Origin of the sequence: Pseudomonas solani (assembly GCF_026072635.1) — a bacterium.
Lineage (GTDB): Bacteria > Pseudomonadota > Gammaproteobacteria > Pseudomonadales > Pseudomonadaceae > Metapseudomonas > Metapseudomonas solani.
Genome location: NZ_AP023081.1, coordinates 1,660,105 through 1,716,240, shown reverse-complemented (window position 1 = coordinate 1,716,240; position 56,136 = coordinate 1,660,105). Strand labels below are relative to the sequence as shown.

The following is a 56,136-nucleotide window of genomic DNA, read 5'->3' as shown; positions in this document are numbered from 1 at the left end:
GCATCCAGGCGAAGATCTTCGCCATGTCGCGGCCGTCCAGGACGCCGTGCTGGTAGGAGCGGCGCTTGGCCGCCTCCAGGGTCTGTTCGTCGGCGAACAGGGCGGCGGGGCTTTCGACCTGGCTGTCCAGCAGGCTGACCAGGTAGCTGGCGCTGCTGACCTTGCGTAGTTGGCGCTTGGCCTGGAGGTGGCCCTGCAGGGCGGCGATGGTCAGGCCGCCGGCGCAGGCGCCCATCAGGTTGACGTCCTTGCTGCCGGTGATGGCGCGGGCCACGTCGACCGCCTGCTCCAGCGCCTGCACATAGGTGGACAGGCCCCATTCGCGGTGGCGCGCATCGGGGTTGCGCCAGCTGACCATGAGCACCTGCAGGCCATTCTTCAGCGCGTACTGGACGAAGCTCTTTTCCGGCGAGAGGTCGAAGATGTAGAACTTGTTGATTTGCGGCGGGACGATCAGCAGAGGCTTGAGGTACTGCTTCTCGCTCATCGGCTTGTACTGGATCAGTTCCAGCAGCTCGTTGCGATAGACCACCGACCCGGGCGTGGTGGCCAGGTTGCGGCCGATCTCGAAGGAGTGCTTGCTGACCTGGCGCGGCATGGCGTTGTTGTTCAGCACATCGTCCAGCAGGTGGCGCGCGCCATTGAGCAGGCTGAGGCCGCCGGTGTTGAACAGCTCCTTCACCGCGAGGGGGTTGAGCAGGCTGTTGGAGGGCGCCATGGCGTCGCTGACCAGGGCCAGGACGAAGCGCGCGCGGGCGCGGTCATCGTCGGTGAGGTCGCTGTCCTCGACCCAGGCATAGAGTTGTTTCTGCCAGGCCAGGTAGGCCTGCAAGCCGCGACGGTAGAACGGGTTGTGGCTCCAGGAGGGATCGGCGAAGCGCGCGTCCTGCGGGTTGGGCTTGTGCGGGGTGTCGCCCATCAATACGCGGCCCAGCTGGCCGCCGAAGGCGAGGACGTGGCGGGCGCTGTGCACGGGGTGCTTCAAGCCCTGCAGGGCGAGGGTGCGGACGGTGGAGGCCAGGTCCTTGCCTCGCAAGCCGACAATCGCGCTCTGCGCGTTCATGTAGTTAGCGGGGACCGGCAAGGCTCCCGACACCTGTTTCTCTCGCATGGGGGCAACGCTCCGTAATCAATCCGTCGTCAAGGAGGTTTAGGCAAGGCTCGTACCACTGAGCGCAATAGGTGCATTCCAGACTACTGCGCGGGAAATTCAAGTTCGTTACAGCGGGCGTTTTGCCGCGCGAATGCGGTGCTGCCGCCCCATCATGGAGCGGAGGCACCGCCGAGCGCGGGCTTCAGGGATTGCGCAGTTGCATCGGCTGCGGGTGGATTACCGCGCGCTGACGCTCCTGGGCGAGGAACTTCATGATGATCGGCGCCACCGTTTCCGCCCGGGTCACGAGGAACAGGTGACCGTCGTCGATGACATGGAGTTCCGAGTTGGGGATGCGCCAGGCGAGCATGCGCATGTTCACCAGCGGAATGATCGGGTCGTCGTCGCCGGCCAGTACCAGGGTGGGTTGGCGAATGCGGTGCAGCCAGTGGATGCTGGTCCAGCCGAGGCCGGCGAACAGCTGCCAGTAGTAGCCGAGCTTGCCGGAGGAGCGCACCTTGCTGGCGTGGGCCATGGCCAGGGTCGGGTCGCGGCGGAAGGCGCCACCGTAGATGTCCGGGGCGATGTGTACGCCGTAGGACGGCTGGATGTAGCGCCGCGGGCTGGCCATGCGCCAGAGCACCTTGGGCTTGCCGGGCACCATGATCGCGCCGGCCGAGGTGGCGGCGAGGATCAGCTTCTTGCAGCGCTCGGGGTAGTCATGGGCGAACTGCTGCGCCAGGGCGCCACCCCAGGACACGCCTATGGCGTTGACCTGGCCGTAGTTCAGATAGTCGAGCATGCGGGCGGCGAGCTTGGCCAGGCCGGGGAAGCGGTAGGGCTTGCTCGGCGTGGAGGACCCGCCGACACCGGGCACGTCGAAGGCGATCACCTCCTGGTCCGGGTCCAGCGCCTGGACGAAGGGGAACACCAGCTCGAGGTTGGCACCGATGCCGTTGAAGATGAGCAGCGGCGTCAGGTGGTCCTTGCCGGGCCTGACGGCGGTGCGGATGGTCTGGCCATCGAGGTCGATGGTGCGGAAGACGAAAGGTTGCGGCATGCGCGGGCCCCTATGGATTGAAACGACGGGAGGCACCCGCGAGGGGCCTCCCTGTAGCGCCAGGCCGAGCCTGGTTCAGGCCGCCGCCGGTATTGGCGGTGGGCCTGGCTGGCACGTCCGGGTGCCGGGGCAGCAATGCGCAATGCGCGCGATCAACGTTCGTGGACATAGGTCCCTGGCGAAGCCTCGCCGGCCGGGTAGGCCTTGTTGCCGAGGGTGAAGCTGGCTTTCTTGGTCTTGCCCGAGCGCTCCGCCAGCCAGGTTTGCCAGTACAGCCACCAGGAGTCGGCGTGCTTGGTGGCGTTTTCCTGCCACTCCTTCGGGTCCGCCGGCATCTCGCTGTTGGTGGAGAAGCGCGCCTTGGGGTTGCCCGGGGGGTTGAGGATGCTCTGGATGTGCCCGCTGTTGGACAGCACGAACTCGCATTTGCCGCCCAGCAGGCGGGCGGAGCGGTAGCAGGCTTCCCAAGGGGTGATGTGGTCGGTGGTGCCGGCCACGCAGAAGAAGTCGCAGGTGACCTTCTTCAGGTCGATTGGGGTGCCGCAGACCTCCAGCCCGTCGGGGCGGGTCAGCGGGTTGGTCTTGAACATCTCCACCAACTCGCCGTGGAAGGCGGCGGGCAGGCGCGTGGTGTCGTTGTTCCAGTAGAGGATGTCGAACACCGGCGGCTCGTTGCCGAGCAGGTAGTTGTTCACCCAGTAGTTCCAGATCAGGTCGTTGGGGCGCATCCAGGCGAAGACCTTGGCCATGTCCTTGCCTTCCAGCACGCCGGACTGGTAGGAGCGGCGCTTGGCGGCCTCCAGGGTGGTTTCGTCGGCGAACAGCGCGACCTGGGTGTCCAGGTTGAAGTCGAGCACGCTGACCAACTGGGTGAAGGCGTTCACCTTGTGTTCGCCGATCGCCTGGTAGTGGCCCAGCAGGGCGACGGTGGTGATGCCGCCGGAGCAGGCACCGAGCATGTTGAGGTCCTTGGCGCCGGTGATCTTCAGCACCACCTCGATGGTTTCCTTGAGCGCCTCGATGTAGGTCGACAGGCCCCATTCGCGCTGGGCCTTGGTCGGGTTGCGCCAGCTGACGATGAAGGTCTGGATGCCGTTGCGCAGGTTGAAGCGCGCCAGGCTCTTCTCCTGGGACAGGTCGAAGACGTAGAACTTGTTGATCTGCGGCGGCACCACCAGCAGCGGGCGCTCGTGCACCTGCTCGGTGATGGGCTTGTACTGGATCAGCTCCAGCACGTCATTGCGGAAGACCACGGCGCCTTCGGTGGTGGCGAGGTTCTTGCCGACCTCGAAGGCGTCCATGTTGACCTGGCTGGGCATGCCGCCGTTGTTGACCAGGTCCTTGGCCAGGTGCGAGAGGCCGTCGAGCAGGCTCTTGCCGCCGGTTTCGAAGAAGCGCTTCACCGCCGCCGGGTTGGCCATGGTGTTGGTGGGGGCCATGGCTTCGGTCATCAGGTTGATCACGAAGTGGCCGCGGCTGGTATCGGACGACGACAGGTCGCTGTGCTCGATCCACTGGTGCAGTTCCTTGCGCCAGGCGAGGTAGGTCTGCAGGTAGCGCTTGTAGAGGGGGTTCTGGCTCCAGGCCGGGTCCGCGAAGCGACGGTCGTCGGCTTCCGGCTGCAGGGCCGAGGAGCCGAGCAGGACGTTTTTAAGCTCGACCCCGAAATGGGCGACGTGCTTGGCACTGTGGAAGGGCTGCTTGATGGCCTGCAGCATGACCATGCGCGCGGAGGTCAGCAGATCCTTGCCGCGGATGCCGATCACCGGGTTCAGCCCGAGGGTATTCTCAGAGGCTTGGCGCTGCAGGTCTTCATTGTTCTTGTTGCTCATCTACGACGCTCCATTGTCCAGAGGCGGATACCGGGTGACTGCTGTACGGGACAGTTAAGCGTGCCTGGTACTGCTCGGGTTACCGGGGGTGCGAAGAGAACTTCGCCGATTTCTATGAACCTGTGGTTGCCAAATGCATGGAACCTGCCAGTTCTTGGTTACCCGAGTTTGTGGATTTGCGCAAGCTGGCCCTGGGTCGGGCGCGCGCCGGGGAGTATGTCGCGAGCTTCTAGAAAATGCGCTCTAACCTAGTGCGGCATGGCCAGAAAGGGGCTGGCCGGCGCACCGGGTCAGAGCATCAGGCGGACGACGCTTTCGTCGGGATCGCGGGAGCGGCCGGCGGCGGAAAGCTGCTGCAGGTAATCCTCCCAGAGCGCTTCCTGGCGGACGGCGAGCTCATGGAGGTAGTCCCAGGTGAACAGGCCGCTGTCGTGGCCGTCGTCGAAGGTCAGTTTCAGGGCATAGTTGCCCGCCGGTTCGACGCCGACGAGCGCAACCCGCGCCTTGCCGTACTGCAGGATCGGCTTGCCGTGGCCCTGCACCTCGGCCGAGGGCGAATGCACCCGCAGGAACTCCGCCGGCAGGCTGTAGCTCACATCGCCATAGCCCAGCACCAGGGTGCGGGAGGCTTTATGCAACTGGATCGACGTAGGGATGCGCATGGCGATAGCTCCAAGCGGCAAGCTTCAAGCTGCAAGAGGCGGGGTGCTTGCCGCTTGCAGCTTGGGGCTTGAGGCTGCGGTTAGAGAATATACCGCGACAGGTCTTCGTCCTTGGCCAGCTCGCCAAGGTGGCTGTTGACGTAGGCGGCGTCGATCAGGATCGGCTTCTCGTCGTGCTGGGCGGCCAGGTCGCCGGCGCTGAAGGAGACTTCCTCCAGCAGGCGCTCCAGCAGCGTGTGCAGGCGACGGGCACCGATGTTCTCGGTCTTCTCGTTCACCTGCCAGGCGATCTCGGCCAGGCGCTTGATGCCTTCCGGTGCGAACTCGATGTTCAGGCCTTCGGTCTTCAGCAGGGCGCTGTATTGCTCGGTGAGCGAGGCGTGCGGTTCGGTGAGGATGCGCTCGAAGTCCTCGGGCGATAGGGCCTTGAGCTCCACGCGGATCGGCAGACGGCCCTGCAGCTCCGGCACCAGGTCGCTGGGCTTGGACAGGTGGAAGGCGCCCGAGGCGATGAACAGGATGTGGTCGGTCTTGACCATGCCCAGCTTGGTGTTGACGGTGCAGCCCTCGATCAGCGGCAGCAGGTCGCGCTGCACGCCCTCGCGGGAGACATCGGCGCCGCCGACGTTGCCGCGCTTGGCGACCTTGTCGATCTCGTCGATGAAGACGATGCCGTTCTGCTCCACCGCCTCCAGGGCGCGGGCCTTGAGTTCCTCTTCGTTGACCAGGCGCGCGGCTTCCTCGTCGCGCACCAGCTTCAGCGCTTCCTTGACCTTGAGCTTGCGGCTCTTGCGCTTGCCCTTGCCCATGTTGGAGAACAGGTTCTGCAACTGGCTGGTCATCTCCTCCATGCCGGGCGGGGCCATGATTTCGACGCCGGCCGGGCTTTCGGCCACTTCGATGTCGATCTCCTTGTCGTCCAGCTGGCCTTCACGCAGGCGCTTGCGGAACAGCTGGCGGGTGTTGGAATCCTCGCGGGCGGGCTCGTCACCGAAGCCGCTGCGGGCCGGTGGCAGCAGGGCGTCGAGGATACGGTCCTCGGTGGCGTCCTCGGCGCGGAAGCGTACTTTGTGCATTTCCTGCTCGCGCATCATCTTCACGGCGGCGTCGGCCAGGTCGCGGATGATCGACTCGACGTCACGGCCCACGTAGCCCACTTCGGTGAACTTGGTGGCTTCGACCTTGAGGAAGGGCGCGTTGGCCAGCTTGGCCAGGCGACGGGCGATCTCGGTCTTGCCGACGCCGGTCGGGCCGATCATCAGGATGTTCTTCGGCGTCACCTCGGCGCGCAGCTCGACCGGCAGCTGCATGCGCCGCCAGCGGTTGCGCAGGGCGATGGCCACGGCGCGCTTGGCGTCGTCCTGGCCGATGATGTGGCGGTTGAGTTCGTGGACGATCTCGCGGGGGTCATGGACATGTACGGAAGCTCCGGTCTGGACGGCCTTACTCGGCGGCGTCCAGCTCCTCGATGGTGAGGTTCTGGTTGGTGAACACGCAGATGGAGCCGGCGATGTTCAGGGCGGTCTCGGTGATCTCGCGGGCGGACAGCTCGGTGCGCTGCAGCAGCGCGGTGGCCGCGGCCTGGGCGAAGCCGCCGCCGGAGCCCATGGCGATCAGGCCGTGCTCGGGTTCGACCACGTCGCCGTTGCCGGTGATGATCAGCGAGGCGTCCTTGTTGGCCACGGCGAGCATGGCTTCCAGGCGGCTGAGGGAGCGGTCGGTGCGCCAGTCCTTGGCCAGCTCGACGGCGGCGCGGACCAGGTGGCCCTGGTGTTTCTCCAACTGGCCTTCGAAGCGTTCGAACAGGGTGAAGGCGTCGGCGGTGGCACCGGCGAAGCCGGCCAGCACCTGGCCGTGGTAGAGACGGCGGACCTTCTTGGCGTTGCCCTTCATCACGGTGTTGCCGAGGGAAACCTGGCCGTCGCCGCCCATGACGACTTTGCCGTTGCGGCGGACTGAAACGATTGTGGTCAAGGGGAGAGTCTCCACGCAGCGGGGCGAATTGCCCGAATGGAAACCCAGATGGGGGAGGCGGCGCGGCTTTTCAACCGCGCGCCTGCGAATAGCCGATCAGCGTGCCTGTCGTTGTTGCAACAGGAGATTACCGAAGCCGCTGCCGGCCAGCTGTTTCTGTGCGCCAGCCAGCTGTTCGCGGGTGGCGAAGGGGCCGACCAGCACGCGGTACCAGGTCTCCTCGCGCACGGTGCCGGATTCAACCTGGACGTTTTGCCCCAGGAGGATGATCTGTGCACGTACGCGGTCGGCGTCGTCCTTCTTGCGGAAGGAGCCGGCCTGGAGGAAGAACTGGGTGACCGGCGCCTTGGCCACGGTGGGCGGAGGCGGCGGCACCTGCCCGGCCAGGGCGGCTTCGGCGCGGGCGGCGTCGATCTTCGCGGCTTCCTCGGGCGTCACCGGCTGGGTGGGCGTGGTCGGTGGTGTGTCCTTGGGCATGGCGTCCGGCGGCACTATGACTTCGGATTCCGGCAGCAGCGTGTAGAAGTCGTATTTGGGCTTGGTCGGTTCCGGCGTCGCCTGGGGCTGCTGCTGGCCACCCGCTTGCGGGCGTGGCGTCGGCTTGCCGTTCGCCGCCTGCTGCTGCTCGGGCTTGGTGCGACGGATGTCATCGCGACCGGGCTCGAGCTTCATCAGCATGACCACGAAGCCGCCGATGACCAGGCCCATCGCCAGCCAGACCCAGCCCGGCACCGGCTTCTTCGGCGGTGCCTGGTAGCGGCTGGCCCCGCGCTTGGGTGCTGCTTTCTTCTTCGCCATAGTCCGTTACATGCGTTCCAGGGGTTGCAGGCCGAGCAGCTCCAGGCCCTGTTTGAGGGTGCGGCCGGTCAGCGCAGCGAGGCGCAGGCGGCTTTGCTGGGTGGCTGCTTCCTCGGCGGCGAGGATCGGGCAGTTCTCGTAGAAGCTGGAGAACAGGCCGGCCAGGTCGTAGAGGTAGGTGCAGAGGATGTGCGGCACACCCTTGGCGGCGACGTTGTTGAGGGTGTCGGCGAATTGCGCCAGCTTGCCGGCCAGGGCCTGCTCCTGTTCGGCGGCGAGGATGATCTGCCCGCCGATCTCGTCGATGCCCTTGCCCAGCTTGCGGAACACGCTGGCGGTACGGGTGTAGGCGTAGAGCAGGTAGGGCGCGGTGTTGCCCTCGAAGCTCAGCATCTGCTCGAAGTTGAAGCTGTAGTCGCTGGTGCGGTGTTTGGAGAGGTCGGCGTACTTCACGGCGCCGATGCCGACGGCCTGGCCGATCTGGCGCAGCTCGGCCTCGTTCAGCTCCGGGTTCTTTTCCTTGACCAGGGCGTAGGCGCGCTCTTCGGCTTCGTTGAGCAGGTCGATCAGCTTCACGGTGCCGCCGTCGCGGGTCTTGAAGGGCTTGCCGTCGGCGCCGTTCATGGTGCCGAAGCCCATGTGTTCCATTTCGAAGTCGGGGCGTACGAAGCCGGCCAGTCGCGCGGCGGCGAAGACCATCTGGAAGTGCAGGGCCTGGCGCTGGTCGACGAAGTACAGGGCGCGGTCGGCCTTGAGCACGCCGCTGCGATAGCGGGTGGCGGCCAGGTCGGTGGTGGCGTAGAGGTAACCGCCGCCGGCCTTCTGCACGATCAGCGGCAGCGGGTCGCCTTCGGCGTTCTTGAACTCGTCCATGAACACGCAGAGGGCGCCGTCGCTCTCGGTGAGCAGGCCCTTGGTGCGCAGGTCGGCGACCACATTGGCCAGGTCATCATTGTAGGCGCTCTCGCCCTTGACGTCGGCCATGGTGAGCTTCACTCCCAGGCGGTCGTAGACGGCCTGGCAGTGGCTCAGGGAAATGTCGTTGAAGCGGTTCCACAGGCGCAGGCACTCGTCGTCGCCGGCCTGCAGCTTGACCACCAGCTCGCGGGCGCGATCGGCGAACTCGCTGGACTCGTCGAAGCGCTTCTTGGCGGCGCGGTAGAAGCCTTCCAGGTCGGCCAGCTCGGCATCGCTGCCCACCGGCTGTTCCTGCATGAAGGCCAGCAGCATGCCGAACTGGGTGCCCCAGTCGCCCACGTGGTTCTGGCGGATCACCTCGTCGCCGAGGAACTCCAGCACGCGCGCCACGCCGTCACCGATGATGGTGGAACGCAGGTGGCCGACGTGCATCTCCTTGGCCAGGTTCGGCGCGGAGAGGTCGACGACCACGCGCTGGGCCGGGCCGGCCTTGCGCACATTCAGGTGGGCGTCGGCCAGGGCGGCGTCCAGGCGCTGGGCCAGGGCCTGGGTGTTCTGGAAGAAGTTGAGGAAGCCGGGGCCGGCGATCTCCACCTTGCTCACCTGGTCGTCCTGGGGCAGGGCGGCGATGAGTTTCTCGGCCAGGTCGCGCGGCTTCAGGCCGGCCGGCTTGGCCAGCATCATGGCGATGTTGCTGGCGAAGTCGCCGTGGGTCCTGTCCTTGGTGTTTTCCACCTGGATGGCCGGGCTGAGGCCCTCGGGCAGCACGCCTTCGCTGGCGAGACGGGTCAGGGCTTGCTGGATCAGCTGGCGAATGGTGTCTTTCATGTTCTGCTCTCGGCCGGGGTACGGCGGCGCCTGGGCGCTGGTTGAAAACTGGGCATTATCGGTGCGCGGAGCCCGCAGCTTCAAGCGGCAAGCGCCAAGCCGCATGTGGGAAGCCCTTGGCGGCGGCCCTGGAACGCGACCTGCCGCTAGAAAAGATCGATCGGGTCGATATCCAGTGACCAGCGCACGCTGCGCCCGCCAGGCAACTGCTCCAGGGCCAGGCTCCAGGGCGTCAGCAGGCGGTGCAGGGTGGCGCGGGCATTGGCCTGGACCAGCAACTGTGCACGGTGCTTGCCGGCACGGCGCTCCATGGGGGCGGGCACCGGGCCGAGCAACTCGATGCCGGACAGACCCTGTTCGGCGAGCAAATGTTCCGCTTCGGCGCAGGCGGCATCGAGAAATTCCTCGGCCTGCCCGGGCTTGTGCGCTTCGGCACGCAGCAGCGCCAGGTGGGCGAAGGGCGGCAGGCCGGCGGCACGACGCTCGGACAGGGCCTGCTCGGCGAAGGCGAAGTAGCCCTCCTCCGTGAGTTGCACCAGCAGCGGGTGGTCGGCGAGGTGGGTCTGGATGATCACCCGGCCCGGCTCTTCCGCACGCCCGGCACGGCCGGCCACCTGGACGATGAGCTGGGCCATGCGCTCGCTGGCGCGGAAGTCGGCGGAGAACAGCCCGCCGTCGGCATCGAGGATCGCCACCAGGGTGACGCGGGGGAAGTGATGCCCCTTGGCGAGCATCTGGGTGCCCACGAGGATGCAGGGTTCCCCCTTGTTGATGGTGGCGAAGAGTTTGTTCATGGCGTCCTTGCGCGCGGTGCTGTCGCGGTCGATGCGCAGCACGGGGACGTCCGGGAAGAGGATGTTCAGGCGCTCTTCCGCCCGCTCGGTGCCGGCGCCGACGGGGCGCAGGTCGACCTTGGCGCAGTCCGGGCAGGCGCGGGGCTGGCGCTGGGTGTGGCCGCAGTGGTGGCAGCGCAGTTCGCCGGAGCGCTGGTGCAGGGTCATCCGGGCATCGCAACGCGGGCATTGGCTGATCCAGCCGCAGTCATGGCACAGCAGGGTCGGGGCGAAGCCGCGGCGGTTGAGGAACACCAGCACCTGCTGGCCGGCCTTGAGGGTCTGCTCGATGGCTTGTTGCAGCGGCCCGGAGAGGCCCGAGTCCAGCGGCCGGCTCTTGATGTCCAGGCGCAGGAAGCGTGGCTGGCGGGCGCCGCCGGCGCGCTGGGTCAGGCGCAGCAGGCCGTAGCGGCCGGCGTGGGCGTTCTGCAGGCTTTCCAGGGAAGGCGTGGCGGAGCCGAGGAGGATGGGGATGTTGTCCTGGCGTGCGCGTACCAGGGCCAGGTCGCGGGCGTGGTAGCGCAGGCCTTCCTGTTGCTTGTAGGAGGCGTCGTGCTCCTCGTCGATGATGATCAGGCCGGGGTTCTTCATCGGCGTGAACAGTGCCGAGCGGGTGCCGATGATGATGTCGGCCTCGCCGTCGCGGGCCGCCAGCCAGGCATCGAGGCGCTCGCGGTCGTTGACCGCCGAGTGCAGCAGGGCGATGCGTGCGTTGAAGCGGCGGGAGAAGCGCTCCAGCGTCTGCGGGCCGAGGTTGATCTCGGGGATCAGCACCAGTGCCTGCTTGCCGGCAGCGAGGGTTTCCCGGATCAATTGCAGGTAGACCTCGGTCTTGCCGCTGCCGGTGACGCCAGCGAGGAGAAAAGCATTGAACTGGCCGAACGTGGAATACACGGCGTCGTAGGCGGCGCGTTGTTCGGCGTTGAGCGGCAGCTCGGCCTGGGCCAGCCAGTGCTCGTGGCGCGGCGCGGCGGTGCTGCGGCGTGTCTCGATGTAGACCAGGCCCTTTTCCTGCAGCAGGTCGAGGCTGTCCTTGTTCAGTTGCAATTGGCCAAGCAACTGGTGGGCGACGCCGTGGGGGTGCTGGGCGAGGGTGGTCAACGCCTGGCGCTGGCGCGGTGCCCGGGCCAGGCGCGGGTCGTCGGCGCGGGCGCCTTCGCTGACATGCCAGAAGCGCTCCTGGCGCGCTTCGGCCGGCTCGCCCTGGCGCAGCAGCACGGGCAGCGCCCAACTGAGGGTGTCGCCGAGGCTGTGCTGGTAGTACTGGGCGGTCCACAGGCAGAGCTTGAACAGCTCGGCGGGCAGCGGCGGCTTCTGGTCGAGCAGTTCCAGGGCCGGGCGCAGTTTGTCTTCGGGAACATCGCTGTGCTCGGCCACTTCCACCAGGACGCCGATTACCTCGCGACGGCCGAAGGGCACGCGCAGGCGCACGCCGGGCTGCAACTGCCGGGCCGATACGCCAGCGGGCGCGCGGTAGTCGAACAGGCGGCGCAGGGGCGAGGGCAGGGCAAGGCGCAGGATGGCGTTGGGCACGGGGGTCTCCGAATGGGCGCGGCGATCCTAGCACGGCCGCACGTCGCCAGGCGTGGCGGCCGACTTGCGTGATGGCGAAGCTCTGGTATCATCTCGCGCCTGTTTCCGTGCGGTGCTCGACATAGGGTCGGGTGGCGGCACGCCAGACCTGAGGATCAAGCCATGAAACCGGAAATCCATCCCGAATACGTAGCGATCGAAGCTACCTGCAGCTGCGGTAACGTCATCAAGACCCGCTCTACCCTGGGCAAGAACATTAGCCTCGACGTTTGCTCCGAGTGCCACCCGTTCTACACCGGTAAGCAGAAAGTCCTGGACACCGGCGGCCGTATCGATCGCTTCAAGCAGCGTTTCGGTGTATTCGGCGCCAAATAAGCGACCGAATAGCCGGGAAGGCTTCGATGAAGCCTTCCAGCTGTACAGAGAAAGGCGCCCGATGGGCGCCTTTTTCGTTTCCGGTGTTCGCCCGCCCCTGCGCAAGGGCGGTGATTGACCGGCCCCCGGCTGCAGCGTAAAAACCGCATAGCCCCGCAGGACGCAGTGGTTGCGCGAGCGGTCGCCGAGGTGATCCATGCCCGCTTTGCCTATTCTGCTGCTCTGCCTACTGCTCTCCCTCCTCACCGGCTGCGCCGTCAACCCGGCTACCGGTGAACGCAATTTCGTGATGATGAGCGAAAGCCAGGAACTCGACCTCGGCAGCCGCTACAACCAGCAGATCCAGAAGGAATACCCGCGCTACGCCGATGATCGGCTGCAGGCTTATGTGCAGCGGGTGGGCGAGCGCGTGGCGAAGCACAGCCATCGCGCCAACCTCAATTACATCTTCACCGTGGTCGACTCGCCGGACATCAACGCCTTCGCCCTGCCGGGCGGCTACATCTATATACATCGCGGCCTGATGGCCTACCTGAACTCCGAGGCGGAGCTGGCGGCGGTGCTGGCCCACGAGGTGGGCCACGTGACGGCGCGCCACAGCGTGCAGCAGCAGAGCCAGTCCCAGGCCTGGAACATCCTTGGCCAGGCGGTGGCCATCGGCACCGGCGTCAGTGCGGCGGGCGACCTGACCAATGTGCTGGGCGGCGCGATGGTCCGGGGGTACGGCCGTGACATGGAGCTGCAGGCCGATGGCCTTGGCGCACAGTACCTGGCCCGCAGCGGCTACGACCCCCAGGCGATGATCGAGGTGGTCAAGGTGCTGAAGAACCAGGAGGAGTTCGCCCGCGACGAGGCCAAGCGCAAGGGGCAGGAAGTACCCGAGTCGGGCAGCTACCACGGCGTTTTCGATACCCACCCGGATAACGACACGCGCCTGCAGCAGGTGGTCGGGCCGGCTCGCGCCCTGGCCGGTGGGCAGCAGGAGGTGAACCGCGATGCCTACCTGAAGGCCATCGAGGGCTTGCCCTTCGGTGACTCCACTGAGTCGGGCATCCAGCGCGGGCAGCAGTTCTATCACGTCGGCCTGGATTTCGCGCTGCGCTACCCGGATGGCTGGGGGCTGATCAACAGGTCGGATGCGCTGATCGGTCACACCGCCGACCAGCAGGCCTTCATCGCCATGCAGTTGGCGGAGCGCACCCCGGGGCTGACGCCTGCGGAGCTGCTGCACAAGCGCGCGGGCCGCCAGCGCCTGGTGATGGAGGAGACGTTCAGCAAGGATGGCGTGATAGGCGTGACGGCGGTTATTCCCGGCGATTCCGCCCGACGTGTGGCTGTCGTCTTCAAAGGGGATCAGGCGTATCTCTTTATCGCTGGGATGAGAGGAAGGGCCTCCCTGGAAACGGAGGATGCGAACTTCCTTTCCGTCATCCACAGCTTCCGCTCGCTCAAGCCCGAAGAGAAGAACCTGGCCCAGCCCCTGCGGCTGCATCTGGTGCAGGTGAAGGCCGGTGAAACCATCAGGAGCATGGCTCGCGGCGCTGGTTTGCCGGGGGATCCCGTCGAGCTGGAAAATCGTATCCGATTGATGAATAATTTGTATCCAATCGGCGAGCCGAAAGCGGGGGATTGGCTTAAAGTCGTACGTTAGAGGGCTTGACGCAGCGTGACTGAACAGTCTTGTCGCCCCCCGGTATCTTGCGTATCCTCGCCCGTCCGTCTGTCACAACAGTAAAAGCGGAATGCCAAAATGTCTGATCTGAAAACTGCCGCTCTCGAGTACCACGCCCAGCCCCGTCCCGGGAAACTCAGCGTCGAGCTGACCAAGCCGACCGCCACCGCCCGCGACCTGTCGCTGGCCTACAGCCCGGGTGTGGCCGAGCCCGTCCGCGAGATCGCCCGCGATCCGGAGCTGGCCTTCAAGTACACCGGCAAGGGCAACCTGGTGGCAGTGATCTCCGACGGCACCGCGATCCTCGGTCTGGGTAACCTCGGCCCGCTGGCCTCCAAGCCGGTCATGGAAGGTAAAGGCGTGCTGTTCAAGCGCTTCGCCGGTGTCGACGTGTTCGACATCGAAGTCGACGCCGAGAGCCCCCAGGCCTTCATCGACACCGTCAAGCGCATCTCCATCACCTTCGGCGGCATCAACCTCGAAGACATCAAGGCGCCCGAGTGCTTCGAGATCGAGCGCACCCTGATCGAGCAGTGCGACATCCCGGTCTTCCACGATGACCAGCACGGCACCGCGATCGTGACCGCTGCCGGCATGCTCAACGCTCTGGAAATCTCCGGGAAGAGCCTGCCGGAAGCCAAGATCGTTTGCCTCGGCGCGGGCGCTGCAGCCATCTCCTGCATGAAGCTGCTGGTGAGCATGGGTGCCAAAGTCGAAAACATCTTCATGATCGACCGCAAGGGCGTGATCCATGCCAGCCGCGACGATCTGAACCAGTACAAGGCGGTCTTCGCCCATGAAACGCCCAAGCGCACCCTCTCGGACGCGCTGGAGGGTGCGGATGTGTTCGTCGGCCTGTCGGGTGCCAACCTGCTGAGCGCCGAAGACCTCAAGCGCATGGCGCCGAACCCGATCGTCTTCGCCTGCTCCAACCCGGATCCGGAGATCCAGCCGGAGCTGGCCCACGCGACCCGTAACGATGTGATCATGGCGACCGGTCGTTCCGACTACCCGAACCAGGTCAACAACGTGTTGGGCTTCCCCTTCATCTTCCGTGGTGCCCTGGACGTTCGCGCCACCCGCATCAACGAAGAGATGAAGATCGCCGCCGCACTGGCCCTGCGTGACCTGGCCAAGCTGCCGGTGCCCAAGGATGTGTGTGATGCCTACGGCGTGGACTCCCTGGAGTTCGGCCGTGAGTACATCATTCCGAAGCCCATGGACAAGCGCCTGATCACCATCGTTTCCGATGCCGTGGCCAAGGCTGCCATCGAGTCCGGCGTGGCGACCCTGCCCTACCCGAAACACTATCCGCTGAAGTCGGTGGATGACGTGTTCAACGGTTGATCCGTCAGTCGATGAAAAAACCCGCCTTACGGCGGGTTTTTTATTGGCTGCTATTTCGTTCTGGGGTGAAGCAAAAAGCCCGTCATGGAGACGGGCTTTTGGTTGACACCCGTGATCAGAACAGATCGATGGGTGCTGCTTCGTCTGCGGGCAGTGGGCTGCCCGGGGCGCTCATGCCTGGGTCGAACTCGCTCATCGGCGGCGGTGAGTCCTCGCTCTTGAACAGTTCGAAGAAGGCGTTGGGTGCACCTGGCGCGGCGGCGCGGCCGCTCAGGGGGTCGATGCGCAGGGTGAGTATGCCTTCGGGCTCGGGCAGCACGTGCTCCGGTTTGTCCTTCAGGGCCGCGCTCATGTAGGTCATCCAGATGGGCAGGGCAACGGTGCCGCCGTACTCGTGGCGACCGAGGCTTTCCGGTTGGTCGAAGCCGACCCAGACGGTGGTGACGTAATCGGCGTTGTAGCCGGAGAACCAGCTGTCCTTGGATTCGTTGGTGGTGCCGGTCTTGCCGGCGATGTCGCCACGACCCATGGACAGTGCGCGTCTGCCGGTGCCGCGCTTGATCACGTCCTGCAGCATGCTGTTGAGGATGTAGGTGGTGCGCGCGTCGACGATGCGCTCGGCTACCGCCGGCTCCTGATGCTCGACGCTCGGCAGGCGGCTATCCGGTGCCGCGACCGTCTGGGCGACCTCGGTGTCTGGCGCGTCGTCTTTCGGCACGGAAGGCGGGTTGGCCGTGAAGATCACCTTGCCGTCGCGGCTTTCGATGCGATCGATCAGGTAGGGCTGGATCTTGTAACCGCCGTTGGCGAAGGTGCTCCAGCCGCTGGCGATCTCCATGGGCGTCAGCGTGGCGGTGCCCAGGGCCAGGGACAGGTTGCGGGGCAGTTCCTGTTTGTTGAAGCCGAAGCGGCTGATGTAGTTCAGCGCGTATTCGATGCCCACGGCTTGCAACAGGCGGATCGATACCAGATTGCGTGACTTGTAGAGCGCCTCGCGCAGGCGGATCGGGCCGAGGAAGGTGTTGTTGTCGTTCTTCGGGCGCCAGACCTTGTCCAGGTACTCGTCGACGAAGACGATGGGGGCGTCGTTGACCAGGCTGGCGGCGGTGAAGCCGTTATCCAGGGCGGCGCTGTAGAGGAACGGCTTGAAGCTGGATCCGGGCTGGCGCTTGGCCTGGACCGCGCGGTTGTAGTTGCTCTGCTCGAAGGAGAAGCCGCCGACCAGGGAGCGGATTGCACCGTTCTCCGGGTCGAGGGAAACCAGTGCGCTCTGAGCGGCCGGCTGCTGGACGAAGAGCAGGTTGCCATCTGCCTGGCGCTGGACGCGGATCAGGTCACCGACCTGGACGACATCGGCCGGTTGCTGGGGGCGTGGGCCAAGGCTGTTGGTGTTGAGGAAGGGGCGGGCCCATTTCATGCTGTCCCAGCCGACGGTTTCTTCCTTGCCGCCACGGGTGAGCACGAGGAGGCCGCTTTTCTCCACCTGGCTGACGATCGCCGGCTCCAGGCCGCCAATGGTTCGCTGCTTGACCAGTTCCTGCGTCCAGCTTTCGCGGGTCATGCCGGGGAAGCGCGATTCCGGGCCACGATAGCCGTGGCGCTGGTCGTACTCCATCAGCCCGCCGCGCAGTGCGCTGTTGGCCGCTTCCTGCAGGTCGCTCGGTACGGTGGTGGTGACGCGGAAGCCTTCGGTATAAGCCTCGCTGCCGAAGCGGCCGACCATCTCGGCGCGGGCCATTTCGGCAACATAGGGCGCGTTCACTTCCGGCGTCGGTACGTGGTAACTGGCGTCGATCGGCTCTGCTATCGCCTGGTCGTAGCGTGCCTGGTCGATGCGGCCGAGCTTGAGCATGCGGCCAAGGATCCAGTCGCGACGCTCCTTGCTGCGTACAGGGTTGACGAGCGGGTTGAAGCGCGAGGGGGCCTTGGGCAGGCCGGCGATCATCGCCATCTGCGCCAGGCTGACATCACGGATCGATTTGCCGTAGTACACCTGGGCGGCAGCTTCGATACCGTAGGCGCGGTTGCCGAGGTAGATCTTGTTTACGTAGAGCTCGAGGATTTCATCCTTGCTGAGCTCCCGTTCTATCTGCAGGGCGAGAAGTATTTCATTGATCTTTCTGGAGAAACTTCTCTCGCTGGTGAGGAAATAGTTCTTCGCCACCTGCATGGTGATGGTGCTGCCGCCGCTCTGGATATGACCACTTTTCAATAATTGCGTGGCAGCGCGCACCAGGCTGGTGAGGTCGACGCCATAATGGTTGGCGAAGTTGTCATCCTCGGCAGCCAACAATGCCTGGATGAATTCCGGTGGTATGTCCGCGAAACGGATGGGCGCACGGCGCATCTCGCCGAATTCGGCGATCAGCTTGCCGTCGCTGCTGTACACGCGCAGCGGGATCTGCAGCTGGATGCTGCGTAGGGAATCGACAGAAGGAAGAGTCGGGCTAAGGTAGAGGTAAGCGCCGCTGAAACTGAGCAACAGCCCACAAAAAACGGCGACGCAGGACCACCAGAAAAACTTCAGCAGGCGTATCAAGGCTCTTGGATTTCCAGATAAAAGAATGAGTTAAGCGGAAGCAGATCTTAAAAGGGAAAAACTGTTCACATTATAAGCGTTTTTTTTCCTGGGTCGCCATTTGCGCTTCTGTCAAGACTGTTATTTAATGTGGAAAAACATAAATCGTCCGTAAGTCTCGGATGCTGATAGGAAATCGGTCGTGCTAGGGCTCTTCAACAAGAAAGCGAATACGCTGCTGGGGATCGACATAAGCTCGACCTCAGTCAAGCTCCTTGAATTGAGTCGCTCGGGAAGCCGCTACAAGGTAGAGGCCTACGCCGTCGAGCCGCTCCCACCGAATGCTGTGGTCGAAAAGAACATCGCCGAACTGGAGGGGGTCGGCCAGGCGTTGTCCCGTGTTCTGAGCAAGGCGAAAGCCAGCTCCAAGTCCGTGGCTGTTGCCGTGGCGGGCTCCGCTGTAATCACCAAGACCATCGAGATGGATGCCGGTCTTTCCGACGACGAGTTGGAAAACCAGCTGAAGATCGAGGCGGACCAGTACATCCCTTACCCGCTCGAAGAAGTCGCCATCGACTTCGAGGTGCAGGGTGTGTCTTCGCGCAACTCCGAGCGGGTTGATGTGCTGCTTGCGGCATGCCGCAAGGAGAACGTCGAGGTCCGTGAGGCGGCGCTGGCACTGGCGGGTCTGACCGCCAAGGTCGTCGACGTCGAAGCCTATGCGTTGGAACGTGCCTATGGGCTGCTCGCTGCGCAACTGGGCAGCGGCCATGACGAGCTGACCGTCGCAGTGGTGGATATCGGCGCGACCATGACGACGCTGAGCGTTCTGCATAACGGGCGGACCATTTACAGCCGCGAGCAGCTTTTCGGTGGGCGTCAGCTCACCGAGGAGATTCAGCGCCGCTATGGCCTTTCCGTGGAAGAGGCTGGTCTTGCCAAGAAGCAGGGCGGTCTTCCGGATGACTACGACAGCGAAGTGTTGCAGCCGTTCAAGGATGCAGTGGTCCAGCAGGTGTCTCGCTCGCTGCAGTTCTTCTTCGCTGCGGGTCAGTTCAACGATGTCGACTACATCCTCCTGGCGGGCGGTACTGCGTCCATTCCTGATCTGGATCGGCTGATCCAGCAGAAGATCGGCACTCCTACCCAGGTTGCCAACCCCTTCGCGGAGATGGCGCTGAGCGGCAAGGTCAATGCGGGTGCATTGGCCAGTGATGCCCCGGCGCTGATGATTGCCTGCGGACTGGCGATGAGGAGTTTCGACTGATGGCACGCATCAACCTACTTCCCTGGCGGGAGCAGTTACGCGAGGAGCGCAAGCAGCGCTTCCTCGTCGCCCTGGCGGGCGTGCTGGTGGTATCGGCTGGCCTGGTGTTCCTTGGCGATCAGTACCTGAACGCCGAGATCGAGAACCAGCAGGCGCGTAACGAATTCGTGCGCAAGGAAATCGCCGTGCTGGATACGCGGATCAAGGAGATCAGCGAACTTAAGACCCGTCGTCAGCAACTGCTCGAACGGATGAAGATCATTCAGGACCTACAGGGCAATCGACCGATCATCGGTCGAGTGTTCGATCAATTGGTTCGCACGCTGCCGGATGGTGTTTATTTCAGCGGTGTGACGATGAAGGGTCAGAGTATTGCAATTGTCGGTGCTGCTGAGTCCAACAACAGAGTTTCCAATTTGATGCGTAATCTTGATGCATCCGAGTGGCTGACTGCGCCGAACTTGACTGAGGTCAGGGCGATTACAGCAGGTGCTGTTGACCAGGCTAACGTCTTCCAGTTGACCGTTCAGCAGACTCAACCTGCAGCCGAAGTAGAAGGAGCCAAGAAATGAGCTTGGCTAACTCGCTTGAAAGTTTGCGCAAGATTGATGTCAATGACCTTGACTTTAATAACGTAGGCTCATGGCCCACTGCGGTAAAGGCTATTGCATGCATTCTGCTGATGGCTGCAATACTTGCGCTGGGTTACAACTTCCATCTTAAGGACCTCGAGTTGAAGCTCGACCAGCAAAGAGCTGAAGAGGTCACGCTGAAAGAGCAGTTTTCCACCAAGGCGTTTCAGGCTGCAAACCTCGAGGCGTACAAGGACCAGATGAAGGAGATGGAAACCTCCTTTGGCGCTCTTCTCCGGCAGCTACCTAGTGACACCGAGGTTCCTGGTTTGCTGGAGGATATCACTCGTACTGGCCTTGGAAGTGGGCTTGAGTTCGAGGAGATCAAGTTGTTGCCGGAGGCTGTCCAGCAGTTCTATATCGAATTGCCGATTCAGATATCAGTGGTGGGCACTTACCACGATCTGGCGACCTTCGTTAGTGGTGTTGCAAGTTTGCCCCGTATCGTCACGCTGCACGACTTCAGCATTGTCCCTGCAAATGACGACAGCACTACGCAGTTGCGTATGAACATCTTGGCGAAGACGTATCGCTACAATGACAAGGGGCTGCAGAAATGATTCGTACCAGCTCCCGCCTCGTTCTCAGTGGTCTGCTTTTGGCTAGTCTCTCCGGCTGTGGGGGCGGTGGTGATTTCGCTGATCTCCAGGCCTATATGGATGAGGTACGTGCGCGCCCGAATGGGTCGATTGAGCCTCTGCCGAAGTTTCAGCCATATGAAGCTTTTACATATAGCGCTTCTGCTTTGCGTAGCCCTTTCCAGCCTCCGGTAAAAATTGAACTGGCGAACAAGATCAAGGGCAGCAAGGATGTGCACCCGGATGAAACCCGGGTCAAGCAATTCCTTGAAGGCTTCAATATCGAGGCTTTCGAGATGGTTGGAACGCTTTCCAATGAGGGCGGCATGTTCGCTCTGGTCCGAGGTGCTGGAGGGGTGCATCGGATCAGGGTGGGTGATTTCCTGGGTCGCAACGACGGCAAGGTTGTCGCGATAAACGAATCCAAGATTGATGTCGTCGAGATAGTCCCGGACGGAGAGGGCGGCTGGCTGGAGCGTCCGCGCAGTCTCACGCTCAAGGAGCGCTCTTAAGGGCGGGGTGACTTATGAACAACAAACACCGGTCTGCACAACGGAATCAGATAATGAACAGCTCGCTTTCGCGCCTCGGTATTTCTCTATTGGCCGCCATGTTGTCGCCAGTACTGCTGGCCGCTGACCTGCAAGGCCTGGATGTAGCGGCTTTGCCTGGTGGCAAGGTTGAGCTGAAACTCGCCTTTGATGAGCCCATTGTGGCGCCGCGGGGGTACACCATCGAGCAGCCGGCGCGCATCGCTCTGGATCTTCCTGGAGTGGCCAACAAGCTGGGCAGCAAGAACCGTGAGCTCGGCGTTGGTAACGCGCGCAGCGTCACTATCGTTGAAGCGAAAGACCGTACTCGGTTGATCGTCAACCTGGCGACACTCGTGCCTTACAGCACGCGTGTTGAGGGTAACAACCTCTTCGTCATCGTCGGTGAGGCAGCTGTCGCCGGCCAGCAAGTTGCCAGTTCCGCTCCTGTGGCGGCACCTGTCGCAGCTGCGCCCGTCAAGACTTTTGCGGCGGCCGGCAAGGCGATCAGCAATATCGACTTCCAGCGTGGCGATCAGGGCGAGGGTAATGTTGTCATCACTCTGTCCGACCCGACTGTGAGCCCGGATATTCAGGAGCAGGGTGGCAAGATCCGCCTCGACTTTTCCAAGACCCAGCTTCCTGAGTCTCTGCGTGTCCGTCTTGATGTGAAGGATTTCGCGACCCCTGTTCAATTCGTCAGTGCCTCTGGCTCTTCGGGGAATGCGAGTATCACCATCGAGCCCACTGGCTATTACGACTACCTGGCGTATCAGACCGAGAACAAGCTCACCGTCAGCATCAAGCCGTTGACGCAGGATGATGTCGAGAAGCGCAAGAACGAACGCTTTGCCTACTCCGGTGAGAAGCTCTCGCTGAACTTCCAGGACATCGATGTGCGTTCGGTGCTGCAATTGATTGCCGACTTCACCGACCTCAACCTGGTGGCCTCGGATACCGTTCAAGGCAATATCACGCTGCGTCTGCAGAACGTACCTTGGGATCAGGCGCTGGATCTGGTGCTGAAAACCAAAGGCCTTGATAAGCGCAAGGTTGGTAATGTTCTGCTGGTTGCACCGGCAGATGAGATCGCTGCACGTGAGCGCCAAGAGTTGGAATCGCAGAAGCAAATTGCTGAGCTCGCTCCGTTGCGCCGTGAACTCATCCAAGTCAACTATGCCAAGGCGGCTGATATTGCCAAGCTGTTCCAGTCGGTCACCAGTGGCGATCCCAGCGCAAGTGGTGCTGATGATCGGGGCTCCATTACCGTGGATGATCGTACCAACAGCATCATCGCTTACCAGACTCAGGACAAGCTGGACGAACTGCGCCGTATCGTTGCGCAACTCGACATCCCGGTTCGTCAGGTCATGATCGAGGCCCGTATCGTCGAAGCCAACGTGGACTACGACAAGTCGCTTGGTGTGAACTGGCGAGGTGCTCGTGTTGGTGACAATAACTTCGTCATTGGTGGCGCAGGCGCAGGCCGCCCGACTGCTACTACGCCTACCGGCGCACTGGGGACATTCGTCGATATGGGGGCGGATGGGGCCACTTCTTCCCTCGGCATCGGCTTCGTAACCGACAACACCATCCTTGACCTCGAACTCTCCGCCATGGAGAAGACCGGTAACGGCGAGATCGTGTCCCAGCCCAAGGTCGTTACCTCGGACAAGGAAACCGCCAAGATCCTGAAGGGCGCTGAGATTCCGTATCAGGAAGCCAGCTCCAGCGGTGCCAGCACCACCTCCTTCAAGGAAGCGGCGCTGTCCCTGGAAGTGACCCCGCAGATCACGCCTGACAACCGCATCATCATGGAAGTCAAGGTGACCAAGGACGCCCCGGACTTCTCCAACGCGCTGAATGGCGTACCGCCGATCAACAAGAACGAGGTCAACGCCAAGGTTCTGGTCAGCGATGGCGAAACCATCGTGATCGGTGGTGTGTTCTCCAACACCCAGACCAAGGCGACCGACAAGGTTCCCTTCCTCGGTGACCTGCCGTTCCTAGGTCGCATGTTCAAGCGTGATGTGGTCCAGGACAAGAAATCCGAGCTGCTGGTCTTCCTCACCCCGCGTATCATGAACAACCAGGCTATTGCGGTGAGTCGCTGACATCAGTGCGTAATTTGATCCTCGTTGGCCCGATGGGAGCTGGAAAGAGCACCATCGGGCGTTTGCTTGCCAAAGAACTGCGTCTGCCCTTCAAGGATTCCGATAAGGAAATCGAGCAGCGGACGGGCGCGGACATCCCCTGGATATTCGATGTCGAGGGCGAGCAGGGCTTTCGCGATCGCGAGCAGTCGATGCTGGAAGAGCTCTGCCTCGCTGATGGCGTGGTAGTCGCGACCGGCGGTGGTGCTGTCTTGCGCCCTGCCAACCGTGAAGCTTTAAGGTGCGGTGGTCGCGTGGTCTACCTGCACACCTCGGTGGAGCAGCAGATCGACCGCACTTCCCGCGACCGCAACCGGCCTTTGCTGCGCACTGCCGATCCAGGTCGGGTGCTGCGTGACCTCATGGCTATCCGTGATCCCCTTTATCGCGAAATCGCTGACATCATCATCGAGACCGACGAGCGGCCGCCGCGCATGGTGGTGCAGGAGATACTCGAACGATTGCAGGCACTGCCACCCCGTTAAAGCAGGGGCGGAACTGCGCTATCCTAGTGCCCTTTTCATAGCGGGGGCCTCATGCGGACACTTCAGGTCGATCTTGGCGAGCGTAGTTATCCCATCCATATCGGTGCTGGCCTGCTGTCGCAGGTCGAGCTTTTCGCGCCCCACATCGCCGGCAAGCAGGTGGCAATCGTCACCAACGAGACCGTCGCCCCGCTCTACCTCGAACAGCTGACCCGCGCGCTTTCCGCCTACAAGGTGCAGCCGATCGTGCTGCCCGATGGCGAAGCCTTCAAGAACTGGGAAACCCTGCAGCTGATCTTCGACGGTCTGCTCACCGCGCGTCATGACCGTCGTACCACCATCATTGCCCTGGGTGGTGGGGTGATCGGCGACATGGCTGGCTTTGCGGCGGCGTGCTACCAGCGCGGCGTCGACTTCATCCAGGTGCCCACCACGCTGTTGTCCCAGGTGGATTCCTCGGTGGGTGGCAAGACCGGTATCAACCATCCGCTGGGCAAGAACATGGTGGGGGCCTTCTACCAGCCCCAGGCGGTGATCATCGATACTGCGACGCTGCGCACGCTTGCGCCGCGCGAGCTCTCCGCCGGCCTCGCCGAAGTGATCAAATACGGCCTGATCTGCGATGAGCCCTTCCTGCCTTGGCTGGAGGAGCGCATGCCAGCCTTGCGCAACCTGGAGCAGGAGCCCCTGACCGAAGCCATCGAGCGCTCCTGTGCCGCCAAGGCGCGTGTAGTCGGTGCCGATGAGCGCGAGTCCGGCGTGCGTGCCACCCTCAACCTCGGCCACACCTTCGGCCACGCCATCGAGACCCACATGGGCTATGGCGTCTGGTTGCATGGCGAGGCGGTTTCGGCCGGTACGGTGATGGCCCTGGAGATGTCCCGGCGCCTGGGCTGGATTAGCGAAGAGGAGCGTGATCGTTCGATCCGCCTGCTGCGCGATGCCGGCTTGCCCATCGTGCCGCCGGAGGAGATGACGCCTGCGCAGTTCCTCGAACACATGGCAGTTGATAAGAAGGTCCTCGACGGTCAGCTGCGCCTGGTGCTGTTGCGCGCGATCGGCGAGGCCGATGTGACGGCGGATTACCCGCGAAATATTCTGGACGACACCCTGAGCGCGGACTACCGCGCCCTGGCTGACCAGCTTGGAGAGTAAAAAGAGTCCCATGACCAGCCTGCACGCCGATGAGGCCTTCCTGGCCCACTACCAATTCACCCACGACCCCTTCGCCGCGCGGGTACCCGGCTTCAAGTTCTATCCCGCCCAGCGCAAGCCGGTGCTGGGGCAGCTGCATCACCTGGCCCGCTACAGCCAGCTGCTGCTGGTGGTAACCGGTCCCCAAGGCAGCGGCAAGACCCTGCTGCGCCAGGCGCTGGTCGCCAGCACCAACAAGCAGGCGGTGCAAAGCGTGGTGATATCCGCCCGTGGCGCAGCCGAGGCCGGTGGCCTGATGCGTTTGGTCGCCCAGGGGTTGGGTGTGGCGCAGACCGACTCGCGTTCCATCCTGGCCCAGGTCGGGCAGCTGGCGCTGACCGGTCAGGAGGTCTACCTGCTGGTGGATGATGCCGAGGAGCTCGACGATGCGGGCCTCGACAATCTGCTGGCACTGGCTGCGGGTAACAGTGAAGCGCGTCCGCACGTGTTTCTCTTCGCTGATTCCAGCCTGCTGCCGCGCCTGGAACTGCTGGCCGATGGCGAAGAACGTTTCCACGCCATTGAACTTCTGCCCTACAGCGAGGACGAAACCCGCGAATATCTGGCGCAGCGGCTCGAGGGCGCCGGACAGGGGATTGAGCTGCTGACCGAAGAGCAGATCGAGGACGTTCATCTGCAATCCGGTGGTTGGCCCGGCGGCATCAATCAGTCCGCTCGTGAACTGTTGGTCGAGGCCATGCTCGCCGAGCGGGGAGCCTCGCGCAAAGGAGGGTTCAGCTTGAAACTACCGAAGAAGCACCTGCTGGCACTGGGGGTCGTCGCGATTGGCGTGGTTGCGGCCTTGGCGATGCAGAATCGCTCGGATAGCCCGGCGTCCACCCAGCCCACCACTGCGCAACTGCCCATGGGGCAGCAGCCGGCACCCACTGCTGAAGCGCCTGCTGGCCAGGCCCCGGCACCGGGCGGTGCACCTGCCGTCGAGTTCGCCGGCTCCTCGCAACCGCTGCCGTTGCCCCTGGTGGGCGAGGCCCAGCCGGTGATCCGTGAACCGCTGGCCCAGGCCGCTGGCCAGGATGATCTCGATGATGGCGGTGCCCAGCCCGGTTCCCAGGCGACCATCCCGCCGACCGTCACCACGGTAGCGCCGCCCGTTGGCGCCGTTGCGGGTGCCACTCCGGCCGTGCCGCCGGCTCCGGTGATCACCCAGCAGCCAGCGGCGGTCAAACCGATCCAGCCGATCGCCACCGCGCCGACCACGGCTTCCTCCGCGCCTGCTGCGGTTCCGGCAGCGCCCGCCAAGCCCACCGTTGCGGCCACCCCGCCAGCCAAGCCGGTCGAGAAGCCTGCCGCAGCCAAGCCCGCTGCCGCGCCGACCGTGGCCAGCGCCGGCACCGCATCCGCCGGTGCAGGTGATGGTTGGTACCGCTCCCAGGCTGGCGGCCACTATGCCGTGCAGATTCTCGGCACCAGCTCCGAAGGCAGCGCCAAGGCGTTCGTCCAGCAGAACGGCGGCGAGTACCGCTACTTCAAGAAGGTCCACCAGGGTAAACCGCTGTACGTCGTCACCTACGGCAACTTCGCCAGTCGCAACGCCGCCCAGGCCGCGATCAAGGGCCTTCCCGCCAAGGTCCAGGCCGGCAAGCCCTGGCCCAAGAGCTTCGCCAGCATCCAGCAGGAAATCGCCCGCTGACAGCGGGCGCCCCCTCCCTCCCGCCTCCGTGACCGGAGGGTCGATAGCACGACCTTCCGGTCTAATCCTTCGGTTTGGCGACATAAACTTTCATTGGATCGTCGTGAAGATTTGTGACGAGCCAGGTGGATATGTACAATGACCTCCCTTTTGCCTGCGCAAAGCTGGCGCCTAGTCCTGCGCGTGTGGTAAGTGGTTGAACTACAAAGCAATTTTGCCTTTTTAACAAGGCAGTTCCTGGTGAGAGTTCCCTATGAAAGCAGGTCTGTACCATCCTGATGAGTTCAAGGATAACTGCGGTTTCGGCTTGATCGCCCATATGCAAGGCGAGGCAAGCCACCATCTTTTGCAAACCGCTATCGAAGCACTGACCTGCATGACCCACCGCGGCGGTATCAACGCCGACGGCAAGACCGGTGACGGTTGCGGCCTGCTGATCCAGAAACCCGATCTGTTCCTGCGTGCCACGGCCAAGGCCGAGTTCGCGGTCGAACTGCCGGCTCAATACGCCGTTGGCATGGTCTTCCTGAACCAGGACCAGGCCCGCGCTGAAGCCGCCCGTGCCAACATGAACCGCGAGATCGAAGCCGCCGGCCTCACGCTGATCGGCTGGCGCAAGGTGCCTACCGACACCAGTGTCCTCGGTCGCCTGGCGCTGGAGCGCCTGCCGCAGATCGAGCAGGTGTTCATCGGCGGTGAAGGCCTCTCCGACCAGGAAATGGCCATCAAGCTGTTCAGCGCCCGCCGTCGTTCCTCGGTGGCCAACGCCGACGACAGCGAGCACTACATCTGCAGTTTTTCGCACAAGACCATCATCTACAAAGGCCTGATGATGCCGGCCGACCTGCAGCAGTTCTACCCGGACCTGGGTGATGAACGCCTGCAGACCGCCATCTGCGTCTTCCACCAGCGCTTCTCCACCAACACCCTGCCGAAGTGGCCGCTGGCGCAGCCCTTCCGCTTCCTCGCCCACAACGGCGAGATCAACACCATCACCGGCAACCGCAACTGGGCCCTGGCCCGTCGCACCAAGTTCGCCAACGACCAGTTGCCCGACATCGACGAGCTGGGCCCGCTGGTCAACCGCGTCGGTTCCGACTCCTCCAGCATGGACAACATGCTCGAGCTGATGGTCACCGGCGGCATCGACCTGTTCCGCGGCCTGCGCATGATCATTCCGCCGGCCTGGCAGAACGTCGAGACCATGGACGCCGACCTGCGTGCCTTCTACGAATACAACTCCATGCACATGGAGCCCTGGGACGGCCCCGCCGGCGTCGTGCTGACCGACGGCCGCCACGCCGTCTGCCTGCTCGACCGCAACGGCCTGCGCCCGGCCCGCTGGGTCACCACCAGCAACGGCTACATCACCCTGGCGTCCGAGATCGGCGTCTGGGACTACAAGCCTGAAGACGTGATCGCCAAGGGCCGCGTCGGCCCGGGCCAGATCCTCGCCGTGGACACCGAGACCGGCCAGGTCCTGACCACCGACGACATCGACAACCGCCTCAAGTCGCGCCACCCCTACAAGCAGTGGCTGCGCCAGAGCGCCGTGCGCATCCAGGCCAAGCTCGACGACGACCATGGCGTGGCCAGCTACGACAGTGACCAGCTGAAGCAGTACATGAAGATGTACCAGGTCACCTTCGAGGAGCGTGATCAGGTCCTGCGCCCGCTCGGTGAGCAGGGTCAGGAAGCCGTCGGCTCCATGGGCGACGACACCCCGATGGCCGTGCTCTCGCGTCGTGTGCGCTCCACCTACGACTACTTCCGCCAGCAGTTCGCGCAGGTCACCAACCCGCCGATCGACCCGCTGCGCGAAGCCATCGTGATGTCCCTGGAAATCTGCCTGGGCGCCGAGCGCAACATCTTCTCCGAGTCCCGCGAGCACGCCACCCGCGTGATCCTCAGCAGCCCGGTGATCTCCCCCGCCAAGTGGCGTGCGCTGATGAGCCTCGACCGCGAAGGCTTCGAGCGCCAGGTCATCGACCTCAACTACGACGAGTCCGTCGGCCTCGAAGCCGCCGTGCGCAACATCGCCGACCAGGCCGAAGAAGCCGTGCGCTCCGGCAAGGTGCTGCTGGTCCTCACCGACCGCCACATCGCCCCCGGCAAGCTCCCGGCCCATGCCTCCCTGGCCGTTGGCGCGGTGCACCACCGCCTGACCGAGAAAGGCCTGCGTTGCGACTGCAACATCCTGGTCGAGACCGCCACCGCGCGTGACCCGCACCACTTCGCCGTCCTGGTGGGCTTCGGCGCTTCCGCCGTCTACCCCTACCTGGCCTACGAAGTGCTGGCCGACCTGATCCGCACCGGCGAAGTCCTGGGCGATCTCTACGAAGTCTTCAAGCACTACCGCAAGGGCATCTCCAAGGGCCTGCTGAAGATCCTCTCGAAGATGGGCATCTCCACCATCGCCTCCTACCGCGGTGCACAGCTGTTCGAAGCAGTCGGCCTGTCCGAGGAAGTGGTCGAGCTCAGCTACCGTGGCGTCGCCAGCCGCATCAAGGGTGCGCGCTTCGTCGACATCGAGGCCGAGCAGAAGCTGCTCGCCAATGAGGCCTGGAACAACCGCAAGCCGATCCAGCAGGGCGGCCTGTTGAAGTTCGTCTACGGCGGCGAATACCACGCCTACAACCCCGACGTGGTGAACACCCTGCAGGCCGCCGTGCAGCAGGGCAACTACGAGAAGTACAAGGAATACGCCGCCCTGGTGGACAACCGCCCGGTGTCGATGCTGCGCGACCTGCTCAAGGTGAAACTCGCCGAGCAGCCGCTGCCCCTGGACCAGGTCGAGCCGCTGGACGCCATCTTCAAGCGCTTCGACGCGGCCGGCATCTCCCTCGGCGCCCTGTCTCCGGAAGCCCACGAGGCCCTGGCCGAGGCCATGAACCGCCTCGGTGGCCGCTCCAACTCCGGTGAGGGCGGTGAAGACCCGGCGCGCTACGGCACCGTGCGCAGCTCCAAGATCAAGCAGGTCGCCACCGGCCGCTTCGGCGTCACCCCGAGTACCTGGTCAACGCCGAAGTGCTGCAGATCAAGGTCGCCCAGGGTGCCAAGCCCGGCGAAGGTGGCCAGCTGCCTGGCGGTAAGGTCAACGGCTTGATCGCCAAGCTGCGCTATGCGGTCCCCGGCGTGACCCTGATCTCGCCACCGCCGCACCACGACATCTACTCCATCGAAGACCTGTCGCAGCTGATCTTCGACCTCAAGCAGGTCAACCCCAAGGCGCTGGTCTCGGTGAAGCTGGTGGCGGAAGCCGGTGTCGGCACCATCGCCGCCGGCGTGGCCAAGGCCTATGCCGACCTGATCACCATCTCCGGCTACGACGGCGGCACCGGCGCATCGCCGCTGAGCTCCATCAAGTACGCCGGCAGCCCCTGGGAGCTCGGCCTCGCCGAAACCCACCAGACCCTGCGCGGCAACGACCTGCGCGGCAAGGTCCGAGTACAGACCGACGGTGGCCTGAAGACCGGCCTCGACGTGATCAAGGCCGCCATCCTCGGCGCCGAGAGCTTCGGCTTCGGCACCGGCCCGATGGTCGCCCTGGGCTGCAAGTACCTGCGCATCTGCCACCTGAACAACTGCGCCACCGGCGTCGCCACCCAGAACGACAAGCTGCGCAAGGACCACTTCATCGGCACCGTCGAGATGGTCACCAACTACTTCACCTACGTCGCCGAAGACACCCGCGAGTGGCTGGCCAAGCTCGGTGTACCGAGCCTGGGCGCGCTGATCGGTCGTACCGACCTGCTGGAAATGCTCCCCGGCGAGACCGAGAAGCAAGGCCACCTGGACCTGTCCCCGCTGCTGGGCAGCGACAAGGTCCCGGCCGACAAGCCGCAGTTCTGTGAAGTCGAGAAGAACCCGCCGTTCGACCAGGGCCTGCTGGCCGAGAAGATGGTCGAGATGGCCAAGGCTGCCATCGACGCCAAGAGCGGCGCCGAATTCGCCCTGGATATCTGCAACTGCGACCGTTCCATCGGTGCCCGTGTCTCCGGCGAAATCGCCCGTGTGCACGGCAACCAGGGCATGGCCAAGGCGCCGATCACCTTCCGCTTCAAGGGTACGGCGGGCCAGAGCTTCGGCGTGTGGAACGCTGGTGGCCTGAACCTGTACCTCGAAGGCGACGCCAACGACTACGTCGGCAAGGGCATGACCGGCGGCAAGCTGGTCATCACCCCGCCCAAGGGCAGCCCGTTCAAGACCCAGGAGTCGGCCATCATCGGCAACACCTGCCTGTACGGCGCCACCGGCGGCAAGCTGTTCGCCGCGGGCACCGCAGGTGAGCGTTTCGCCGTGCGCAACTCCGGCGCCCACACCGTCGTGGAAGGCACCGGCGACCACTGCTGCGAATACATGACCGGCGGCTTCGTCTGCGTCCTCGGCAAGACCGGCTACAACTTCGGCTCGGGCATGACCGGCGGCTTCGCCTACGTGCTCGACCTGGACAACAGCTTCGTCGACCGGGTCAACCACGAACTGGTGGAAATCCAGCGCATCAGCAACGAGGCGATGGAGGCTTACCGCAGCCACCTGCAAAGCGTGCTGGCCGAGTACGTCAAGGAAACCGAAAGCGAGTGGGGTGCCCACCTGCTGGAGAACCTGGACGACTACCTGCGCAAGTTCTGGCTGGTCAAGCCCAAGGCCGCGAACCTGGCGTCGCTGCTCTCCAGCACCCGAGCCAACCCGCAATAACAAGCAGCCCAAGCCGCGAGCCCGAGCGTGATGCACGCCGGGCCCGCCGGCTAACCGTGATGAGTCTTGCAGCTTGCAACTTGTAGTTTGCCGCTGCTGTTAAGAGGTTTTTCAAATGACTGAACGTCTGAACAACGACTTCCAGTTCATCGAGGTCGGGCGCAAGGATCCGAAGAAGAAGCTGCTGCGTCAGCGCAAGCGCGAATTCGTCGAGATCCATGACCTGTTTAAGCCGCAGCAAGCGGCTGACCAGGCGCACCGTTGCCTCGGTTGCGGCAACCCCTATTGCGAGTGGAAGTGCCCGGTGCACAACTTCATTCCGAACTGGCTGAAGCTGGTTTCGGAAGGCAATATCCTGGCCGCCGCCGAACTGTCCCACCAGACCAACACCCTGCCGGAAGTCTGCGGCCGCGTGTGCCCGCAGGACCGCCTCTGCGAAGGTGCCTGCACCCTCAACGACGGTTTCGGCGCGGTCACCATCGGCTCGGTGGAGAAGTACATCACCGACACCGCCTTCGCCATGGGCTGGCGCCCGGACATGTCCAAGGTCAAGCCCACCGGCAAGCGCGTCGCCGTCATCGGTGCGGGCCCGGCCGGCCTCGGCTGTGCCGACATCCTGGTGCGCAACGGCGTGACCCCGGTGGTGTTCGACAAGAACCCCGAGATCGGTGGCCTGCTGACCTTCGGCATCCCCGAATTCAAGCTGGAGAAGACCGTCCTCAGCCGCCGCCGTGAAGTCTTCACCGGCATGGGCGTCGAGTTCCGCCTGAACACCGAGATCGGCAAGGACGTCACCATGCAGCAACTGCTGGATGAGTACGACGCCGTGTTCATGGGCATGGGCACCTACACCTACATGAAGGGCGGCTTCCCGGGCGAAGACCTGCCGGGCGTGCACGACGCGCTCGACTTCCTCATCGCCAACGTCAATCGCAACCTCGGTTTCGAAAAGGCGCCGGAAGACTTCATCGACATGAAGGGCAAGCGCGTCGTCGTCCTCGGCGGCGGCGACACCGCGATGGACTGCAACCGCACCTCCATCCGCCAGGGCGCGAAGTCGGTGACCTGCGCCTACCGCCGCGACGAAGAAAACATGCCCGGCTCGCGCAAAGAGGTGAAAAACGCCAAGGAAGAGGGTGTGAAATTCCTCTTCAACCGCCAGCCCATCGCCATCGTCGGCGAGGACAAGGTGGAAGGCGTCAAGGTGGTCGAGACCCGTCTCGGCGAGCCGGACGCCCGTGGCCGTCGCAGCCCCGAGCCGATCCCGGGCTCCGAGGAAATCATCCCGGCGGAAGCCGTGCTGATCGCCTTCGGCTTCCGCCCGAGCCCGGCTTCCTGGTTCGAGCAGTTCGACATCAGCATCGACAGCCAGGGCCGTGTGGTCGCACCCGAGCAGAACCCGTTCAAGCACCAGACCAGCAACCCGAAGATCTTCGCCGGCGGCGACATGGTCCGCGGTTCCGACCTGGTGGTGACGGCGATCTTCGAAGGCCGCAACGCTGCCGAAGGCATCCTCGATTATCTCGGTGTTTAAGAGGTAAGACACAAGCTGCAAGTGCGTAGGGTGGATGCCGCTCTTTGCATCCACCGGCGGTGCCGAACCGGGCTCCGCTGCGGTGGACCGGTGAAGCGTGGTCCACCCTACGATCCGAACTGAGGAGCAGTCATAAGCGGCAAGCTTCAAGCTGCAAGTGGCGCCCGCTTCAACTCGGGCTTGTAGCTTGTAGCTCCTCGCCGCGACATTCTGTCGCTATAGACAAAAGGCACGGCACCCACCGTGCCTTTTGCGTTGGGCTTTGCGAAAATGCCCGCACTTTTTCGTTGGACACTGCCATGACCGTCTTGAAGAACGACCGTTTCCTCCGCGCCCTGCTCAAGCAGCCCGTCGATGTCACCCCCGTCTGGATGATGCGCCAGGCCGGTCGTTACCTGCCGGAATACCGGGCCACCCGCGCCAAGGCCGGTGACTTCGTCAGCCTGATGAAGAACCCCGAGCTGGCCTGCGAAGTCACCATCCAGCCGCTGGACCGCTACCCGCAACTGGACGCGGCGATCCTTTTCTCCGACATCCTCACCATCCCCGACGCCATGGGCCAGGGCCTGTACTTCGAGACCGGCGAAGGCCCGCGCTTCAAGAAGGTGGTCAGCAGCCTGGCCGACGTCGAGGCCCTGCCGATCCCCGATCCCGAGCAGGACCTGGGCTACGTGATGGACGCCGTGCGCAACATCCGCCGCGAGCTCAACGGCCGCGTGCCGCTGATCGGCTTCACCGGCAGCCCCTGGACCCTGGCCACCTACATGGTCGAAGGCGGCTCCAGCAAGGACTTCCGCAAGTCCAAGGCCATGCTCTACAACGATCCCCAGGCCATGCACGCCCTGCTCGACAAGCTGGCGAAATCGATCATCGCCTACCTCAACGGGCAGATCCTCGCTGGCGCCCAGGCGGTGCAGATCTTCGACTCCTGGGGCGGCAGCCTCTCGGCGGCGGCCTACCAGGAGTTCTCCCTGGCCTACATGAAGCAGATCATCGATGGGCTGATCCGCGAGCATGACGGGCGTCGCGTCCCGGTGATCCTGTTCACCAAGGGCGGCGGCCTGTGGCTGGAATCCATGGCTGACAGCGGCGCCGAGGCCCTGGGCCTGGACTGGACCTGCGACATTGGCAGCGCCCGCGCCCGCGTCGGTTCCAAGGTCGCCCTGCAGGGCAACATGGACCCGGCCGTGCTCTACGCCAACCCCGCCGCCATCCGCGCCGAGGTGGGGCGCATCCTCGCAGCCTACGGCCAGGGCAGCGGCCAGGTGTTCAACCTCGGCCACGGCGTCACCCCGGAAGTCGACCCGGCCAACGCCGGCGCCTTCTTCGAGGCCGTCCACGAGCTGTCGGCGCAGTACCACCGCTGAGTGGCACTCGCCCATGAAAAAGGCCGCTGATGCGGCCTTTTTCCTTTCTCAGTTCACCTTGATCAGTTCCGCCCTGCGGTCCTCGGGGATCTGGTCGATGGTGAGCAGCGTCAGGTCCTTGCCGCCGGCCTGGCCGACCAACTGGTTGCCCAGGTCCGCCGCGGTGTTTTCCGGCAGCTTGTACATCGCGCCGGTCAGTGGGTCGACGATCAGCATGCCGATCAGGCCGCCGAACAGCAGGTTGCCCCAGTACCAGCCGTTGAGGCTCGAATTCAGCTTGATCTCCTGGTCGGCGAAGCCTTCCTTCTTGAAGGCGATGGTGTAGTTGGCCTTCTTGAAGTAGCCGCGGCCGGACTTCAGCGTCACCGTCCCCGGCGTGGTGCCGCTGTGGATGACGTTCCCCGTGCTGTCCTTGATCTCGAAATTCGCCCCCACCGGCGTGCTGCTCACCGATACCGGATAGGCGCTGTCACTGACGATGCTGGCGCACCCGGAAAGCAGCGTGGTGGAGAGGGCGAACGAGAGAAACAGGTTCCTTTGGAAGTTGCGCAAGATCAGCTCCTTGTCGTCTTGGCGTATGCCCGGGCCCTGATGGCTTTTCGCGTTGCGCGTGGGCAGCGGCACTATACGAAGGTGGCAATTTGATGTCATCTGCGCCGTTCATCGACAAGGAGCGCCTATCTCCGGAGTGCTCAGGAAAGGCGGATATCGCTTATCCCCAGCAGCTCGGCCTGCTGGATCACCTCTTCCTCGGTGGCGTCCGCCGGCGGCATCACCAGGCTGTTCTCGGCGTCGGCGAAGTGCAGCACCAGCAGGTGCATGGCGGCTTCGCCGGGGTCGGGCCGCTGGTCCAGCTCCAATTCATGGTGTCGCGATTCGTTGTGGAAGCGGTAGTGAAGGGTGAATGTCTGCTGGGGCATGCCGGGTCTCCTCGAGGGCTGGGTCGGTCTCGATTGAGTTGACTTTTAGGTCGGCTAATTCGTTCAGGGCATTTCCCGCGCCCATGAAAAAGGCCGCTTGCGCGGCCTTCCCCAACAGCTGCAACGCCTTACTTGACGTTGGCGATGGCGCCCTTGAGGGCTACGCCGGCGACGAAGGCACCGGCGTGGCACTCATACTTGGCGGCGTCCTTGTATTCCTTGCGCTTGTAGTTGCTGGCGATGTCCACCACCGCGTTGGCGCCGGCCGCCTTGGCCGCGTCCTGCAGGCGGATCAGGGCGGACTGCAGTACCCAGCGGCAGGCTTCCTCGTCGCTCTTGTTGAAGGCGTTGGTCTTCTGGTTGGTGGTGATGTTGGGGTTGATCACCGTCACCTTGCCGGCCGGGGTGTTGCCGGCCAGGTAGAACTTCACGCTGCCATCCAGGCGACCCGCTTGCACGGCCTCGGTGACCACGGTGTTGAAGTCGAGGTAATGCACGGTATCGCGGGCCTGGCTGATACCGGGCAGAACAGCGGCGGACAGTACAGCAACAGCGGTCCAGGTCTTGAGGCTCATGGTGTCTCCTTGACGGTCTTGTTGGGATATCGGTTGTTTTCTGCTCAGCGCCAGCGACGGAAGATCAATGAGGTGTTGACCCCACCGAAGGCGAAGTTGTTGTTCATCACGTACTCGTTGCTCATCTGCCGGGGCTCGCCGCGCAGGTAGTCGAGCTCGCCGCAGGCCGGGTCCACGGCATCCAGGTTGAGGGTGTGGATGTACTGGTCGCTGTTCATCATCTCGATGCTGAACCAGGACTCCAGCGCGCCGCAGGCACCCAGCGTGTGGCCAAGGAAGCTCTTCTGCGAGCTGATGGGCATGCGCGCGCCGAACAGGCTGCTGGTGGCCAGGGATTCCGCCACGTCGCCCTGCTCGGTGGCGGTGCCGTGGCCGTTGACGTAGCCGATGGCCTCGGGCGCCAGACCGGCGTCCTGCAGGGCCAGCTCCATGGCGCCGCGCATGGTCGCCTGCTCCGGCTTGGTGGTGTGCTGACCGTCGGAGTTGCAGCCGAAGCCGACGATCTCGGCGTGGATCTTCGCGCCACGGGCCAGGGCGTGCTCCAGTTCTTCAAGCACCAAAATGCCGGCACCTTCGCCGATCACCAGGCCGTCGCGGCCGCTGTCATAGGGGCGCGGTGAGGTGTGCGGGGCGTCGTTCTTCAGGCTGGTGGCGTAGAGCGCGTCGAACACCATCGCCTCGGTGGGGCAGAGCTCCTCGGCGCCACCGGCGAGCATCATCGGCAGGCGGCCGAACTTTATCGCCTCATAGGCATAGCCGATGCCCTGGCTGCCGCTGGTGCAGGCGCTGGAGGTGGGGATCAGGCGGCCCTTGAGGCCGAAGAAGATGCTGATATTGGCCGCCGCCGTGTGCGGCATCATGCGCACGTAGGAGTTGGCGTTGAGGCCGTCCGCCACCGAGTTCAGCAACATGTTGCCGAAGGCCTTGATCTCGTCGGTGCTGCCGGTGGACGAGCCACAGGCCACGCCCATGCGCCCATCCTGGATCATTGCATCGCCACTCAGCCCGGCATCGGCCAGCGCTCGCTCCGCCGCGTAGACCGCCAGCTTGGAAACACGGCCCATGCTGCGCATCTGCTTGCGGGTCCAGTGCGAGGGGGTGGCGAAATCGTCGATGGGCCCGGCCAGGCGGGTGTTCAGCTCGGTGAAGCGGTCCCACTCATCCATGCGGCGGATGCCGCTGCGGTTGCCCAGGAAGTTGGCCGAGATGCCGGCCCAGTCGTTGCCCAGGGAGGTGACGCCGGCCATGCCGGTAATGACGACGCGTTTCATCAGCACAACCCACCATTAACAGCGAGGACCTGGCGGGTGATGTACCCCGCCTCCTCGGACATCAGGAAATTCACGGCGCCGGCCACTTCCTCCGGCGTGCCCATGCGCTGGGCCGGGATCATCTTGAGGATCTCCTCCACCGGCACCTGCTCGTCGAGGATCTCGGTGTCGATCAGCCCCGGGGCCACGCAGTTGACGGTGATGCGGCGCTTGCCCAGCTCGATGGCCAGGGCCTTGGCGGCGCCGATCACGCCGGCCTTGGAGGCGCTGTAGTTGACCTGGCCACGGTTGCCGATCAGCCCCGAGACCGAGGTGATGCACACGATGCGGCCCGGCTTGCGGCGGCGGATCATCGGCATGCACAGCGGGTGCAGCACATTGTAGAAACCGTCCAGGTTGGTGCGCAGCACGCTGTCCCAGTCCTCCTCGGTCAGCGCCGGAAAGGCGCCGTCGCGGGTCAGGCCGGCATTGCACACCACACCGTAGTAGGCACCGTGGACTTCGACATCGCCCTCCAACTGCTCGCGGCAGGCGGCGCGGTCGGACACGTCGAACTGCAGCACCCGGGCATGGCGGCCCAGGGCCTCGATCTCGGCTTTCACCGCCTCGGCCTCATCGCGGCGCGAGCGGCAGTGCAGCACCAGGTCGAAGCCGGCGCGCGCCAGGCGCAGGGCGATGGCGCGGCCGATGCCGCGGCTGGAGCCGGTGACCAGGATGGTCTCGCTCATGGTTGGGGTTCCTCCAGGTAACTGGCCACCTGCGGCGGGCGGAAGACATTGAGACGGGCGAAGGCAGCGATGCCGGGCCCGCCCAGCTGGCATTCGAAGACGCCCATGCCGTTGTCGTCCTGCAGCGTCCGGGTGGCGCGGATATGCAGCTCGACGCCGGCCGGGAAGCGGTCGACGTCGCATTGAAAGTTGCGGGTGCCGAGCAGGAAGCCCAGCTCCACGGGTTGCCCGGCCTGGCGCGCCTGGCAGCCGGCGTAGGCGGCGATGCTCTGGGCCATCAGCTCGACGCCGACCCAGGCCGGCAGGCTGCCGTCGTCCTGGCTGAACAGCCCGGGGCGCACGGTGACCAGGGTTTCCACGTCCTCGTCGCCGAAGCGCAGCACGCGGTCGATGAGGATCATGTCCCCGGCGTGGGGGACCAGCTCGGCAATCGGCCAGTCGTTCATGGCGCATCTCCGATGATCAGGCTGATGTTGCTGCCGCCGAAGGCGAAGGAATTGCTCATCAGGCGGCGGCCCGAGGATGGCTCCAGGGCGCGGCCACGGTGCGCCAGCTCCAGAGCGGGCAGATCCGGATCGGCCTCGCCGTCCCAGAGGTGCGGCGGCAGCAGGCGGTCGCGGTTGTGCTCGCTCAGGGCCAGCCAGCAGAAGGCGGCCTCCAGCGCGCCGGCGGCACCCAGGGTGTGGCCGGTCAGTGGCTTGGTGGACGACACCGGCAGCCCGGAGGGGAACAGCGCGGCGGTGGCCTGGCTCTCCATGGCGTCGTTGTGCACCGTGGCGGTGCCATGCAGGTTCAGGTAGTGGATGCCTTCGGCGCAGGTGCCGGCGTCGGCCAGGGCCTGGCGCATGGCGCGCTGTGCGCCGAGGCCGCTGGGTTCGGGGGCCGAGATGTGGTGCGCGTCGGAGCAGGCGCCGGCACCCAGCAGGGCGATGGGACCCGGCTCGCGGTCGAGCAGGAACAGCGCCGCGCCCTCGCCGATATTGATGCCGTTGCGGTTGCGCGACAGCGGGTTGCAGGGCTCGGCGGAAACCGCCTCCAGCGCGCTGAAACCATTCAGGGTCAGGCCGCAGAGGGAATCCACGCCGCCGCAGATCACCGCGTCGCACACGCCCAGGGCCAGCAGCCGGCGTGCGCTCATCAGGGCACGGGCGCTGGAGGTGCAGGCGGTGGAGATGCAATAGGCCGGGCCGCGGGTGCCCAGCCAGGCGGCGAGGAAGGCCGCTGGTGCGGCCAGTTCCTGCTGCGGGTAGCGGTAGTCGTCCGGCAGGGTGCCGCTGCGCAGGTGCTCGCCGATGCCTTCGCTGGCTTCCTGGATGCCCGAGGTGCTGGTGCCGAGGACGATGCCCACCCGGTCCAGCCCATGGCGCTCGATGGCGGCGCGCAGTTGCGGCTCGATCTCCAGGGCGGCGGCCAGCAGCAACTGGTTGTTGCGGCTCTGGCAATCCTCCAGCCCAGCCGGCATGGCCGGCAATTCGCCGGGCACGGCGCCGATGCTCAGTTCGCGCTCGGCGACCCAGCCACCCTGGCGGCGCATGCCCGAGGCGTCGCCGGCGAACAGCGCGTCGGCCACTGCCTGCTTGCCCTGGCCCAGGGCGCAGACCAGGCCCAGGGCATTGAGATTGGCGGTCATCGGGGTTCCTCGTCGAGGGCGGTGATTCGGTAATGCGGGCCGTCGTGGCGTTGCAGGTCGAAGTCCTGCGGCGCGCGGTAGGCGATGCTCCAGCGGCCGGCCAGCTCGCGGCGGCCATCTTCGGCGATGCGTTGCTCGATGCCCGCGTAGGCCGGTTGCAGCGCCTCGGCCGGGGCCAGGGCGTAGAGCAGCGCGGCGAAGAGTTCGCGGGCCTCGTCGTTGGGCGGCAGCAGGCCGTCGTTGCGCCAGTTGCCGTCCTGCAGCAGCTGGCGCGACAGGGGCACGCCCAGGGGGTCGAACAGCGACCAGCGCAGCGCCGGCCCTTCGGCCTGCACCACCAGCAGCCAGTCACGCACCTCGCCGTCGGCCTGGCGCTGCACCTGCAATGACTGCGGCAGCTCCAGCCTCGGCGGCCGCTCGGGCACCGGCGTACGCGCCGCGCAGGCGGCGAGCAGCAGGCACAGGCCGGCGAGCAGCAGGCGTCTCATCGGCCGTCATTCTCCAGGGGCTTGCGTGCCACGGCGTTGACCAGGGTCTCGTTGCGCTGGCCGGGTGGCGGCGGGTTGCGCAGGCCCCAGCGCTCCAGCAGGCCGAAGTCGGCGGAGCGGCTCCACCACAGGTAGGGGTAGGAGACGTTGCGCGGCTCGAAGGCGAAGCCCTGGCCGCGCAGCATCTCCAGGTATTCCTCGGCGGTGCGCTGCACGTGCATCGGGTGGCGGAACAGCCAGCGGATCACCCAGGTGTCGATGTAGTAGCGGGTGGACTCGGCGAACAGCAGGTAGCCGCCCGGTTTCAGCACCCGCCAGAACTCGGCCAGGGCGCGTTCCTGCTCCACCAGGTGATGGAAGGTCTGGTGGCAGAAGAGGAGGTCGACGCTGGCGTCCGGCAGGGCGATCTCGGCGCAGTCGCTGCTCACCAGTTGTACTTCCAGGCCCAGGCGCTCGGCCTCGGCGCGGGAGCAGTCGAGGCTGTGCGGGTCGGCGTCGAGGCCGATCATCCGCGCGGGGGCGAACGCCGCATTCAGCAGGCCGAAGGACTTGCCTTGGCCACAGCCGGCGTCCAGCAGCACCGGCGCTTCCGGCAGGGGCTCGGCGAACAGGCCCTTGAGGTCGTTGATCGCCACGCGCAGCACGTGGTGCTGCCAGGTGTGGCTCTGCAGGAACCAGAAGCCGAAGCGGGTCTCCTCGACGTAGGTGGCGGCGGCGCGTTCCATGGTCGGCTCCCTCATTCGCTGGCGCAGAATTCGCTGATCATCCGCAGCCGGCGCTTGGGCTCGGCGACGAAGGGGTTGCGCTCGTCCCAGGCGTAGCCCGCGAGGATCGAGCAGATCATCCCGCGGATTTCCGGCGAGCCGCCGGCGTGGAAGATCACGTCCTGGAAGCTGCCTTGGTACCAGCCTTCGACATAGGCGCGGAAGGTGTCCACGCCCTTCTTCAGCGGGATGGAGAACTCGCTTTCCCAGTCCGGCGTCTCGCCGTTGAGCTGCCGGTCGAGCACGGCCGCGGCCATGCTCGCCGAACGCATGGCGATGGTCACGCCGGAGGAGAACACCGGGTCGAGGAACTCGGCGGCGTTACCCAGCAGGGCGAAACCCTGGCCGTGCAGCGATTTGACGTTGGCCGAGTAGCCGCCCAGGACGCGGGCCGGGGTGTCCCACACGGCATTGGCCAGCAGGCGGCGCAGGTTCGGCGTCTCGGCGATGAAGCCCTTGAGGCAGGCGTCCAGGTCCTCGGGGCGGCCCGCATAGTGGCTGGGCTCGCCCACCACGCCCAGGGAGCAGCGGCCGTTGCTGAAGGGGATCAGCCAGAACCAGATGTCGCGGTGCTCGGGGTGGATGCTGATGAGGATCTTCTCGCGGTCGAAGCCGGCATCGTCGATGCGATCCTCGATGTGGGTGAACACCGCCTGGCGCACCGGGAAGCTGGAGGGCGCTTCCAGGTCCAGCAGGCGCGGCAGCACCCGGCCGTAGCCGCTGGCGTCGAGGACGAAGGCGGTCTCCACCTGGTACTCGCTGCCGTCGAGGCGGCGCACGGTGAGCAGCGGGCAATCACCCCCGAACTCGGCGGCGACTATCTCTTCCTCGTAGCGGATTTCCACGCCCTGCAGCGCGGCCTGGTCGGCCAGCAGCTTGTCGAAGTTGGCCCGCTGCACCTGGAAGACGGTGCCCTTGCCCGGGGTGAATTTGTCGCGGAAGTCGAAATCGGTGTAGCGCTCGCCCCAGGCGAAGGCCGCGCCATGCTTGATCTGGAAGCCGGCGGCCATGACCGCTTCGAGCATCCCCGCCTCCTCGATGAAGTCCAGGCAATGGGACAGCAGGCTCTCGCCGATGGAGAAGCGCGGGAAGCGCTGGCGCTCGAGGATCAGCACATCGTGGCCCTTGCGCTTGAGCAGGGCGGCGGCGATGGCGCCGGAAGGGCCTGCACCGATGACCACGACCTGACGCTGCTGGATTTCAATGGGCTTCATGGGGACTCCTTTCCGGGGCGGGGGCTGCGGGCGCGTGCGCTCTGCGCGTCAGGGCCGGCAACAGGGTGGCGATCAATCCCATCAGCATCAGCGCGAAGTACAGCTGCGCGCTGATGATGTGCTGCTGGAACAGAAGGTTGAGAAAAACGATTTCGGTGAGGCCGCGGGTGTTCAGCAGCACGGTTTCGCGCCACTTCACCGGGCTGGCCGCCAGGCGGCCCTCGGCCCAGGACAGGCCCAGCCAGTTGCCCGCCAGCTTGCTGACGATGGGCAGCACCAGCAGGGCGCCGAACTGCAGCCAGGAATAGTTCTGCCAGGCCGTGTGCCAGTCGATCTGCAGCAGGCCGAAGGCGAGGATCAGCGGCACCGCCAGCCACACCTGCACGGCGTGGAACATGCCGGCCGGCAGCGGCAGGCGGAAGGGCAGGCGCAGCGCCGCCATCACCAGCAGGTAGGCGATGCCGAACACCAGGGCGTTGAGCTTGAGCTGCTGCAGGGTCAGCAGCAGGGCGAAGAAGGCCAGGCTGTAGACCAGCGGCGCACGCACCCGTGCCAGGTACAGCACCAGCGGCAGCAGCGCCGCCAGCAGGGGCCAGAGCAGGGTGGTGGGCGCGGCGCTGCCCTGGGCCAGGCCGAAGATGCTCCAGCACATCAGGTCCATCAGGATCGCCGCCTGCAGCAGGCGACGGATGCTCGCCTCGTCGTAGCCCAGGTGGCGCAGGTAGAGGAACAGCACGGGGATCGCCGTCAGGGCGAACAGCAGCCCCACGGCGATGGCCGAGAGCAGGCCGTTGGCCGGCAGCAGCCAGAGGGCACAGCCCAGGCCGCAGAAGAACGGCAGGAAGAAGCTCGGCAGGGCGATCTTCACGCTGGAGGCCTGCAGGCGCAGGTCGATCACATCGCTGAGGATGTGCCCCAGCAGCAGGGTGAAGGCCACTCCGTAAAGCGACTGCAGCCAGGGCGCGGCGAGCACCTGGGCGTTGTCCAGGCCCACGGGCGCGCCCAGCCAGAGCATCACCAGCGGCAGGCCGAAACTGGCCAGCAGCAGCTGGCTGACGATGGGGATCAGGCCCAGCTTGCGGCCCCCCCAGGTGGCCAGGGCGAACAGCGCCAGCAGGCCGATCCAGAACAGCATGACGCTCACGTCGGCACCTCCTTGCCATGGGCTTGTGCGGCCTGTGCCCAGGGGGCGAGCAGGAAGCAGAAGAACAGGCCGAGGCTGATGGCCAGGCCGAAGTTGGCGATGGCCGGGGTCTGGCTGAGCAGCAGCAGGCCGAACGACAGCCAGCTGGTCATGCCCGACAGCAGGGTGCCCAGCAGGCTCACCGCCGCACCGCCCACCGCTTCGCGCATGAGGATGGCGTAGTCGACGCCGATGGCGGTGATCAGCAGCAGGCCGAACAGGCTGAACAGGGTCAGCGGCTGGCCCAGCCAGCCGAGGCAGGCCAGGGACGCCAGCGCCGCCAGCAGCGGCAGGGCGACGATGCGCAGCGAGCCGCCGAGGCCGAAGGGGATGCACAGCAGCACGAGAATGGCCGCGCAGGAAGCCAGCTTGAGCTCGGCGGCGCTGAACTGGGTGGCGGCGAACAGCTGGTTGAGCTCGCCGATGCGGTCGATCAGTTGCACACCGTCCAGGCCTCGCGCGGCATCGGCCATCAGCGCCGGGGAGGCCAGCCCTTGCAGGCTGACGATGCCGGCGGCACGGCCCTGGTCGTCACTGCCGAGCCAGAGCGGGCGCCAGGCCTCGCCCAGGGGGCCGGCCAGGGCTGCATCCAGCGTTTGCGGGGCTTGGCTGCGCAGCCGGTTGAGCTCGTTCTCCAGCACCTCGGCGGGGATGCCCAGGTCGAGCAACGGCTGCCAGTGCCGGGGTAACTGTGCGAGCGCGTCGCGCAGTGCCTGCTGTACCGCCTCGGGGCTGACCAGCTGGCTGAGGGCGCGGTAGCCCTGCAGGTTGCCATCGGCCACCGCCGCGTCGAGGCGCTCGGCCAGCGCGGCCTGGCGCTGGAGCATCTGCTCCTGGCTGTCGCCCCGCACCAGGAAGAACTGGCTGGTGGGTTGCAGGCCGGTGAGGCGGGCGATCTCGCGGGCCTCATCGAGCAGGCGCGGCTCGGCGCCGAGCCACTGGCGCAGGTCGTTCTGCGGCTGCACCTGCCACAGGCCGGTGGCGCAGAAGGCCAACAGGGCCAGCAGCCAGGGCAGGCTGCCGGTGCGTGCCAGCAGGCGCTCGCGGCAGGCCAGCAGGCGCTCGGCCAGGCGCAGGGGCGCGGTCGGCGGCGCCAGGCGCAGGTTGCCCAGCAGCGCCGGCAGCAGGCACACCGAGCAGAGGTAGGCGGTGACCAGGCCGGCGGCGGAGAACACCGCAATCTGGGTCAGCGCCGGGAAGGGGGTGAAGGCCAGGGCCAGGTAGCCGATCAGGTTGGTGCCCAGGCTCAGGCTGAGCCCCGGCAGGGTGTCGCGTACCGCCTGCCAGGCGCGCCAGGGCTGGCCGGTCCAGCTCTTGCTCAGGTAGTGCAGCGGGTAGTCGGCGGCGACGCCGGTGAGGCTGGCGCCGAGCACCAGGGTCAGCGCGTTGATCTCGCCGAACACCAGCACGCAGGCGGTGCAGCCCGCGGCCAGGGCCAGGCCCACCGGCAGCAGGCTGAGCAGGGTGCGCGGGCGGCGGAATACCACCAGCATCAGCAGCAGGGTGCCGAGGCTGGCGCCCCCGCCGATCAGGCTGATCTCGCGGGCGGCCTTGGCCTGGCCGGCGGCGGCGTGGAGCAGGCCGCTGGCGGCGAGCAGGCGACCGCCATCGGCTTCGATGTCCTGGCGGGCGCCGGCCACTTCGCCCGCGAGCCAGGGCGGCGCCTGCATATCGAAGGCACCTTCCCGGGTGCGGGCACGCAGCAGCACCCAGGTGGTGTCGCCGTCCTGCACCTGCAGGGCGCCGCTGGCCAGGTCCGTTTGCACACGGCTGGCGGGCACCAGGGCCTTCTGCGCGAGGCCGGCGATGCCCAGCCAGTCGTCCTCGGCAGGCACCAGGGCGACGGCGGAGAAGGGGTCGAAGAGGCGTTCGGCCCGCTGGGCGATGAAGCGTTCGGGCGCCTGCTCCAGCAGCTGGCGGTCGGCACGGGGCAGCAGCGCCAGGCGGCTGTCCTGCAGTTGCTGGCGCAGGGCGGGCAGGTCGGCCTGCAGGCTCCACTGCACGCGCTCGAAGCGCGGTTCGCCCTGCCAGCGTTCGGCAATCTGCCGGGCCAGGGCCTGGGCGCGCCCGGCGTCGGTGTGGCCCACCAGCAGCAATACCTCGCGGTTCAGCGGTTCCTGCATGCGCTGCTCGGCGCGCTGCACCCAGGCGTCACCGGCGCCTTGGGGCAGCAGGGCAAGCATGTCGGCGGCCACCGGCGGGCCGTTGCGCCATTGCCAGGCGGCCAGCGCCAGCAGGGCCACCAGGCCCAGCAGGAACAGGCGCGGCAGCAGGCGTTCAGGGCGCAAGGTCGCGTGCCTCCGCGGCATCGAGGGCGTCGCCTGGCTGGCTTGCCGGCAGGCGCAGCACGGTGCTGTCGCCTTGGGTTTCCAGCAGCTCGATGCGTTCCACCAGGGCGCCGCCCTGGATCTGGATGGCGCTGAAGATCTGCTTGAGCAGCAGGGAATTCGGGGTCAGTTGCAGCTGCCAGTGGTCGGCGTCGCCGCTGAGCTGCAGCTGGAAGTCGCGGGCCAGGCCCTGGTGGTCGCCCTTGAGCACGGCGAGGAACAGGCGGCTCTGCTGGGCGGCGACGTCCTGGCCGGGCTGCGCCTGCCAGTGGCCGTCGACGCGGCGGGCGATGCCGGCGGCGCCGATGCGGTAGTCCTGCTGCAGCGGCTTCTCCAGCAGCCAGAGCAGCCCCTGCTCGCGGGAGAGCACGAAATGCCCTTCGCTGGTCAGCGGTCTGGGCAGGGCGCGCAGGTGTTTCTCCTGCACGAAGGGGCCGCGCACCACGGCGGGCTTGCCCAGTTGCGCGGCGAGCTGGTCGAGGTCGAAGGCCTGGGCGAGCGAGCCCGCCAGCAGGGCCGGCACCAGCAGCAAGGCGCGCAGCAGGCGGGCGGTCATGGCAGTGCCCGCTCCACGGCATCGACGAACACCTTGGGCGAGGCCAGCAGCATCTCGCGGGTGGCGATTTCCACCGCCACCTGCACGCTGCTGCCCCGGGTCAGGCGTTCGCCGGTGGCGGCGTCGGTGATCAGGTAGTTGATCTTCAGGCGGTTCTCCCACTCCACCAGATCGGCGCGCACGACGATGGTCTGGCCGAAGCGGGCGCCACGGATGTAGCGCAGCTGCAGGTCGATGATCGGCCAGGCATAGCCGGCGTCACGCATCTGCGAGTAGTTGTGGCCGAGCTTGTCGAGCAGGGCGCAGCGGGCGACTTCGAGGTACTTGACGTAGTGGCCGTGCCAGACCACTTCCATCATGTCGACGTCGAAGAAGGGCACGAGGACTTCCACCTCGGCCTGGATCACCCCGGCGCTACGCATAGAGCCTCCAGTGGCGGGCGCGGATGCGCTCCAGGCACAGGCGCAGCTCGCCTTCCAGGGCGCGGTCCTCGATCACCGGCGGGAAGTCCCCGGCCAGTTGCTGGTGCATGGCGGTCAGCGGTTCGGGCAGCGCGCGCGGGTTCTCGCGCTGGCGCAGCCAGACGCCCTGGTTGGCGGCCAGCAGGGTGGCGGCGGCCACCTGTTCGGTGAGTTCCAGGCTGCGCAGGGCATCGCGGGCGGCGATGGTGCCCATGCTCACCTTGTCCTGGTTGTGGCATTCGGTGGAGCGCGAGAAGACGCTGGCCGGCATCGTGTTCTTCAGCGCCTCGGCGGTCCAGGCGCTGGCACCGATCTGCACCGCCTTGAAGCCGTGGTTGATCATGGCCGTGGCCTGGGGCGCGCCGGATAGGTTGCTCGGCAGGCCGTGGTTGTAGCGCACGTCCACCAGCAGGGCGAGCTGACGGTCGAGCAGGTCGGCGACGTTGCCCACCAGGTTCTTCAGGCTGTCCATGGCGAAGGCGATGTGGCCGCCGTAGAAGTGCCCGCCGTGAAGCACGCGTTCGGCCTCGGCATCGATCAGCGGGTTGTCGTTGGCGCTGTTCAGCTCGGTCTCGATGAACTGCCGCAGCAGGCCCAGGCTGTCGGCCAGCACGCCCAGCACATGGGGCGCGCAGCGCAGCGAGTAGCGGTCCTGCAGGCGGTGCAGCGGCGGCGTCGGCGCGTCGATGGCCAGGTCCTGGCGCAGCCAGGCAGCCACCTGCATCTGCCCCGGGTGCGGCTTGGCGGCGAACAGGCGCTCGTCGAAGTGCTCCGGGTTGCCTTCCAGTGCCACTACGTTGAGCGCGGTGATGCGCGTGGCCAGTTGCAGCAGGTAGTCGGCGCGGGCGTAGGCCAGGCAGGCCAGGGCGGTCATCACGGCGGTGCCGTTCATCAGCGCCAGGGCTTCCTTGGGGCGCAGCACCAGCGGCTGCCAGCCCAGTTCGGCGTGCACCTCGGCGGCGCTGCGGCGCTGGCCCTTGTAGAACACGTCGCGCTGGCCGGAGAGGGTCGCGGCGACATAGGACAGAGGGGTGAGGTCGCCACTGGCACCCACCGAACCCTCTTCCGGGATCACCGGCAGCACGTCCTGGTCGATGAAGGCCTGGAGGCGCTCCAGCAGTTCGACGCGCACGCCGGAAACGCCATGGCACAGCGACTGCAGGCGCGCCGCCAGCACCGCGCGGGTAGCGGCCTCGTCCAGCACCTTGCCCAGGCCGCAGCCGTGGAAGGTGAACAGGTGGCGCGGCAGGGCTTCGACCTGCTCCAGCGGCACGGCTACCACGCAGGAATCGCCATAGCCGGTGGTGACGCCGTAGATCACGCCTTCCTTGTCCAGCAGGGTGTCGAGGAAGCGCGCGCCCTTGGCGATGCGCTCGCGCCAGGCGGCGTCGCCCTGCAACAGGGAGGGGGCGCGGCGCTGGGACAGGGCCACGACCTGCTCGATGGTCAGCGGCAGCTCGCCGAAGACCACGGGTTCAGGCTGATGTGTCGTCATGTTCGTTCCAGAACGGGTAGAAGTTGAACCATTGCTCGGGCGCCTTCAGGCACAGCTCGCCGAGGCGCTGGGCATAGCGTTGGACCCAGCCTTCGATCACCGCGTCACGTTCGCCACGGCGCCACTGCACGGCGTCTGCGAAGGGTTCGAGGAACACCTTGTAGCGGCCGTCGATCTTCAGGCAGGTCATCAGGTTGAGCGGACACTTGAGCAGCCCGGCCAGCAGCCAGGGGCCCTGGGGGAAGGCGGCGGGGTGGCCGAGGAAATCGACCTGGGTGGTGCGCCCGCCGTGCAGCGGCACGCGGTCGCCGGCGATGGCCAGCCATTCACCGCGCTCCAGGCGTTCGCTCAATTGCAGCATGATCGCCGGGTCCAGCTCGCTGACCTGGATCAGCCGCAGGTGGCTCGCGCCGGCCTCACCCAGCAGGCGGTTGAAGCGCTCGGCGTGGCGGGTGTGCACCAGCACGTTCATCTGCACCTTCTCGCCCAGCTCGGCCAGGGCGCGGCACACCTCCAGGTTGCCCAGGTGGGCGCCGACCAGCAGTTGGCCGCGCCCGCCGCGCAGTTGCTGGCGCAGGCCGGTCGGGTCCACCAGCTCGATGCGTTCTAGGGGCAGCTTGCCGCGCCAGATGTCGAGCTTGTCCAGCAGGGCGTCGGCGAAGGCCATGAACTGGGCGAACACCGAACGGAGGGTCGGCGCCAGCTCCGGGCGACCGCTCCAGGCGGCGAGGTTGGCCTGGTAGCGCCGGGCGCTGCGCCGGGCCTTGGTGCCGAAGAGGAAGAAGTAGAAGACGATGACGTAGAGCAGCGGGCTGAGCACACGACGGCCCAGGTGGCGCACCGCCAGGGCGGTGAACTTCATCAGCAGGAAGCTGCCGCGTTCGTCCTGGCGTGCCCAGTGCCCCTCGCTCATGGCCGGCACCTGCGCCAGAGGATCAGCGGGGCGCGCAGGAGCATGCCGAAGAACAGCTTGGCGTGCATCTTGGAGATCAGCGCGTTGTCGTGGAACAGGCGGAAGTGCGAGAGCCCGTCCAGCGGGTAGTGCACCTTGGTCGGCAGCCAGTGCATGGGCTGGTTGCGCCAGGCCAGGCGCACGAGGATCTCCGGGTCGAAGTCCATGCGCTTGCCCAGGTTCGCGGAATCGATCAGCGCCAGGGTCGGCGCCAGCGGGTAGACGCGGAAGCCGCACATGCCGTCGCGGATCGACAGCGACAGGCTGTTGATCCACACCCAGACGTGGGTCAGGTAGCGGGCATAGAGACGGCTTTTGGGCACGCTCTCGTCGTATTGCGGGTAGCCGCACACCAGCTCCGCGGGGCGGGACTCGGCGGCGGCGAGGAAGCGCTGCACGTCTTCGAGGTCGTGCTGGCCGTCGGCGTCCACCTGCAGCGCGTGGGAGAAGCCCAGGCGCCCGGCCTCGCGCAGCCCGGCCATCACCGCGCCGCCCTTGCCCTGGTTCACTGCCAGGCGCACCAGGTGGACATCGGGCTGGGCGGCCAGCGTGTCCATCACCCGTGCGCAGTCGGCGCTGGAGGCGTCGTCCACCAGCACGCAGGGCAGGTCGCGCTGGCGCAGGGCGTCCACCACCAGGGGCAGGGCGTGTTCGTGGTTGTAGACGGGGATCACCGCGCAGGGCTTAAACATGCGCGGCCACCAGCAGGATGCGCCCGGAGGAGCAGGCGGCCTCGCCATTGCGGAAGGCGAAGTAGAGCTTGCCCTTGTCGGCGTCGAAACGCAGGGACAGCTGCAGGCGATCGCCGGGGCGTACCAGTTGCTGGAACTTCAGCACTTCCATGCCGGCGAAGCGTGGCGGCAGGTCCATGAGCTGGCGGGCCAGCTGCTGGGCCCAGTCGATCTGCACCACGCCAGGCAACACCGGGGTGCGCGGGAAGTGGCCGGAGAAGTGCGCCAGGTCCAGCGGCACCTCCAGCTCCAGCTGCCATTCGCCGTCGGCTTCGCGGCTGGCCAGCGGCTCCACCGTTTTCGGGCGCGGCGCCCTGACCAGGGTTTCCACCAGCGCCTGGGGCAGCTTGCCCTGGCTGCTCCAGGGCAACTGGCGCAGCAGGCGCCAGCGGCGCGGCAGGGCGATGGCTTCGCAATGGCCGGCCAGGTGGCGGCGCAGGGTTTCGGTGACGGCGCGACGGCCCTGGTTGCGCAGGGCGTGGATGCCCTCGGCACTCAGGGCCACGAGGGCGCCGAGGAAGGCGCGGCCTTCCTGCACCACGCCCAGGCGGGCTTCGGCCACCCAGGGGTGTTCGCCCAGGGCCTGTTCCAGCATGGGCAGGGAGATGCGTTTCTCTTCCAGCTTGACGATGCGGTCGAGCCGGCCGAGCAGTTCGAAGCGGCCGTCGGCGTCGATGCGCACGGCATCGGCGGTCTGCTCGCGGTGGCCGGCGGGCAGGTAGGGCGAGGCGAGGTGCAGTGCGCCTTCCTCGTCCCGGCCCAGCTCGACGCCGGCGAAGGGCTGCCACAGGGCGCCGCCCTGGCGCCAGGCGATGCCGCCGGTCTCGGAGCTGCCGTAGATTTCCGTGGGCCACTGGCCGAGGCGCTGCTGCAGCTCGGCAGCGGCGTCGGCGGGCAGGGCGCCGCCGGAGGAAAACACCCGGCGTACGCCACCCAGGGCGGGCCAGTCGAGGTTGTCGCCCATGCGCTTGAGCAGGGCGGGGCTGGCGACCCAGGCGAAGTCGCCGGCCTCCAGGCTGGCCTGCTGCATGTCTTCGGCGAAGGGCTGGGCCCGGCGCACGAAGGGGCGGCCGGCGCACAGGGGCCAGAGCACGCGGAACAGCAGGCCGTAGATGTGCTGGGCGGAGACGCTGGCCACCAGGGTGGCGCCGGCCAGGTCGCCGCCCCAGAGCGCTTCCAGGGCTTCGACCTCGTTGGCCAGCTGGCGCAGGGTCTTGTCGATCAGCTTGGCTTCGCCGCTGGAGCCGGAGGTGCACAGCACCAGGCGGCAGGCGTCCAGGTCCAGCGTGGTGGGGGCCAGGGGCTCGGCATCGAGGCCATCGAGGTTGTCGAGCCAGAGGTCGCAGTGTTCGCCGAGACGCTTGCGGGTCTGTGCCTGGGCGTCGGCTGGCAGCAGCACGTCGATGCCGGCGCGCCAGGCGGCCAGCAGGGCGGTGGCCAGCTCGGCGCCGTCTTCCAGATACAGGGCGACGCGCTGGATGCCTCGGGCCTGGAAGGCACCGGCCAGGCGCAAGGCGCGCTGGGCGAGGGTGGCCTGGTCCAGCGCCGGGGCGAGGGTGACCGGGCGGTGCGCGGCGGTGTGGAGTAGCAGGTCCTGGGGGGCGATCCAGTTCACGCGAACCTCCGCACACGCTGGCGCACCAGCCACTCGCCGGCGAACAGCAGGCCCATCAGCAGGTAGGCGATGAAGCCGGTGTAGAGGGTCCACCAGCTGAGCGGCGCCCAGAGGGTGAGGGCGGCGGCCATCAGGCCGTTGGCCAGGAAGAACAGTGCCCAGACGGCAGTGACGCGGCGGGTGTAGCGCACCGCCACCTCGGGCAGCTCGGGCTCGCGCAGGCGCGCCAGGCGTTCCACCAGCGGCATGCCATGGACCAGGCTGGCGCCGAACAGGCCCAGCAGCACGGCGCTCATCAGCACCGGGTACCAGCGCAGCAGGTCGGCCTGGTTGACCAGCCCCAGCAGCAGGCAGAAGCCCAGGGCGGCGATGGCCGTCCAGCGGTTGCCGGGGCGTTGCGCGGCGCTGAGGCTGCGGGCCAGCCAGAGGCCGCCCAGCAGCAGGGCGAACAGGCGCGGCGACAGGTGCTCCATGCCGTAGTACACGGCGAAGGGGTAGCCCAGCCCGGCCAGCACCAGCAGCAGCCCGATCAGGCGGCTCATGCGGGCTCGTTCACCAGGCGGTGCACGGCCTCGACCACGTCGCTGACGGTGCGCACGGCCTTGAAGTCCTCGGCGGCGATCTTGCGGCCGGTGTGGCGCTTGATGTGGTCGATCAGGTCCACGGCGTCGATGCTGTCGATCTCCAGGTCCTCGTAGAGGTTGGATTCCAGGCTGATCTGCGCCGGGTCCAGCTCGAAGAGTTCGACCAGGGCGTCGCGCAGGGTGGTGAAGATCTCGTCACGGGTTTGCATCGCGGTCTTTCCTCAAGCGGCTTTCTGTGCCGAGACGAAGGCCGCGAGGCTGGCCACGTTGGCAAAGTGTTTGCGGGTGTCCTTGGCATCGGCGTCGATCTTGATGCCGAAGCGCTTCTGGATGGCCAGGCCCAGTTCCAGGGCGTCCACCGAATCCAGGCCCAGGCCTTCGCCGAACAGGGTCTGTTCGGCGTCGATGTCGTCGGGGCCGATGTCTTCGAGGCCCAGGGCCTCGATGATCAGGTTCTTGATTTCAAGCTGCAGAGCGCTCATCCAGGCCGAGCTCCTTCATGAAGTGTTGATGCAGATGGTCGTTGAGGCGGCGCGAGGCGATCGGCGCCGGCCCCTGTGCGGCGAAGCTCTGCGGGTCGATGTCGTGACCGACGCGCAGGTGGAAGTGGAAGCGCCGCGCCGGGATGCTGTACCAGGGCTCGGCCTTGGTCAGGGTGGTCGGGGTCACGCTGATGGTCACCGGGGTGACGATGCGCGCGCCGCGCAGGGCGATGGCGGCGGCGCCGCGATGGAACTGCGGGGCCTGGCCCGGCGTGGTGCGGGTGCCTTCGGGGAAGACGATCAGGGTCTGGCCTTCCTGCAGGGCGGCGGCGGCCTCGTCGAGCATGTCCATGCTGCCGCTGTTGCTGATGTACTGGGCGGCGCGGATCGGGCCACGCATGCAGGGGTTGTCCCACAGGCTCTGCTTGACCACGCAGTTGGCATCGCGGATCAGGGCGATCAGCACCACCACGTCGATCAGCGAGGGGTGGTTGGCGATGATCATCTGCCCGGGGCGACCGAGGCGCTCGGCGCCTTCCACTTCATAGGTGAGCACGCCGCTGCGGTACATGAACTGCACGAACAGCCAGAACAGCCGGCTGGTGGTGGCTCGGGCGCGGCGGCGGCGGTCGAGGGCGCTGCCGGGCAGCAGCGACAGCAGCGGGAATACGACGATGCGCAACAGCACGCCACCGACCCCGAACAGGGTGAAGGACAGCGCGGTGGCGATCAGGCGCCACCAGTAGGGGGCGTTGGGGCGGGCGTTCAGGGCCGGTTGCGTTGCCAGGTCCATTTACGGCTCTTCCATTGATGCTGACGGTGGGGCAGATCGTTAAGCAGTGCTTGCAGCAGGCCCAGTGCATGGGGCCAGGGTTCCAGCGCCTGTTCCGGCGCTTCGGGGGACAGCTTCAGCTGCCACTGGTCCCCGGGCGCGAGCCGCAGGGCGACGGCGTAGGGGAAGGGCACATCCTCAACCCAGGGTCGGTAGATGTCCGGTGGGCACTCCTCGGTCACCACCAGCAGCACGGCCGGGGCGCCTTCGGCGAGCATGCCGGCGGCTTCCAGGGCCGCGTGCTCCAGGCCGTCGCCTTCGGCGGCCAGGGCGGTCATCTCGCTGGTATCACCCCGCAGGATCGACCACTGGCCGATGATCGCGTTGTGCACGGAAAGGCTGAACTGGGTGGGCGACAGCGGCTCGCCGCGCGCCAGGTCCTGCAGCAGGGCCAGGGTGCGGGGCGTTTCGCCGTGGCGCGAGGCGAACACCATGGGCAGTTGCTCGCCCTCGGCGGCCAGGGGCCAGGCGACGCTCATCGCCATGCGTGCGAGGCGCGACAGGCGCCGCCGCTGCATGGCGGGAAGGAAGGAGACATCGGGTTGCACAGTGAGGTCGGCAGGCGCGAACGGTTGCCTGCACCAGGCGCGCCAGTCGTCCTCGCTTTCCAGACCCGGGGCCCAGGCACGCCATTGTTCGATACTGAAGTGAGTCACGCTAAGAGCTCTTCCCGGCCCCTGTGGGCGTCCTTGTCGACTGGCAATCCCTGAACGACAAAGGCCTTGTCGATGACGCCATAGCAAAGTGCCGCATTATCCCCGACCGTCGGGTTACTTCGCAAACTTCAGACACAATCTTCAGATGTAAGGCACATAAATTCCCGCTGGTAAGAAAGGCCCGTCAGTGCTCGCCCTTGTCACGGGCTTTGCATAGAATCCGGGACTATCCAAGGGACCCGGGAGGTGTGTGATGCGGCGAGTGGTGTTCAATCAGAAGGGCGGCGTAGGCAAGTCGAGCATCGCCTGCAACCTGGCGGCGGTGAGTGCATCGGAGGGTTATCGCACGCTGCTGATCGACCTCGACACCCAGGCCAACTCCACCCACTACCTGACCGGCCTCACCGGCGACGACATCCCCATGGGAATCGCCGACTTCTTCAAGCAGACCCTGTCGTCTGGGCCGTTCGGCAAGAAGGGCAAGGTGGATATCTACGAAACCCCCTTCGACAACCTGCACGTAATCACCGCCACGGCGGAGCTGGCCGACCTGCAGCCGAAACTGGAGGCCAAGCACAAGATCAACAAGCTGGCGAAGCTGCTGGACGAGTTGGCCGAGGATTACGACCGTATCTACCTGGATACACCGCCGGCCTTGAATTTCTACACGGTTTCGGCGCTGATCGCGGCGGATCGCGTATTGATCCCCTTTGATTGCGACAGCTTCTCGCGCAATGCCCTCTACGGCCTGCTGGCCGAGATCGAGGAGCTGAAGGAAGACCACAACGACGGCCTGGAGGTGGAAGGCATCGTGGTCAACCAGTTCCAGCCCCGTGCCAGCCTGCCCCAGCAACTGCTGGACGAACTCATCGCCGAGGGCCTGCCGGTGCTGCCGGTGAACCTGATGAGCTCGGTGAAGATGCGCGAATCCCACCAGGCCTGCACCCCGCTGATCTATCTGGATCGCAGCCACAAGCTGACCCAGCAATTCGTCGAGCTGCACAATCTTCTAGAAGCTTGAGGCTTGAGGCTTGAGGCTTGAGGCTTCCGGCTTCCGGCTTCCGGCTTTGCCGCCTACTTCACCACCAACACATCACAGGGCGGGCGCTGCAGATAGTGCAGCGCCAGGCTGCCCAGCAGGGCCTGGGAGATCATGCTGCGGCCGTGGCTGCCGAGGGTGATGAACTGCGGCTGGGCGGCGGCGATGGCGTCGTCCAGGGCGCGGGGCAGTGAGCCGTGGGTGACGTCCAGGCTGACCGTCGGCGCGGCCGTGACGTTGCCCAGTTCGTCCTTCAGCAATTGCTCCAGCAGCTCGCGCTGGGTCTTCAGGTATTCGCTGGAGCTGCCCGCTTTGGCCAGCAGGCGGCCGGTAATCTCCATCACGTTCACCGCCTGCAGGTGGCCTTCGGTGGTCAGCAGGCTACAGGCGCTGCGCAGCGCGTCGCAGGCGCAGAGGGAGAAGTCCAGCGCGGTGAAGCCCTTGCGGTAGGGGGCCGGCTTTTCACTCACGGCCAGCAGCAAGGGGATGTCGATATGCCGGGCCACGCGCTCCAGGGTGGTGCCGATGAACAGCTCCGGTGCGTTGTGGTGGTGGTTGCCGATCACCAGCAGGTCGGCCTGGCTCTCTTCCACCTCTTCGAGAATCTGCAGGGCCGGGCGGCCCTTGCGCAGCAGTACCTGGGCGGGCGGTGCGCCGAGCTGCTCCAGGCGCTGCTGGAACAGGCGCTGGGCGCCTTCGCGCAGGTTGTCCTGCAGGGCGTTGGGCAGGTGGTCTTCGAGCACGTGCAGCAGGGTCAGGCGGGCGTCGTACTGGCGCGCCAGGTCCACGGCGCGTTGCAGGGCGAGGTCGGCTTCGCGGCTCAGGTCATGGGCGATGAGGATATGGCTGAACATGGGTGGCACCTCCGGGTGAGGTGCCACTGTGGGGCAATTGGCCGCACGGCAAGTTGATCCAGGGCAATCCGTCCGAGGCTCAGTGGGCGCGCAGCTGGTACAGCCCGCGGCTCTGCGCCACCACCTCGCCGGTGGCGTCCACCAGCTCCAGTTCCAGCAGGTAGTCGGCCTTGCCGTTGGCGCTGGCCTCGGCCTGGATGCGCTCGATCTCCTCTGCGCCGATGCGCGCCTCGACGCTGATATCACCCTTGGCCGGGCGGCGGAAGCGCAGGCTCATGTCCTTGATGATGGGGTAGAAGCGGCGGGTGTCGAAGCTGGTGATGAACAGCGCGCCGCCGGGAATCTCCGCCAGGGTGAACAGGGCGCCGGCGTACATGGTGCCGATGTGGTTCTCGTTGCCGGCCAGGGGCACCAGCAGCTTCACGTAGCCCGGCTCCAGGGCCACGGCCTTGAGGCCCATGCGGCGTACGAAGGTGATCTTGTCTTCGGTGAAGTGGCGGGCCATCTCTTCGTTGAATTGCATGACGAACTCCGGCAGGACGAATGCCAGGAGCCTAGCCGGATGCGCGTCGGCGGCAATGACCGGGACGGCCAGCGCGGGTGACCGAAACGATCAGGACCCGGCCGTTAGGTGGGACTTTCACCGGGAGGTTGAGCCTGTAACGGACGCGCTTCATTGCCTAGGGTAGTAATGGGCCTGCGCATGTCGCGCTCGCTCGAACCAGCAGGGAAAGCCCATGAACACCACCTTCAAACCGCAGGGATTCAATACCGTTACCCCGAACAGCATCGTCAGCGACCTGGCCAGTGCCGTCAGGTTCTACCAGGCGGTGTTCGACGCGGAAGAGCTGCTCCGCCTGACGACGCCGGACGGCAAGGTGGTGCATTGCGAGCTGAGGTTCGGCGACTCGCGGATCAACCTCGGCGAGTCGATGGAAGGCTGGCCGGAGCAGCCGCTGCTGGCGCAGATCTATGTGCCCGATTCGGACGCGACCTTTGCCCGGGCGATACGCGAAGGCGCCCGGGAGCTGAGCCCGGTGGCCGACATGTTCTTCGGCTCGCGGGAAGGCCGGGTCATCGACCCGTTCGGCAACACCTGGACCATCTCCACCCACAAGCGCCAGGTCTCCGCCGAGGAGATGCAGCGGGCGCTGAACGAGATGTACGCCGGGCAAGGCTAGCCGGAGCTGCGCCCGCCCTGGCGTTCTAGATGCCCTGGCTCTTCAGCCAGCCCAGCAGTTGCGGCA

General features: G+C 65.9%; 51 protein-coding genes and 1 pseudogene (2 of these 52 cut by a window edge). 16 read left to right on the top strand and 36 right to left on the bottom strand.

All coding sequences use genetic code 11. The features are described 5' to 3' along the window. The 9 genes from phaC (PSm6_RS07910) to PSm6_RS07870 all read right to left on the bottom strand — a co-directional run. Positions 1-1,111: the 5' portion of a class II poly(R)-hydroxyalkanoic acid synthase gene (gene phaC, locus PSm6_RS07910; RefSeq protein WP_265169996.1), read on the bottom strand. Its footprint begins 572 nt before the window's first position; only the first 1,111 of its 1,683 coding nucleotides appear in the window; its start codon is at positions 1,109-1,111; the stop codon falls past the left edge of the window. A 184-nt stretch (positions 1,112-1,295) separates the two neighbouring features. Continuing rightward, positions 1,296-2,153 carry a poly(3-hydroxyalkanoate) depolymerase gene (phaZ, locus tag PSm6_RS07905; RefSeq protein ID WP_021221356.1) on the bottom strand — a complete coding sequence of 286 codons (858 nt, stop codon included), beginning with the start codon at positions 2,151-2,153 and terminating at the stop codon, positions 1,296-1,298. Positions 2,154-2,305: 152 nt separating this feature from the next. Continuing rightward, positions 2,306-3,985: a class II poly(R)-hydroxyalkanoic acid synthase gene (gene phaC, locus PSm6_RS07900; RefSeq protein ID WP_184489691.1), complete on the bottom strand. Its 1,680-nt coding sequence runs from the start codon at positions 3,983-3,985 to the stop codon at positions 2,306-2,308. Between the two features lie 290 nt (positions 3,986-4,275). Continuing rightward, on the bottom strand, positions 4,276-4,647 hold the full coding sequence (locus PSm6_RS07895) for a gamma-butyrobetaine hydroxylase family protein (RefSeq protein ID WP_021221354.1): 372 nt from the start codon (positions 4,645-4,647) through the stop codon (positions 4,276-4,278). Positions 4,648-4,727: 80 nt separating this feature from the next. Continuing rightward, a complete protein-coding gene (hslU, locus tag PSm6_RS07890) occupies positions 4,728-6,044 on the bottom strand; it encodes an ATP-dependent protease ATPase subunit HslU (protein WP_265170511.1) in 1,317 nt (438 codons plus the stop codon). Positions 6,045-6,090: 46 nt separating this feature from the next. Continuing rightward, complete coding sequence (gene hslV, locus PSm6_RS07885; protein WP_031288432.1) at positions 6,091-6,621, bottom strand: ATP-dependent protease subunit HslV; 531 nt, start codon at positions 6,619-6,621, stop codon at positions 6,091-6,093. Between the two features lie 96 nt (positions 6,622-6,717). Next, the gene (locus PSm6_RS07880; RefSeq protein WP_263400903.1) at positions 6,718-7,419 is read right to left on the bottom strand and encodes an SPOR domain-containing protein; all 702 of its coding nucleotides are present in this window, start codon (positions 7,417-7,419) and stop codon (positions 6,718-6,720) included. A gap of 6 nt (positions 7,420-7,425) precedes the next feature. Further along, complete coding sequence (argS, locus tag PSm6_RS07875) at positions 7,426-9,165, bottom strand: arginine--tRNA ligase (protein ID WP_043245824.1); 1,740 nt, start codon at positions 9,163-9,165, stop codon at positions 7,426-7,428. Positions 9,166-9,311: 146 nt separating this feature from the next. After that, on the bottom strand, positions 9,312-11,531 hold the full coding sequence (locus tag PSm6_RS07870) for a primosomal protein N' (protein ID WP_021221349.1): 2,220 nt from the start codon (positions 11,529-11,531) through the stop codon (positions 9,312-9,314). A 162-nt stretch (positions 11,532-11,693) separates the two neighbouring features. Between PSm6_RS07870 and rpmE the strand changes: the two genes are divergently transcribed. The 3 genes from rpmE to PSm6_RS07855 all read left to right on the top strand — a co-directional run bounded on the left by rpmE (position 11,694) and on the right by PSm6_RS07855 (position 14,925). Further along, entirely contained in the window at positions 11,694-11,906 is a 213-nt protein-coding gene (gene rpmE / locus PSm6_RS07865) for a 50S ribosomal protein L31 (RefSeq protein WP_003453200.1), read from the top strand. 196 nt (positions 11,907-12,102) lie between these two features. After that, a complete protein-coding gene (locus PSm6_RS07860; protein WP_265169995.1) occupies positions 12,103-13,557 on the top strand; it encodes a M48 family metalloprotease in 1,455 nt (484 codons plus the stop codon). Between the two features lie 99 nt (positions 13,558-13,656). Then, entirely contained in the window at positions 13,657-14,925 is a 1,269-nt protein-coding gene (locus PSm6_RS07855) for a malic enzyme-like NAD(P)-binding protein (protein ID WP_021221347.1), read from the top strand. 115 nt (positions 14,926-15,040) lie between these two features. On the opposite strand, the gene PSm6_RS07850 is transcribed toward PSm6_RS07855, so the two are convergent. Further along, positions 15,041-17,461: a penicillin-binding protein 1A gene (locus tag PSm6_RS07850; protein WP_162164735.1), complete on the bottom strand. Its 2,421-nt coding sequence runs from the start codon at positions 17,459-17,461 to the stop codon at positions 15,041-15,043. 184 nt (positions 17,462-17,645) lie between these two features. Between PSm6_RS07850 and PSm6_RS07845 the strand changes: the two genes are divergently transcribed. The 11 genes and pseudogenes from PSm6_RS07845 to hemE all read left to right on the top strand — a co-directional run bounded on the left by PSm6_RS07845 (position 17,646) and on the right by hemE (position 33,532). After that, positions 17,646-18,710, top strand: coding sequence for a pilus assembly protein PilM (locus tag PSm6_RS07845; RefSeq protein ID WP_021221345.1), 1,065 nt, complete (start codon positions 17,646-17,648; stop codon positions 18,708-18,710). Further along, positions 18,710-19,282 (top strand): type 4a pilus biogenesis protein PilN, encoded by a 573-nt coding sequence (gene pilN / locus PSm6_RS07840; protein ID WP_265169993.1) that lies wholly within the window; start codon positions 18,710-18,712, stop codon positions 19,280-19,282. Before PSm6_RS07845 ends, pilN begins: the two co-directional genes overlap by 1 nt. Then, positions 19,279-19,902 (top strand): type 4a pilus biogenesis protein PilO, encoded by a 624-nt coding sequence (gene pilO / locus PSm6_RS07835; protein ID WP_265169992.1) that lies wholly within the window; start codon positions 19,279-19,281, stop codon positions 19,900-19,902. The genes pilN and pilO overlap by 4 nt, the downstream gene beginning before the upstream one ends. After that, positions 19,899-20,432, top strand: coding sequence for a type 4a pilus biogenesis lipoprotein PilP (gene pilP / locus PSm6_RS07830; protein WP_265169990.1), 534 nt, complete (start codon positions 19,899-19,901; stop codon positions 20,430-20,432). Before pilO ends, pilP begins: the two co-directional genes overlap by 4 nt. Positions 20,433-20,485: 53 nt before the next feature. Continuing rightward, positions 20,486-22,564, top strand: a complete 2,079-nt coding sequence (locus tag PSm6_RS07825) for a type IV pilus secretin PilQ (protein ID WP_265169989.1) — start codon at positions 20,486-20,488, stop codon at positions 22,562-22,564. Between the two features lie 5 nt (positions 22,565-22,569). Then, on the top strand, positions 22,570-23,088 hold the full coding sequence (gene aroK, locus PSm6_RS07820) for a shikimate kinase AroK (RefSeq protein WP_265169988.1): 519 nt from the start codon (positions 22,570-22,572) through the stop codon (positions 23,086-23,088). Between the two features lie 51 nt (positions 23,089-23,139). Next, positions 23,140-24,243, top strand: a complete 1,104-nt coding sequence (gene aroB / locus PSm6_RS07815; protein ID WP_265169987.1) for a 3-dehydroquinate synthase — start codon at positions 23,140-23,142, stop codon at positions 24,241-24,243. Positions 24,244-24,253: 10 nt separating this feature from the next. Beyond that, positions 24,254-25,933 carry an SPOR domain-containing protein gene (locus PSm6_RS07810; protein WP_265169986.1) on the top strand — a complete coding sequence of 560 codons (1,680 nt, stop codon included), beginning with the start codon at positions 24,254-24,256 and terminating at the stop codon, positions 25,931-25,933. Positions 25,934-26,186: 253 nt separating this feature from the next. Next, positions 26,187-30,631: pseudogene (gltB, locus tag PSm6_RS07805) on the top strand (glutamate synthase large subunit). Between the two features lie 115 nt (positions 30,632-30,746). Then, the gene (locus PSm6_RS07800; protein ID WP_021221336.1) at positions 30,747-32,165 is read left to right on the top strand and encodes a glutamate synthase small subunit GltD family protein; all 1,419 of its coding nucleotides are present in this window, start codon (positions 30,747-30,749) and stop codon (positions 32,163-32,165) included. Positions 32,166-32,464: 299 nt separating this feature from the next. After that, complete coding sequence (gene hemE, locus PSm6_RS07795) at positions 32,465-33,532, top strand: uroporphyrinogen decarboxylase (RefSeq protein WP_021221335.1); 1,068 nt, start codon at positions 32,465-32,467, stop codon at positions 33,530-33,532. Between the two features lie 48 nt (positions 33,533-33,580). Here the strand turns inward: hemE and PSm6_RS07790 are convergent, their stop codons facing one another. The 23 genes from PSm6_RS07790 to PSm6_RS07680 form a co-directional block, all read right to left on the bottom strand. Next, the gene (locus PSm6_RS07790; RefSeq protein WP_021221334.1) at positions 33,581-34,084 is read right to left on the bottom strand and encodes a hypothetical protein; all 504 of its coding nucleotides are present in this window, start codon (positions 34,082-34,084) and stop codon (positions 33,581-33,583) included. Positions 34,085-34,224: 140 nt separating this feature from the next. Next, positions 34,225-34,452, bottom strand: coding sequence for a hypothetical protein (locus tag PSm6_RS07785; protein ID WP_021221333.1), 228 nt, complete (start codon positions 34,450-34,452; stop codon positions 34,225-34,227). 128 nt (positions 34,453-34,580) lie between these two features. After that, a complete protein-coding gene (locus tag PSm6_RS07780; RefSeq protein ID WP_043246358.1) occupies positions 34,581-35,027 on the bottom strand; it encodes a hypothetical protein in 447 nt (148 codons plus the stop codon). A gap of 44 nt (positions 35,028-35,071) precedes the next feature. Then, positions 35,072-36,298, bottom strand: a complete 1,227-nt coding sequence (locus tag PSm6_RS07775; RefSeq protein WP_043246357.1) for a beta-ketoacyl-ACP synthase — start codon at positions 36,296-36,298, stop codon at positions 35,072-35,074. Beyond that, positions 36,298-37,026 carry a 3-oxoacyl-ACP reductase FabG gene (gene fabG, locus PSm6_RS07770; protein ID WP_021221330.1) on the bottom strand — a complete coding sequence of 243 codons (729 nt, stop codon included), beginning with the start codon at positions 37,024-37,026 and terminating at the stop codon, positions 36,298-36,300. Before fabG ends, PSm6_RS07775 begins: the two co-directional genes overlap by 1 nt. Then, positions 37,023-37,472 carry a hotdog family protein gene (locus PSm6_RS07765; protein ID WP_265169983.1) on the bottom strand — a complete coding sequence of 150 codons (450 nt, stop codon included), beginning with the start codon at positions 37,470-37,472 and terminating at the stop codon, positions 37,023-37,025. Before PSm6_RS07765 ends, fabG begins: the two co-directional genes overlap by 4 nt. Continuing rightward, positions 37,469-38,656: a beta-ketoacyl-[acyl-carrier-protein] synthase family protein gene (locus PSm6_RS07760; protein WP_265169982.1), complete on the bottom strand. Its 1,188-nt coding sequence runs from the start codon at positions 38,654-38,656 to the stop codon at positions 37,469-37,471. Before PSm6_RS07760 ends, PSm6_RS07765 begins: the two co-directional genes overlap by 4 nt. Next, positions 38,653-39,144 (bottom strand): DUF3261 domain-containing protein, encoded by a 492-nt coding sequence (locus PSm6_RS07755; RefSeq protein WP_265169981.1) that lies wholly within the window; start codon positions 39,142-39,144, stop codon positions 38,653-38,655. The genes PSm6_RS07760 and PSm6_RS07755 overlap by 4 nt, the downstream gene beginning before the upstream one ends. Then, complete coding sequence (locus tag PSm6_RS07750; RefSeq protein ID WP_265169979.1) at positions 39,141-39,869, bottom strand: class I SAM-dependent methyltransferase; 729 nt, start codon at positions 39,867-39,869, stop codon at positions 39,141-39,143. Before PSm6_RS07750 ends, PSm6_RS07755 begins: the two co-directional genes overlap by 4 nt. A gap of 11 nt (positions 39,870-39,880) precedes the next feature. Then, the gene (locus PSm6_RS07745; RefSeq protein ID WP_021221325.1) at positions 39,881-41,122 is read right to left on the bottom strand and encodes an NAD(P)/FAD-dependent oxidoreductase; all 1,242 of its coding nucleotides are present in this window, start codon (positions 41,120-41,122) and stop codon (positions 39,881-39,883) included. After that, positions 41,109-42,266 (bottom strand): cation:proton antiporter, encoded by a 1,158-nt coding sequence (locus PSm6_RS07740; protein WP_265169978.1) that lies wholly within the window; start codon positions 42,264-42,266, stop codon positions 41,109-41,111. The genes PSm6_RS07745 and PSm6_RS07740 overlap by 14 nt, the downstream gene beginning before the upstream one ends. Beyond that, complete coding sequence (locus PSm6_RS07735) at positions 42,263-44,614, bottom strand: MMPL family transporter (RefSeq protein ID WP_265169977.1); 2,352 nt, start codon at positions 44,612-44,614, stop codon at positions 42,263-42,265. The genes PSm6_RS07740 and PSm6_RS07735 overlap by 4 nt, the downstream gene beginning before the upstream one ends. Further along, complete coding sequence (locus PSm6_RS07730; RefSeq protein WP_265169975.1) at positions 44,583-45,188, bottom strand: outer membrane lipoprotein carrier protein LolA; 606 nt, start codon at positions 45,186-45,188, stop codon at positions 44,583-44,585. The genes PSm6_RS07735 and PSm6_RS07730 overlap by 32 nt, the downstream gene beginning before the upstream one ends. Further along, the gene (locus tag PSm6_RS07725; protein WP_184490606.1) at positions 45,185-45,610 is read right to left on the bottom strand and encodes an acyl-CoA thioesterase; all 426 of its coding nucleotides are present in this window, start codon (positions 45,608-45,610) and stop codon (positions 45,185-45,187) included. Before PSm6_RS07725 ends, PSm6_RS07730 begins: the two co-directional genes overlap by 4 nt. Continuing rightward, a complete protein-coding gene (locus PSm6_RS07720; protein WP_031288416.1) occupies positions 45,603-47,144 on the bottom strand; it encodes an HAL/PAL/TAL family ammonia-lyase in 1,542 nt (513 codons plus the stop codon). The genes PSm6_RS07725 and PSm6_RS07720 overlap by 8 nt, the downstream gene beginning before the upstream one ends. Next, entirely contained in the window at positions 47,125-48,057 is a 933-nt protein-coding gene (locus tag PSm6_RS07715) for a lysophospholipid acyltransferase family protein (RefSeq protein WP_265169974.1), read from the bottom strand. Before PSm6_RS07715 ends, PSm6_RS07720 begins: the two co-directional genes overlap by 20 nt. Next, positions 48,054-48,788, bottom strand: coding sequence for a glycosyltransferase family 2 protein (locus PSm6_RS07710; RefSeq protein WP_265169972.1), 735 nt, complete (start codon positions 48,786-48,788; stop codon positions 48,054-48,056). Before PSm6_RS07710 ends, PSm6_RS07715 begins: the two co-directional genes overlap by 4 nt. Beyond that, positions 48,781-50,442, bottom strand: coding sequence for an acyl-CoA synthetase family protein (locus PSm6_RS07705; protein WP_265169970.1), 1,662 nt, complete (start codon positions 50,440-50,442; stop codon positions 48,781-48,783). The genes PSm6_RS07710 and PSm6_RS07705 overlap by 8 nt, the downstream gene beginning before the upstream one ends. Beyond that, complete coding sequence (locus PSm6_RS07700; protein WP_021219837.1) at positions 50,439-50,984, bottom strand: COG4648 family protein; 546 nt, start codon at positions 50,982-50,984, stop codon at positions 50,439-50,441. Before PSm6_RS07700 ends, PSm6_RS07705 begins: the two co-directional genes overlap by 4 nt. Beyond that, the gene (locus PSm6_RS07695; protein ID WP_021219836.1) at positions 50,981-51,235 is read right to left on the bottom strand and encodes an acyl carrier protein; all 255 of its coding nucleotides are present in this window, start codon (positions 51,233-51,235) and stop codon (positions 50,981-50,983) included. Before PSm6_RS07695 ends, PSm6_RS07700 begins: the two co-directional genes overlap by 4 nt. A 12-nt stretch (positions 51,236-51,247) precedes the next feature. Further along, positions 51,248-51,508, bottom strand: coding sequence for a phosphopantetheine-binding protein (locus tag PSm6_RS07690; protein WP_021219835.1), 261 nt, complete (start codon positions 51,506-51,508; stop codon positions 51,248-51,250). Further along, the gene (locus PSm6_RS07685; protein ID WP_265169965.1) at positions 51,489-52,301 is read right to left on the bottom strand and encodes a lysophospholipid acyltransferase family protein; all 813 of its coding nucleotides are present in this window, start codon (positions 52,299-52,301) and stop codon (positions 51,489-51,491) included. Before PSm6_RS07685 ends, PSm6_RS07690 begins: the two co-directional genes overlap by 20 nt. Continuing rightward, positions 52,274-52,996, bottom strand: coding sequence for a beta-ketoacyl synthase chain length factor (locus tag PSm6_RS07680; RefSeq protein ID WP_265169963.1), 723 nt, complete (start codon positions 52,994-52,996; stop codon positions 52,274-52,276). Before PSm6_RS07680 ends, PSm6_RS07685 begins: the two co-directional genes overlap by 28 nt. Positions 52,997-53,249: 253 nt before the next feature. Between PSm6_RS07680 and PSm6_RS07675 the strand changes: the two genes are divergently transcribed. After that, on the top strand, positions 53,250-54,017 hold the full coding sequence (locus PSm6_RS07675; protein ID WP_265169961.1) for a ParA family protein: 768 nt from the start codon (positions 53,250-53,252) through the stop codon (positions 54,015-54,017). A 53-nt stretch (positions 54,018-54,070) separates the two neighbouring features. On the opposite strand, the gene PSm6_RS07670 is transcribed toward PSm6_RS07675, so the two are convergent. Then, positions 54,071-54,889 carry a universal stress protein gene (locus PSm6_RS07670; RefSeq protein WP_265169959.1) on the bottom strand — a complete coding sequence of 273 codons (819 nt, stop codon included), beginning with the start codon at positions 54,887-54,889 and terminating at the stop codon, positions 54,071-54,073. Positions 54,890-54,968: 79 nt separating this feature from the next. Beyond that, positions 54,969-55,412 (bottom strand): YiiD C-terminal domain-containing protein, encoded by a 444-nt coding sequence (locus PSm6_RS07665; RefSeq protein WP_021219830.1) that lies wholly within the window; start codon positions 55,410-55,412, stop codon positions 54,969-54,971. A 214-nt stretch (positions 55,413-55,626) separates the two neighbouring features. On the opposite strand from PSm6_RS07665, the gene PSm6_RS07660 reads away from it, so the two are divergent. Beyond that, a complete protein-coding gene (locus PSm6_RS07660; protein WP_021219829.1) occupies positions 55,627-56,070 on the top strand; it encodes a VOC family protein in 444 nt (147 codons plus the stop codon). Positions 56,071-56,095: 25 nt separating this feature from the next. Here the strand turns inward: PSm6_RS07660 and trxC are convergent, their stop codons facing one another. Then, on the bottom strand, positions 56,096-56,136 hold the 3' end of the coding sequence (trxC, locus tag PSm6_RS07655) for a thioredoxin TrxC (RefSeq protein ID WP_021219828.1). 394 nt of this gene lie beyond the right edge of the window; 41 of the gene's 435 nt are visible here — the last part of the coding sequence; the start codon falls outside the window, past its right edge — the gene reads right to left on this strand; its stop codon occupies positions 56,096-56,098.

What these genes read in the sequence shown, in the direction of transcription:
- PSm6_RS07855 (WP_021221347.1), top strand. Translation starts at nt 13,657, where the DNA reads ATGTCTGATCTGAAAACTGCCGCTCTCGAGTACCACGCCCAGCCCCGT.
- PSm6_RS07750 (WP_265169979.1), bottom strand. Translation starts at nt 39,869, where the DNA reads ATGGAACGCGCCGCCGCCACCTACGTCGAGGAGACCCGCTTCGGCTTC.
- PSm6_RS07895 (WP_021221354.1), bottom strand. Translation starts at nt 4,647, where the DNA reads ATGCGCATCCCTACGTCGATCCAGTTGCATAAAGCCTCCCGCACCCTG.
- PSm6_RS07700 (WP_021219837.1), bottom strand. Translation starts at nt 50,984, where the DNA reads ATGAGCCGCCTGATCGGGCTGCTGCTGGTGCTGGCCGGGCTGGGCTAC.
- pilP (WP_265169990.1), top strand. Translation starts at nt 19,899, where the DNA reads ATGATTCGTACCAGCTCCCGCCTCGTTCTCAGTGGTCTGCTTTTGGCT.
- PSm6_RS07745 (WP_021221325.1), bottom strand. Translation starts at nt 41,122, where the DNA reads ATGAAGCCCATTGAAATCCAGCAGCGTCAGGTCGTGGTCATCGGTGCA.
- PSm6_RS07730 (WP_265169975.1), bottom strand. Translation starts at nt 45,188, where the DNA reads ATGACCGCCCGCCTGCTGCGCGCCTTGCTGCTGGTGCCGGCCCTGCTG.
- phaC (WP_184489691.1), bottom strand. Translation starts at nt 3,985, where the DNA reads ATGAGCAACAAGAACAATGAAGACCTGCAGCGCCAAGCCTCTGAGAAT.
- PSm6_RS07810 (WP_265169986.1), top strand. Translation starts at nt 24,254, where the DNA reads ATGACCAGCCTGCACGCCGATGAGGCCTTCCTGGCCCACTACCAATTC.
- PSm6_RS07800 (WP_021221336.1), top strand. Translation starts at nt 30,747, where the DNA reads ATGACTGAACGTCTGAACAACGACTTCCAGTTCATCGAGGTCGGGCGC.
- PSm6_RS07860 (WP_265169995.1), top strand. Translation starts at nt 12,103, where the DNA reads ATGCCCGCTTTGCCTATTCTGCTGCTCTGCCTACTGCTCTCCCTCCTC.
- PSm6_RS07735 (WP_265169977.1), bottom strand. Translation starts at nt 44,614, where the DNA reads ATGCCGCGGAGGCACGCGACCTTGCGCCCTGAACGCCTGCTGCCGCGC.
- fabG (WP_021221330.1), bottom strand. Translation starts at nt 37,026, where the DNA reads ATGAGCGAGACCATCCTGGTCACCGGCTCCAGCCGCGGCATCGGCCGC.
- phaZ (WP_021221356.1), bottom strand. Translation starts at nt 2,153, where the DNA reads ATGCCGCAACCTTTCGTCTTCCGCACCATCGACCTCGATGGCCAGACC.
- PSm6_RS07780 (WP_043246358.1), bottom strand. Translation starts at nt 35,027, where the DNA reads ATGAGCCTCAAGACCTGGACCGCTGTTGCTGTACTGTCCGCCGCTGTT.
- PSm6_RS07675 (WP_265169961.1), top strand. Translation starts at nt 53,250, where the DNA reads ATGCGGCGAGTGGTGTTCAATCAGAAGGGCGGCGTAGGCAAGTCGAGC.
- PSm6_RS07825 (WP_265169989.1), top strand. Translation starts at nt 20,486, where the DNA reads ATGAACAGCTCGCTTTCGCGCCTCGGTATTTCTCTATTGGCCGCCATG.
- PSm6_RS07755 (WP_265169981.1), bottom strand. Translation starts at nt 39,144, where the DNA reads ATGAGACGCCTGCTGCTCGCCGGCCTGTGCCTGCTGCTCGCCGCCTGC.
- PSm6_RS07670 (WP_265169959.1), bottom strand. Translation starts at nt 54,889, where the DNA reads ATGTTCAGCCATATCCTCATCGCCCATGACCTGAGCCGCGAAGCCGAC.
- argS (WP_043245824.1), bottom strand. Translation starts at nt 9,165, where the DNA reads ATGAAAGACACCATTCGCCAGCTGATCCAGCAAGCCCTGACCCGTCTC.
- PSm6_RS07690 (WP_021219835.1), bottom strand. Translation starts at nt 51,508, where the DNA reads ATGAGCGCTCTGCAGCTTGAAATCAAGAACCTGATCATCGAGGCCCTG.
- aroB (WP_265169987.1), top strand. Translation starts at nt 23,140, where the DNA reads ATGCGGACACTTCAGGTCGATCTTGGCGAGCGTAGTTATCCCATCCAT.
- PSm6_RS07715 (WP_265169974.1), bottom strand. Translation starts at nt 48,057, where the DNA reads ATGAGCGAGGGGCACTGGGCACGCCAGGACGAACGCGGCAGCTTCCTG.
- PSm6_RS07660 (WP_021219829.1), top strand. Translation starts at nt 55,627, where the DNA reads ATGAACACCACCTTCAAACCGCAGGGATTCAATACCGTTACCCCGAAC.
- PSm6_RS07685 (WP_265169965.1), bottom strand. Translation starts at nt 52,301, where the DNA reads ATGGACCTGGCAACGCAACCGGCCCTGAACGCCCGCCCCAACGCCCCC.
- PSm6_RS07695 (WP_021219836.1), bottom strand. Translation starts at nt 51,235, where the DNA reads ATGCAAACCCGTGACGAGATCTTCACCACCCTGCGCGACGCCCTGGTC.
- hemE (WP_021221335.1), top strand. Translation starts at nt 32,465, where the DNA reads ATGACCGTCTTGAAGAACGACCGTTTCCTCCGCGCCCTGCTCAAGCAG.
- PSm6_RS07710 (WP_265169972.1), bottom strand. Translation starts at nt 48,788, where the DNA reads ATGTTTAAGCCCTGCGCGGTGATCCCCGTCTACAACCACGAACACGCC.
- PSm6_RS07785 (WP_021221333.1), bottom strand. Translation starts at nt 34,452, where the DNA reads ATGCCCCAGCAGACATTCACCCTTCACTACCGCTTCCACAACGAATCG.
- rpmE (WP_003453200.1), top strand. Translation starts at nt 11,694, where the DNA reads ATGAAACCGGAAATCCATCCCGAATACGTAGCGATCGAAGCTACCTGC.
- PSm6_RS07760 (WP_265169982.1), bottom strand. Translation starts at nt 38,656, where the DNA reads ATGACCGCCAATCTCAATGCCCTGGGCCTGGTCTGCGCCCTGGGCCAG.
- PSm6_RS07665 (WP_021219830.1), bottom strand. Translation starts at nt 55,412, where the DNA reads ATGCAATTCAACGAAGAGATGGCCCGCCACTTCACCGAAGACAAGATC.
- PSm6_RS07765 (WP_265169983.1), bottom strand. Translation starts at nt 37,472, where the DNA reads ATGAACGACTGGCCGATTGCCGAGCTGGTCCCCCACGCCGGGGACATG.
- PSm6_RS07880 (WP_263400903.1), bottom strand. Translation starts at nt 7,419, where the DNA reads ATGGCGAAGAAGAAAGCAGCACCCAAGCGCGGGGCCAGCCGCTACCAG.
- pilO (WP_265169992.1), top strand. Translation starts at nt 19,279, where the DNA reads ATGAGCTTGGCTAACTCGCTTGAAAGTTTGCGCAAGATTGATGTCAAT.
- pilN (WP_265169993.1), top strand. Translation starts at nt 18,710, where the DNA reads ATGGCACGCATCAACCTACTTCCCTGGCGGGAGCAGTTACGCGAGGAG.
- PSm6_RS07725 (WP_184490606.1), bottom strand. Translation starts at nt 45,610, where the DNA reads ATGCGTAGCGCCGGGGTGATCCAGGCCGAGGTGGAAGTCCTCGTGCCC.
- PSm6_RS07775 (WP_043246357.1), bottom strand. Translation starts at nt 36,298, where the DNA reads ATGAAACGCGTCGTCATTACCGGCATGGCCGGCGTCACCTCCCTGGGC.
- PSm6_RS07720 (WP_031288416.1), bottom strand. Translation starts at nt 47,144, where the DNA reads ATGACGACACATCAGCCTGAACCCGTGGTCTTCGGCGAGCTGCCGCTG.